This is a genomic window from Frondihabitans sp. 4ASC-45, assembly GCF_049472575.1.
Taxonomy (GTDB): domain Bacteria; phylum Actinomycetota; class Actinomycetes; order Actinomycetales; family Microbacteriaceae; genus Frondihabitans.
Genome location: NZ_JBCEBN010000007.1, coordinates 169,366 through 224,533, shown reverse-complemented (window position 1 = coordinate 224,533; position 55,168 = coordinate 169,366). Strand labels below are relative to the sequence as shown.

At 68.9% G+C, this 55,168-nt stretch carries 57 protein-coding genes and 4 tRNA genes (2 of these 61 running past the window's edge); 31 read left to right on the top strand and 30 right to left on the bottom strand.

Translation table 11 applies throughout. The annotated features are described in order from the left end of the window. On the bottom strand, positions 1-527 hold the beginning of the coding sequence (locus tag VH571_RS12620) for an NlpC/P60 family protein (RefSeq protein WP_423264874.1). Its footprint begins 907 nt before the window's first position; only the first 527 of its 1,434 coding nucleotides appear in the window; it begins with the start codon at positions 525-527; the stop codon falls past the left edge of the window. A gap of 31 nt (positions 528-558) precedes the next feature. Beyond that, positions 559-1,851 carry a M23 family metallopeptidase gene (locus VH571_RS12615; protein ID WP_123939969.1) on the bottom strand — a complete coding sequence of 431 codons (1,293 nt, stop codon included), beginning with the start codon at positions 1,849-1,851 and terminating at the stop codon, positions 559-561. Between the two features lie 362 nt (positions 1,852-2,213). On the opposite strand from VH571_RS12615, the gene VH571_RS12610 reads away from it, so the two are divergent. The 3 genes from VH571_RS12610 (at position 2,214) to VH571_RS12600 (ending at position 2,515) form a co-directional block, all read left to right on the top strand. Further along, positions 2,214-2,286, top strand: a tRNA-Glu gene (locus VH571_RS12610). A 78-nt stretch (positions 2,287-2,364) separates the two neighbouring features. After that, positions 2,365-2,441, top strand: a tRNA-Asp gene (locus tag VH571_RS12605). 1 nt (position 2,442) lies between these two features. Next, positions 2,443-2,515, top strand: a tRNA-Phe gene (locus VH571_RS12600). Between the two features lie 402 nt (positions 2,516-2,917). Here VH571_RS12600 and rocD read toward each other — a convergent pair. Together rocD and ddaH are read right to left on the bottom strand one after the other, a co-directional pair. Further along, positions 2,918-4,177 carry an ornithine--oxo-acid transaminase gene (gene rocD, locus VH571_RS12595; protein WP_423264873.1) on the bottom strand — a complete coding sequence of 420 codons (1,260 nt, stop codon included), beginning with the start codon at positions 4,175-4,177 and terminating at the stop codon, positions 2,918-2,920. Next, positions 4,174-4,965: a dimethylargininase gene (ddaH, locus tag VH571_RS12590; protein ID WP_084816360.1), complete on the bottom strand. Its 792-nt coding sequence runs from the start codon at positions 4,963-4,965 to the stop codon at positions 4,174-4,176. Before ddaH ends, rocD begins: the two co-directional genes overlap by 4 nt. Before the next feature lie 172 nt (positions 4,966-5,137). Between ddaH and VH571_RS12585 the strand changes: the two genes are divergently transcribed. Then, positions 5,138-5,575: an Lrp/AsnC family transcriptional regulator gene (locus VH571_RS12585; protein WP_055964454.1), complete on the top strand. Its 438-nt coding sequence runs from the start codon at positions 5,138-5,140 to the stop codon at positions 5,573-5,575. A gap of 10 nt (positions 5,576-5,585) precedes the next feature. On the opposite strand, the gene VH571_RS12580 is transcribed toward VH571_RS12585, so the two are convergent. Beyond that, a complete protein-coding gene (locus tag VH571_RS12580) occupies positions 5,586-9,227 on the bottom strand; it encodes a proline dehydrogenase family protein (RefSeq protein ID WP_423264872.1) in 3,642 nt (1,213 codons plus the stop codon). Positions 9,228-9,268: 41 nt separating this feature from the next. On the opposite strand from VH571_RS12580, the gene VH571_RS12575 reads away from it, so the two are divergent. Next, positions 9,269-9,733 carry a MarR family winged helix-turn-helix transcriptional regulator gene (locus tag VH571_RS12575; RefSeq protein WP_194601064.1) on the top strand — a complete coding sequence of 155 codons (465 nt, stop codon included), beginning with the start codon at positions 9,269-9,271 and terminating at the stop codon, positions 9,731-9,733. Between the two features lie 37 nt (positions 9,734-9,770). Here VH571_RS12575 and VH571_RS12570 read toward each other — a convergent pair whose 3' ends face one another. From VH571_RS12570 to VH571_RS12560, 3 genes are read right to left on the bottom strand one after another with little or no spacing between them, the layout of a single operon-like run. Next, positions 9,771-10,745 carry a DNA-3-methyladenine glycosylase family protein gene (locus VH571_RS12570; protein ID WP_423264871.1) on the bottom strand — a complete coding sequence of 325 codons (975 nt, stop codon included), beginning with the start codon at positions 10,743-10,745 and terminating at the stop codon, positions 9,771-9,773. A gap of 9 nt (positions 10,746-10,754) precedes the next feature. Beyond that, positions 10,755-11,432 carry a GntR family transcriptional regulator gene (locus VH571_RS12565; RefSeq protein ID WP_423264870.1) on the bottom strand — a complete coding sequence of 226 codons (678 nt, stop codon included), beginning with the start codon at positions 11,430-11,432 and terminating at the stop codon, positions 10,755-10,757. Beyond that, positions 11,429-12,100: a GntR family transcriptional regulator gene (locus VH571_RS12560; RefSeq protein ID WP_055964439.1), complete on the bottom strand. Its 672-nt coding sequence runs from the start codon at positions 12,098-12,100 to the stop codon at positions 11,429-11,431. The genes VH571_RS12565 and VH571_RS12560 overlap by 4 nt, the downstream gene beginning before the upstream one ends. A gap of 87 nt (positions 12,101-12,187) precedes the next feature. On the opposite strand from VH571_RS12560, the gene VH571_RS12555 reads away from it, so the two are divergent. Both VH571_RS12555 and VH571_RS12550 read left to right on the top strand, forming a co-directional pair. Next, the gene (locus VH571_RS12555; RefSeq protein WP_423264869.1) at positions 12,188-13,063 is read left to right on the top strand and encodes a rhodanese-related sulfurtransferase; all 876 of its coding nucleotides are present in this window, start codon (positions 12,188-12,190) and stop codon (positions 13,061-13,063) included. 10 nt (positions 13,064-13,073) lie between these two features. Then, a complete protein-coding gene (locus VH571_RS12550; RefSeq protein WP_055964433.1) occupies positions 13,074-13,562 on the top strand; it encodes a pyridoxamine 5'-phosphate oxidase family protein in 489 nt (162 codons plus the stop codon). Between the two features lie 28 nt (positions 13,563-13,590). Here VH571_RS12550 and VH571_RS12545 read toward each other — a convergent pair whose 3' ends face one another. Further along, positions 13,591-14,235: a hypothetical protein gene (locus VH571_RS12545; protein WP_423264868.1), complete on the bottom strand. Its 645-nt coding sequence runs from the start codon at positions 14,233-14,235 to the stop codon at positions 13,591-13,593. Positions 14,236-14,320: 85 nt separating this feature from the next. Here VH571_RS12545 and VH571_RS12540 point away from each other — a divergent pair, with 85 nt between their 5' ends. The 5 genes from VH571_RS12540 to VH571_RS12520 all read left to right on the top strand — a co-directional run bounded on the left by VH571_RS12540 (position 14,321) and on the right by VH571_RS12520 (position 18,836). After that, a complete protein-coding gene (locus tag VH571_RS12540; RefSeq protein WP_055965393.1) occupies positions 14,321-15,346 on the top strand; it encodes a 6-phosphofructokinase in 1,026 nt (341 codons plus the stop codon). Positions 15,347-15,409: 63 nt separating this feature from the next. Then, positions 15,410-16,402, top strand: coding sequence for an MDR family oxidoreductase (locus VH571_RS12535; protein WP_423264867.1), 993 nt, complete (start codon positions 15,410-15,412; stop codon positions 16,400-16,402). 194 nt (positions 16,403-16,596) lie between these two features. After that, complete coding sequence (locus tag VH571_RS12530) at positions 16,597-17,286, top strand: GntR family transcriptional regulator (protein ID WP_228513897.1); 690 nt, start codon at positions 16,597-16,599, stop codon at positions 17,284-17,286. A 54-nt stretch (positions 17,287-17,340) separates the two neighbouring features. After that, a complete protein-coding gene (locus VH571_RS12525) occupies positions 17,341-18,042 on the top strand; it encodes a GntR family transcriptional regulator (RefSeq protein ID WP_423264866.1) in 702 nt (233 codons plus the stop codon). Next, positions 18,039-18,836, top strand: a complete 798-nt coding sequence (locus VH571_RS12520; protein ID WP_423264879.1) for an ABC transporter ATP-binding protein — start codon at positions 18,039-18,041, stop codon at positions 18,834-18,836. Before VH571_RS12525 ends, VH571_RS12520 begins: the two co-directional genes overlap by 4 nt. 19 nt (positions 18,837-18,855) lie before the next feature. On the opposite strand, the gene hemL is transcribed toward VH571_RS12520, so the two are convergent. The 11 genes from hemL to hemE form a co-directional block, all read right to left on the bottom strand. Then, positions 18,856-20,202, bottom strand: coding sequence for a glutamate-1-semialdehyde 2,1-aminomutase (gene hemL / locus VH571_RS12515; RefSeq protein ID WP_423264865.1), 1,347 nt, complete (start codon positions 20,200-20,202; stop codon positions 18,856-18,858). Continuing rightward, on the bottom strand, positions 20,199-21,212 hold the full coding sequence (gene hemB, locus VH571_RS12510; RefSeq protein ID WP_423264864.1) for a porphobilinogen synthase: 1,014 nt from the start codon (positions 21,210-21,212) through the stop codon (positions 20,199-20,201). Before hemB ends, hemL begins: the two co-directional genes overlap by 4 nt. Further along, positions 21,212-22,036 (bottom strand): uroporphyrinogen-III synthase, encoded by an 825-nt coding sequence (locus tag VH571_RS12505; protein ID WP_055964411.1) that lies wholly within the window; start codon positions 22,034-22,036, stop codon positions 21,212-21,214. Before VH571_RS12505 ends, hemB begins: the two co-directional genes overlap by 1 nt. Then, complete coding sequence (gene hemC, locus VH571_RS12500; RefSeq protein WP_123939999.1) at positions 22,033-22,998, bottom strand: hydroxymethylbilane synthase; 966 nt, start codon at positions 22,996-22,998, stop codon at positions 22,033-22,035. The genes VH571_RS12505 and hemC overlap by 4 nt, the downstream gene beginning before the upstream one ends. Before the next feature lie 7 nt (positions 22,999-23,005). Continuing rightward, positions 23,006-24,217, bottom strand: coding sequence for a ferrochelatase (locus VH571_RS12495; RefSeq protein WP_423264878.1), 1,212 nt, complete (start codon positions 24,215-24,217; stop codon positions 23,006-23,008). A 5-nt stretch (positions 24,218-24,222) separates the two neighbouring features. Beyond that, entirely contained in the window at positions 24,223-24,957 is a 735-nt protein-coding gene (gene hemQ, locus VH571_RS12490; RefSeq protein WP_055964405.1) for a hydrogen peroxide-dependent heme synthase, read from the bottom strand. Positions 24,958-25,041: 84 nt separating this feature from the next. Then, complete coding sequence (locus VH571_RS12485) at positions 25,042-25,269, bottom strand: DUF3618 domain-containing protein (RefSeq protein WP_055964402.1); 228 nt, start codon at positions 25,267-25,269, stop codon at positions 25,042-25,044. Beyond that, positions 25,269-25,721 (bottom strand): phage holin family protein, encoded by a 453-nt coding sequence (locus VH571_RS12480; protein WP_055964399.1) that lies wholly within the window; start codon positions 25,719-25,721, stop codon positions 25,269-25,271. Before VH571_RS12480 ends, VH571_RS12485 begins: the two co-directional genes overlap by 1 nt. A gap of 75 nt (positions 25,722-25,796) precedes the next feature. Beyond that, positions 25,797-26,072, bottom strand: a complete 276-nt coding sequence (locus VH571_RS12475) for a hypothetical protein (protein ID WP_123940001.1) — start codon at positions 26,070-26,072, stop codon at positions 25,797-25,799. A gap of 112 nt (positions 26,073-26,184) precedes the next feature. Continuing rightward, entirely contained in the window at positions 26,185-27,567 is a 1,383-nt protein-coding gene (locus VH571_RS12470; RefSeq protein WP_423264863.1) for a protoporphyrinogen/coproporphyrinogen oxidase, read from the bottom strand. Next, positions 27,564-28,637 (bottom strand): uroporphyrinogen decarboxylase, encoded by a 1,074-nt coding sequence (gene hemE / locus VH571_RS12465; protein WP_423264862.1) that lies wholly within the window; start codon positions 28,635-28,637, stop codon positions 27,564-27,566. The genes VH571_RS12470 and hemE overlap by 4 nt, the downstream gene beginning before the upstream one ends. Positions 28,638-28,697: 60 nt before the next feature. On the opposite strand from hemE, the gene VH571_RS12460 reads away from it, so the two are divergent. Then, a complete protein-coding gene (locus tag VH571_RS12460; RefSeq protein ID WP_423264861.1) occupies positions 28,698-29,162 on the top strand; it encodes a YybH family protein in 465 nt (154 codons plus the stop codon). Further along, entirely contained in the window at positions 29,162-30,022 is an 861-nt protein-coding gene (locus VH571_RS12455; RefSeq protein WP_423264859.1) for a bile acid:sodium symporter family protein, read from the top strand. Before VH571_RS12460 ends, VH571_RS12455 begins: the two co-directional genes overlap by 1 nt. Here the strand turns inward: VH571_RS12455 and VH571_RS12450 are convergent. Next, positions 30,019-30,564 (bottom strand): GNAT family N-acetyltransferase, encoded by a 546-nt coding sequence (locus VH571_RS12450; protein WP_423264858.1) that lies wholly within the window; start codon positions 30,562-30,564, stop codon positions 30,019-30,021. The genes VH571_RS12455 and VH571_RS12450 overlap by 4 nt on opposite strands. Before the next feature lie 92 nt (positions 30,565-30,656). On the opposite strand from VH571_RS12450, the gene VH571_RS12445 reads away from it, so the two are divergent. Both VH571_RS12445 and VH571_RS12440 read left to right on the top strand, forming a co-directional pair. Continuing rightward, positions 30,657-31,967, top strand: coding sequence for a glutamyl-tRNA reductase (locus VH571_RS12445; protein ID WP_423264857.1), 1,311 nt, complete (start codon positions 30,657-30,659; stop codon positions 31,965-31,967). A 17-nt stretch (positions 31,968-31,984) separates the two neighbouring features. After that, complete coding sequence (locus VH571_RS12440) at positions 31,985-32,563, top strand: GNAT family N-acetyltransferase (protein ID WP_423264856.1); 579 nt, start codon at positions 31,985-31,987, stop codon at positions 32,561-32,563. A gap of 26 nt (positions 32,564-32,589) precedes the next feature. On the opposite strand, the gene VH571_RS12435 is transcribed toward VH571_RS12440, so the two are convergent. After that, positions 32,590-33,237 carry a hypothetical protein gene (locus VH571_RS12435; protein WP_055964374.1) on the bottom strand — a complete coding sequence of 216 codons (648 nt, stop codon included), beginning with the start codon at positions 33,235-33,237 and terminating at the stop codon, positions 32,590-32,592. A gap of 131 nt (positions 33,238-33,368) precedes the next feature. Here VH571_RS12435 and VH571_RS12430 point away from each other — a divergent pair, with 131 nt between their 5' ends. Then, the gene (locus VH571_RS12430) at positions 33,369-33,767 is read left to right on the top strand and encodes an NUDIX hydrolase (RefSeq protein ID WP_055964371.1); all 399 of its coding nucleotides are present in this window, start codon (positions 33,369-33,371) and stop codon (positions 33,765-33,767) included. A gap of 26 nt (positions 33,768-33,793) precedes the next feature. Continuing rightward, a complete protein-coding gene (locus VH571_RS12425; RefSeq protein ID WP_423264855.1) occupies positions 33,794-34,447 on the top strand; it encodes a DUF4232 domain-containing protein in 654 nt (217 codons plus the stop codon). Positions 34,448-34,465: 18 nt separating this feature from the next. Here VH571_RS12425 and VH571_RS12420 read toward each other — a convergent pair whose 3' ends face one another. Further along, on the bottom strand, positions 34,466-35,434 hold the full coding sequence (locus VH571_RS12420) for a serine hydrolase (protein WP_423264854.1): 969 nt from the start codon (positions 35,432-35,434) through the stop codon (positions 34,466-34,468). 7 nt (positions 35,435-35,441) lie between these two features. Continuing rightward, on the bottom strand, positions 35,442-37,406 hold the full coding sequence (locus VH571_RS12415; RefSeq protein ID WP_423264853.1) for a M13 family metallopeptidase: 1,965 nt from the start codon (positions 37,404-37,406) through the stop codon (positions 35,442-35,444). A 59-nt stretch (positions 37,407-37,465) separates the two neighbouring features. On the opposite strand from VH571_RS12415, the gene VH571_RS12410 reads away from it, so the two are divergent. Continuing rightward, positions 37,466-38,731: a uracil-xanthine permease family protein gene (locus VH571_RS12410; protein WP_423264852.1), complete on the top strand. Its 1,266-nt coding sequence runs from the start codon at positions 37,466-37,468 to the stop codon at positions 38,729-38,731. A 121-nt stretch (positions 38,732-38,852) separates the two neighbouring features. Next, on the top strand, positions 38,853-40,169 hold the full coding sequence (locus tag VH571_RS12405) for an MATE family efflux transporter (RefSeq protein ID WP_423264850.1): 1,317 nt from the start codon (positions 38,853-38,855) through the stop codon (positions 40,167-40,169). Between the two features lie 24 nt (positions 40,170-40,193). Here VH571_RS12405 and VH571_RS12400 read toward each other — a convergent pair whose 3' ends face one another. Then, on the bottom strand, positions 40,194-41,252 hold the full coding sequence (locus VH571_RS12400; protein WP_423264849.1) for a LacI family DNA-binding transcriptional regulator: 1,059 nt from the start codon (positions 41,250-41,252) through the stop codon (positions 40,194-40,196). Between the two features lie 147 nt (positions 41,253-41,399). On the opposite strand from VH571_RS12400, the gene VH571_RS12395 reads away from it, so the two are divergent. The 5 genes from VH571_RS12395 to VH571_RS12375 all read left to right on the top strand — a co-directional run bounded on the left by VH571_RS12395 (position 41,400) and on the right by VH571_RS12375 (position 45,918). After that, positions 41,400-42,632 carry an MFS transporter gene (locus VH571_RS12395; protein WP_423264848.1) on the top strand — a complete coding sequence of 411 codons (1,233 nt, stop codon included), beginning with the start codon at positions 41,400-41,402 and terminating at the stop codon, positions 42,630-42,632. A gap of 144 nt (positions 42,633-42,776) precedes the next feature. Beyond that, the gene (gene nucS, locus VH571_RS12390) at positions 42,777-43,472 is read left to right on the top strand and encodes an endonuclease NucS (protein WP_055964353.1); all 696 of its coding nucleotides are present in this window, start codon (positions 42,777-42,779) and stop codon (positions 43,470-43,472) included. A gap of 118 nt (positions 43,473-43,590) precedes the next feature. Next, a complete protein-coding gene (locus VH571_RS12385; protein ID WP_423264847.1) occupies positions 43,591-43,860 on the top strand; it encodes a hypothetical protein in 270 nt (89 codons plus the stop codon). 130 nt (positions 43,861-43,990) lie between these two features. Further along, positions 43,991-44,671, top strand: a complete 681-nt coding sequence (locus VH571_RS12380) for an HAD hydrolase-like protein (protein WP_423264846.1) — start codon at positions 43,991-43,993, stop codon at positions 44,669-44,671. Beyond that, positions 44,668-45,918 carry a CynX/NimT family MFS transporter gene (locus tag VH571_RS12375; RefSeq protein ID WP_423264845.1) on the top strand — a complete coding sequence of 417 codons (1,251 nt, stop codon included), beginning with the start codon at positions 44,668-44,670 and terminating at the stop codon, positions 45,916-45,918. The genes VH571_RS12380 and VH571_RS12375 overlap by 4 nt, the downstream gene beginning before the upstream one ends. Positions 45,919-45,945: 27 nt before the next feature. On the opposite strand, the gene VH571_RS12370 is transcribed toward VH571_RS12375, so the two are convergent. Further along, the gene (locus VH571_RS12370; protein ID WP_423264844.1) at positions 45,946-46,809 is read right to left on the bottom strand and encodes an SDR family oxidoreductase; all 864 of its coding nucleotides are present in this window, start codon (positions 46,807-46,809) and stop codon (positions 45,946-45,948) included. 58 nt (positions 46,810-46,867) lie between these two features. On the opposite strand from VH571_RS12370, the gene VH571_RS12365 reads away from it, so the two are divergent. From VH571_RS12365 to VH571_RS12355, 3 genes are all read left to right on the top strand, one after another. Beyond that, positions 46,868-47,584: an SOS response-associated peptidase gene (locus tag VH571_RS12365; RefSeq protein WP_423264843.1), complete on the top strand. Its 717-nt coding sequence runs from the start codon at positions 46,868-46,870 to the stop codon at positions 47,582-47,584. 71 nt (positions 47,585-47,655) lie between these two features. Next, complete coding sequence (locus VH571_RS12360; protein ID WP_423264842.1) at positions 47,656-48,129, top strand: DUF4383 domain-containing protein; 474 nt, start codon at positions 47,656-47,658, stop codon at positions 48,127-48,129. Between the two features lie 184 nt (positions 48,130-48,313). Beyond that, positions 48,314-48,895: a GIY-YIG nuclease family protein gene (locus VH571_RS12355; protein ID WP_423264841.1), complete on the top strand. Its 582-nt coding sequence runs from the start codon at positions 48,314-48,316 to the stop codon at positions 48,893-48,895. Here the strand turns inward: VH571_RS12355 and VH571_RS12350 are convergent. Continuing rightward, positions 48,884-49,786, bottom strand: a complete 903-nt coding sequence (locus VH571_RS12350; RefSeq protein ID WP_423264840.1) for a zinc-ribbon domain-containing protein — start codon at positions 49,784-49,786, stop codon at positions 48,884-48,886. The two genes, VH571_RS12355 and VH571_RS12350, sit on opposite strands and share 12 nt — an antisense overlap. 88 nt (positions 49,787-49,874) lie before the next feature. On the opposite strand from VH571_RS12350, the gene VH571_RS12345 reads away from it, so the two are divergent. Continuing rightward, the gene (locus tag VH571_RS12345; RefSeq protein ID WP_423264839.1) at positions 49,875-51,677 is read left to right on the top strand and encodes a DUF2207 domain-containing protein; all 1,803 of its coding nucleotides are present in this window, start codon (positions 49,875-49,877) and stop codon (positions 51,675-51,677) included. A 90-nt stretch (positions 51,678-51,767) separates the two neighbouring features. Here the strand turns inward: VH571_RS12345 and VH571_RS12340 are convergent, their stop codons facing one another. Continuing rightward, positions 51,768-52,622 carry a DsbA family protein gene (locus tag VH571_RS12340; protein ID WP_423264838.1) on the bottom strand — a complete coding sequence of 285 codons (855 nt, stop codon included), beginning with the start codon at positions 52,620-52,622 and terminating at the stop codon, positions 51,768-51,770. A 75-nt stretch (positions 52,623-52,697) separates the two neighbouring features. Then, entirely contained in the window at positions 52,698-53,651 is a 954-nt protein-coding gene (locus VH571_RS12335; protein WP_194601160.1) for a manganese catalase family protein, read from the bottom strand. 250 nt (positions 53,652-53,901) lie between these two features. On the opposite strand from VH571_RS12335, the gene VH571_RS12330 reads away from it, so the two are divergent. Then, entirely contained in the window at positions 53,902-54,651 is a 750-nt protein-coding gene (locus VH571_RS12330) for a glycosyltransferase family 2 protein (protein ID WP_423264837.1), read from the top strand. Between the two features lie 79 nt (positions 54,652-54,730). On the opposite strand, the gene VH571_RS12325 is transcribed toward VH571_RS12330, so the two are convergent. After that, positions 54,731-54,817 (bottom strand) — tRNA-Leu (locus VH571_RS12325). Positions 54,818-54,926: 109 nt separating this feature from the next. Here VH571_RS12325 and VH571_RS12320 point away from each other — a divergent pair. After that, on the top strand, positions 54,927-55,168 hold the start of the coding sequence (locus tag VH571_RS12320) for an FhaA domain-containing protein (RefSeq protein ID WP_423264836.1). It continues 484 nt past the right edge of the window; the window shows 242 of its 726 coding nt (coding positions 1-242); its start codon is at positions 54,927-54,929; its stop codon lies beyond the right edge, outside the window.

Below are 55,168 nucleotides of genomic sequence, written 5' to 3'. Positions count from 1 at the left end.
ATGTTTTCGTCTTGTTTCGCCTGCTTGAGGAGGCCGCTCGTGCGCGAGGTAAGGCTGGTCATCGCGCCGAGCTGGTAGAGCAGGTCGCCGGCCCTGTCGGACTCGGTGAGCATGGTGACGGTGAGCTGGCCACCGCCCGCGTGTGAGAGCTCGGCGACGAGCTGCCCGACCTGCTGCTGTGACTTCGTGGCGGTGGAGGCAGCGGCCTTCTGCTGCTTCTTCAGCCCGGCGAGGGTCTGCGCGGCCTTCTGCTCGGCCAGCGAGGCGATCTGGTACCGCTCACCCGCTCCGAGAGCGCTGTCGTTCGCCGAGGACGATCGCTGCTGCAGCGTGGTGATGGCGCCGTCGAGCTCGGCGACCGCTTTGGCCGCCTTGGCCTCGTGACCCTTGGCGGCCTGCACCTCTGACCACGACGGGTACGGCGAGGCCTGTGCCGGAGTGGCCACTCCGAGGGCGGTGGAGGTGACGACGCCCGTGCAGACGGCGAGAACGAGGAGCACACCCAGTGTGCGAGGCGGGGGCGTCACAGAGCGATCGATCTGGGTGTGCGGGGTCTCATTACAGAGTCACTCCTCGTGCGGCCATGAAGGGGACGGCGTCTTGCGCCACCGTGTTGACGCGGGTCTCGAAGTGGAGGTGGCATCCGGTCGACCACCCGGTCGAACCGACCTGAGCGATGATCTGCCCGGCCGTCACGGTCTGACCGACCGAGACGTGGATGCCTCCGTCGACGATGTGGCCGTAGCCGGTGTTGATGCCGTCGCCGTTGTCGAGCAGCACGAAGTTGCCGTAGCCGCCGTAGGGGCCCGCGTAGATGACTGTGCCGGCGTGGGCGGCGTAGATGTTCGACCCGCACGAGGCGCCGAGGTCGGTGCCGGCGTGCAACTGGTAGACGCCGATCGCCGGGTCGAGGCGGTAACCGAAGCCGCTGGTGATGTAGCCGCCGGCGGGGCGAGTCCAGCCCTGAGCGTTGGCGACGCCGGTGGCACCGCTGGCCTTGGCTGCCGCGGCGGCGGCCCTCGCCTGAGCCGCAGCGATCTTCGCCTTGCGGATCTTCTCGCCCTTGTTGTACTTGGTCTGCGTGAGCACTCGATCGGCCTTGATCGACGCGAGCTGCGCCTCGAGGCGAGAGGCGTTGGCCGACTGCTCGTCGACAGCCGCCTGCGCCTCTTCGGTGGCCGCCTGGGCCGTCTCCAGGGCCGCGTCGGCCTTCGCCTTGAGATCGCCGAGAGCCTTCGTCGCGACTGTCGCCTGATCGGTGAGACCCTGCGCCGTGTTGCGGTCTTGGACGGCCTGCGAGTAGATGCCGTTGGCCTGCTCGGTGAGCTTGCTCATGGCCCCGAGCTTGTAGAGCAGGTTGCTGGCTTTGCCGGGGTTCGCGATGAGGTCGGACGAGATGTCGTTCGAGCCGGATCGGCCGAGCTGCGCCGCCAGCTGACCAGCTCGCGTCTCACTCGACTTCGCGACCCGATCGGCCGAGTCGGCCTTCGCCTGGAGCTTGGATCGGATGTCTTCCTGGTTGTCGTAGGCGAGCTGAGCCTTCTGGAGCTCGTCACCCTTCTCAGCCTGGACGGCCTGCTTGGCCTTCACATCGGCGTCGAGCGAGACGAGAAGCGCCCGGATCGACTTCACCTCGCGGTTCTTCACCGCCTGGTTCTGCACGGCCACCTGCACGTCGTGCCACGAGGGGTACTTCGTCGCCGCACTCGCCTCGAGGGGAGTGCCCAGCACGGCACCGGCGGCGAGAAGGGCGCCCACCGCGAGCATGGCCACGGGGCCTCGCGCGCGCGATCGACTCCGACGCGGCCCTGTGGGGCGAGCGGTGCGAGAGGAGCGGAAGAAGAGAGTCATTGTTCCCGAATCGTCGTCACGGTGAGGTCGGAACCCGCGAGTCACACCGTCAACACGAGCAACAGTAGCAACGCAGGGTCTGCCACCCAAGGGACGAAACGACCCTCGGAGCGGCACAGCAACCGACCGGGCTCCCCGTCGGAAAGCCTCGATTACTGCATGAAGCTAATGCTGGCACGGGTTGCCGGGGGTGCACCCGGTCGGAGTGGCGCATCTGTGGACAAATCGGACGTCCCCCCAACTGGGGAGACGAGGGGCCCAGGATCCGACGGTGCGGCAGACCCGGATCCTCACGATTTTGCATTTCCGGTCTCGATCCGTATGCTTGTCCCTCGGTTGCTGGAATGCCTTCAAGCCTTCACGGCCCCATCGTTTAGTGGCCTAGGACACCGCCCTTTCACGGCGGCAGCACGGGTTCGAATCCCGTTGGGGTCACAAGGCAGTAGTATCGAAGACAACGCTGGAGCAAGTCGCAGCACCGCAACAAACACAGATTCATCAGCAACATCGTTTGGCCCTGTAGCGCAGTTGGTTAGCGCGCCGCCCTGTCACGGCGGAGGTCGCCGGTTCAAGTCCGGTCAGGGTCGCCAAGGCTGGGTAGCTCAGTTGGTAGAGCGTTCGACTGAAAATCGAAAGGTCCGCGGATCGATGCCGCGTCCAGCCACGTGCTAGTCATCACGACTCGCAGAAGCACAGAAAAGCCGCCCCCTGAGGGCGGTTTTTCGGTTAACCGCTGCCCCGCCCGCCACTTTCCGGCAATGGCACCGCCTTTCGACGGTGTTTTCGCCGAAACGTGGTGCCACAAGCGCCGCAGGGCATTTATGCCTCAGGCATGTATACTTCAGATGCCGGTGTGAGGGTTCGCCGAGCAGGCGGGAGGCTGGGTACGGCCGGCCTCCCGCCCCCGCCTACCTGCCGGCACCAGCCGGCGCCGGCCAGCCCGGGTTGCCCGCCGAGTGCCGTCAAATGCCGCACGCGCCCGCGGCCACGAGGCATTTGGCGGCACTCGGCAGCCCAGCACGCGTCAGCGCAGCACTCGGCAGCGCAGCACCCGGCGCCGCAAGCCTCAGCGCAGCTCGTCCAAGACGGCCGCGAGCTGCTCCACCGCCCAGTCGAGCTCCTCGCCCGTCACCACCAGCGGCGGCGCGAGGCGGATCGTCGACCCGTGCGTGTCTTTGGCCAGCACGCCGCGACGCATGAGCCCTTCGCAGACCTCGCGCCCCGTGCCGATTGCGGGGTCGATGTCGATACCCGCCCAGAGCCCCGCCGTGCGAATGGCGACCACGCCGCGACCGAGGAGGCCGTCGAGCGACTCTCGCAGCCGCGCCCCGAGCACCGACGCCCGCTCCTGGAACTCCCCCGTCGACAGCATCGCGACGACTTCGCGGCCCACCGCAGCGGCCAACGGGTTGCCTCCGAACGTCGACCCGTGTTCGCCGGGCCGGATCACGCCGACCACCGCGGCGTCGCCGACGACGGCGCTGACCGGAACGATCCCGCCGCCGAGCGCCTTGCCGAGCAGGTACAGGTCGGGCACGACGCCGCTCAGGTCGGAGCTGACGGTGGTGCCGGTGCGGCCGAGCCCCGACTGGATCTCGTCGGCGATCATGAGCACGTTGCGAGCCGAGGTGAGCTCGCGCACCGCCGGCAGGTACTCCGCCGGCGGGATGACGACTCCGGCCTCGCCCTGGATCGGCTCCAGCAGCACGGCGACGGTGTCGTCGTCGATGGCTGCGGCGAGCGCGTCGACGTCGCCGTACGGCACCGAGACGAATCCGGGGGTGTACGGGCCGAAGTCGGCGCGGGCCTCCGGGTCGCCCGAGAAGCTGATGATCGTCGTCGTGCGGCCGTGGAAGTTGCCGTCCATCACGATGATCTTCGCGCGACCGTCTGCCACGCCCTTGACCCGGTAGCCCCAGGCCCGTGCGATCTTGATCGCCGACTCGACGGCCTCGGCACCGGTGTTCATCGGCAAGACCATCTCTTTGCCGAGAAGGGTGCCGAGCTCGGCGGCGAACGGCCCCAGCTGGTCGTTGTGGAACGCCCGGCTCGTGAGCGTCACCCGGTCGAGTTGCGCCCGGGCGGCCTCGATCAGCCGCGGGTTGCCGTGCCCGAAGTTGACGGCCGAATACGCCGCGAGGCAGTCGAGGTAGCGATTGCCCTCGACGTCGGTCACCCAGGCGCCGTCACCCGAGGCGACCACGACGGGCAGCGGGTGGTAGTTGTGTGCGAGCGCGCGCTCCTCCACCTCGATGGCGGCTGACGACGAGCCCGACGACGGGAGAGCGGAGGATCCGGCCGAAGCCGCTCCGGTCGACGTCGTCATCGCCGCAACTCGAGCGTGCAGCACTTCACGCCGCCGCCGCCGAGCAGCAGCTCGGAGAGGTCGACGCCGATGGGGTTGTAGCCGCGCTCGCGCAACTGCTTCTCGAAGCCCTTGGCACGGGCGGCGATCACGACGTTGTAGCCGTCGCTGTACGAGTTAAGACCGAGGATCGCGGCGTCTTCTTCGCTGACGAGGATCGCGTCGGGGTAGCGCTCTCGCAGAATGGCCAGCGAGGGCTCGTCGAAGGCGCTCTCCAGGTAGGCGATGTTGTTGTGGCCGTCGACGGGCTCGGGGTCGAGCACGGCGATCGCCGTGTCGAGGTGGTAGAAGCTCGGGTTGATGAGTTTCAGCGTGATGACGGGCCGACCGAAGATGGCCGCCAGTTCTTCGTGCGACGTCGAGTCGCTGCGGAAACCGGTGCCAGCGAGGATCACGTCGCCGACGAGGAGGAAGTCGCCCTCGCCCTCGTTGATCTGCTCGGGCGCTTTGACGTCGTAGCCGTTGGCGCCGAACCACTCCATGTAGGCGGGGCCCTCGGGCTGGCGCTCGGGGTAGGTGAAGCTAGCGCCGTAGGCCTTGCCGTCGAGCACGAAGCCGCCGTTGGCCGAGTAGACCATGTCGGGCAGGCCGTCGATCGGGTCGATCAGCTCGACGTCGAAGCCGAGGCCGACGTAGGTGTCGTAGAGCGTCTGCCACTGGGCGACGGCCTTCGAGGTGTCGGTGGGGTCTTCCGGGTGCATCCACGGGTTGATGCGGTAGCTCACGGTGAAGAAGTCCGGTCGGCACATCAGGATGGTTCGGTGGGACGCGACGCGCGTCGGGACGGTGGTCTGCTGGGAATCGGTGTCGATGCTCACGCTTGCCAGTGTCACACGTCAATCGCGCATGCTGGAAGCGTTCCACGCAACTTTCCTGCAGGATCCCCCGGCTCACGCAATAAAAGACCGGTACAGTCGCGACGTGGATAATCTCGACTTCAGCATCATCGACCTGCTCCGTCAGAACGCCCGCGCCGGCTACGGCGACATCGGCGCGGTGGTCGGCCTCAGCGCCTCGGCCGTCAAGCGGCGGGTGGATCGCATGGTCGGCGACGGGGTGATTCGCGGGTTCACCGTTCAGGTCGACCCGGCCGTCGACGGGTTGGCGACGGAGGCCTATGTCGAGTTGTTCTGCCGAGGAACGGTGTCGCCTGCAGAGTTGCAGCGGATCCTGAGCACTGTTCCCGAGGTCGTCGATGCCGGAACGGTGACGGGCAGCGCCGACGCGATCGTGCACATGCGGTCGCGCGACATTCCGTCGCTGGAGGGCGCGCTCGAGCGGGTGCGGAACGCGCCGAACGTCGATCACACGCGAAGCGCCATCGTGCTGTCGAAACTGATCAACCGGCAACCCGCCTAGCCGGCCCTGCCTAGAAGCGCAGTCGCTCCAAGGCCGGCACCGGATTGCCGAACCGGTGCGCAGTCAGCGAGATCGCCTGCTCCCGGAGGAACGGCAGCAGCTCGACCCGCCCCGCTTCGGTCACCTCGCCGGCGTAGATCGCGACATCGAGGCTGCCCTCGACCGCTCGCGCCAGCGCCGACGCGTCGCCCCCGATGAGGCGGATGCGGACTCCGCGGTACGTCGACGGGCCCGGGCCGTCGAGCCTCGACGACGGGTCTCGGGCCAGAAGTGCCGCTCGGTCGAGCGAGACGGTGTTCTGCATGCCGAGCTGAATCAGACCGGAGTCTCGGGTGGCCCGCTCGATCAGGGCGAGGTCGTCGTCGACGGGTTCGTCGGGTGCGCCCTGGAGGAGGCCCGCCGCGGCTCGCGCGAGCCAGAGCCCCTCGTTCTCGACGGTGATGTCGTCGACCCGCACCGGCGTCGAGTTGGATCGCAGCAGCTGCACGAGCGTCGACGGCAGGGGCTGGGCCGTACTGATGGTGAGGGCCGAACCCGAGACCGCCGCGGCGATGACGACGCGGACGAGGTCGGCCATTCGAGCACCCGTCGACAGCCGCACGATGACCGGCACCGGCAGGTACCTCAGCACGTTGCGCTCGACGCCGAGGGCGGAGACGTCGCTCGAGACGGCGAAGCGCTCACGCCAGGCCCGGAGGTCGGAGGCCGCGGCGGAGCGAACGAAGTCGAACTCTTCGAACGAGAGCACCGAGCGGGTGGCCTCGATGATCTCGACTCCGACGCCCGGAACCCCGTCGAGGCTGATCGACGTGGCCGGCTCGCGCGCGACGCGCTTCCAGTCGGTGAGAGCGGCCACGTGGTTCGGCCCCCCGGCTTTCGCCCCGGTGCCGACCGACGAGCGCTTCCAGCCGCCGAAGGGCTGCCGGCGAACGACGGCCCCGGTCGTGCCGCGATTGACGTACAGGTTGCCGGCCTGCACGCGGCTCGACCAGATCGCGATCTCGTCGGGGTCGAGCGACTGCAGACCGGCGGTGAGGCCGTACTCGACCGCGTTCTGCCACTCGATGGCCTGCTCGAGCGTCTCAGCGCGCATGATGCCGATCACGGGGCCGAAGTATTCGGTGAGGTGGAACTCGCTGCCCGCCCGGACACCCTCGCGGATGCCGGGGCTCCAGAGCACGCCGGTCTCGTCGAGAGATTTCGGGGCAAGGATCCAGGATTCGCCTGCCGACAGCACGCCGAGGCCTCGTGCGAGCTTGCCCTCCGGCGGGTCGATCAGCGGGCCCATCCTGGTCGTCGCCACGTCGGGGTAGCCGACCCGGATGCTCTCGACGGCGTCGATCAGCTGACGCCGGAAGCGGGCGCTCTCGCCCACGGAGCCGACGAGGATCACCAGGGAGGCCGCGGAGCACTTCTGGCCCGCATGCCCGAAGGCGCTCGAGACGATGTCGGCCACGGCGAGGTCGAGGTCGGCCGTCGGGGTGACCACGATCGCGTTCTTTCCGCTGGTCTCGGCGTTGACCGGCAGATCGGCCCGCCAGGAGCGGAAGGTGGCGGCGGTCTCGAAGGAGCCGGTGAGGAGAACCCGGTCGACGGCGGGGTGGGCGATGAGATCGCGACCGAGGGCCTCCTCGTCGAGGTCGACGAGGGCGAGCAGAGAACGGGGCACGCCCGCCTTCCAGAGGATCTCGGCGACGACGGCCGCGGAGCGATGAGCCTGGGGTGCCGGCTTCAGGATCACCCCGCTCCCGGCCGCGAGGGCAGCGAGGACCCCGCCCACCGGGATCGAGACCGGGAAGTTCCAGGGCGGCGCGACCACGGTGACCCGCGGCGGGACGGCGATCGCGCCGTCGACGAGGTCGAGTTCGCGAGCCAGCTCGGCGTAGTAGTGGGCGAAGTCGATCGCCTCGGTGACTTCGGGGTCGCCCTCCGCCATCGTCTTGCCGGTCTCGCTCGCCATGACCTCGATCAACTCGGCGCGGTGGGCTGCCAGGGCCATTCCGGCCAGGTCGAGCAGCTCGGCGCGCGTCGACCCGTCTTCGCGGCCCCACTTCACCCCGGCCTCGGCCACGCGCGCAATGATCCCTTCGAGGGCGCTGGCGTCGTCAATCCAGGACTCGTCGATCGTCTCGACTCCGAGCTCGGAGGTGCCGGCGCGACGGAGGAGGCGTCGGGCCCAAGTGCGATTGGCCTCGAGCGAGGCGTCGGTGTCGCTGCTGTTCGAGAATCCGCCGGTCGTCAGCGCCGCCGGAGCCGTCTCGGAGGCGAGTCGCCGCGAGCGGTCTTGACGACGATTCGGCCGTGGCACCCGGTCGTCGAGCGCCTCGAGCGAGGCGAGGAAGCGCGATTTCTCCCGGTCGAAGACCTCCTGGTCGGTTGCCAGGTCGAAGGCCCCCGAGAGGAAGTTGTCGGGTGACGCGCTCTCTTCGAGGCGCCGCACCAGGTAGCTGATGGCGGAGTCGAACTCGCGCGGGTGGACGACGGGCGTGTAGAGCAGGAGCTCCCCCACGTCGGCTCGGACGGCGGCAGCCTGAGCCGTCGTCATGCCGAGCAGCATCTCGAAGTCGACGCGGTTCGTCACCATGCGCGCTTTGGCGAGGTTCCAGGCGTAGGCGACGTCGAAGAGGTTGTGCCCCGCGACGCCGATCTTGACGACGGCCGCGTTGTCGAACGTCAGCGCCCAGTTGAGCAGGCGCTTGTAGTTGGTGTCGGTCTCGACCTTCGACGACCAGGTCGCGAGCGGCCAGCCGTGCACCGCGGCGTCGACCCGCTCCATCGCGAGGTTCGCCCCCTTGACTATCCTGACTTTGATCGGGGCCCCGCCGCGTGAGACCCGACTGCGCGACCAGTCGGTCAGCAGCTGGAGAGAGGCGAGGGCATCGGGCAGGTAGGCCTGGAGCACGATACCGGCCTCGAGGCCGAGCATCTCGGGGCTGTCGAGGATCCTGGTGAAGACATCGATGGTGAGATCGAGGTCGTGGTACTCCTCCATGTCGAGGTTGATGAACTTCGGCGTGGGTGACGCCACGGCGAGCTCGTAGAGCGGCCGGAGGCGATCGACGAGGCGGTCGCTCGTCTCTTCGAACGCCCAGAGCGAGAGCTGGCTGGCGACGGCGCTGACCTTGATCGACACGTAGTCGACGTCGTCGCGCTCGAGGAGATCGCGGGTGCCCTGGAGGCGGCGATCCGCCTCGGCCTCGCCGAGCACGGCCTCGCCGAGGAGGTTGAGGTTCAGCCGCGACCCGTCGGCCCGCAGCTTCGTGAGCGCGGAGCCGAGCCTCGACGGTGTCGCATCGACGATCAGGTGCTCGACCATCTTGCGAAGGGCCCGCCGGGCCAACGGCACGGTCGGCCAGGCGGCGCCGGATGCGAGACCGCCACCCGCCGAGAACGCCGCGCGGAGGTGCCAGGGCAAGAACTTCGGGATCGAGTGGCTCAGCTCTTCGAGACTGCGGGCAGCCACGGTGAGGTCTTCGGGGCGCACGACTCGGTCGACGAAATCGAGGGTGAAATCGAGGCCCTCGCGATTGCGCAGCACGCCGGCGAGCCGAGCCGCCGACGGGTCGATCTTGACCTCGGACGACGCCTCGAGCCAGCGCCGAACGGTCTCGACGGTCTCGGAGGCGAGGTCAGTGGTGCGCACGTCGGACATGATTCGAGGATATGCCGCACCCCCGTCCCTACACTGGGCGAATGGCCGAGGGATTGACGGAAGACGACTGGGCCGTCTGGGACGCCTTCTACTCGATGCGCCGCCGCCTCGATCGAGCCCTCGAAGTGCAGCTGCACGAAGAGAGCGGGGTCTCGGCTCCCGAATACGAGATGCTCGTCGGCCTGGGCCGCTCCCGTGACCGCCGGCTCCGAGTACGCGACATCGCCGAGCAGATCGGCTGGGAGAAGAGTCGCGTCAGCCATCAGGTCACCAGGATGGAGAGGCGTGGGTTCGTCCGCCGAAGCGACTGCGATTCGGATGGCCGCGGCACCTGGGTGGAGCTGACCGCCGACGGCAGACGCGCGATGCTGGAGGCGAGCCGCGGCCACAACGAGGCGATCAAGCGCTACTTCGTCGACCTGCTGGGCGATGACGCCGATCGGCTGTCTGCGTTCTCGGAGCGGGTGCTCGGAGCGCTCCGGGCGGAGTCTGACCCCCGGCCTTAGGTGTGCACCGCACCGTGCCCCGAGCGCTGACTCGAACTCAGTGTCCGCGGTGATCCTGGATCGTCATGCGCGGTCCGAACCTCGGCTTGCGGAAGCCGCTCACCCCGATGAGTCGCATCACCCTCTCGCGATTGCCCCGCCACGGTTCGAGGAGCTCGAGCATGCCGTCGTCGTCGACCGGCTTTCCGATCAGCGCCCAACCGACCAGGGCCGGGAGGTGGTAATCGCCGACACTCGGTGAATCGGGGTCGCCGTGAGCCCGCTGGCTCGTCTCGGCGGCGGTCCAGATGCCGACGCCGACGACGCTCCGCAGCCTTTGCTGCACCTCGTCGCCGCCTCGGCCGAGCGCGAGAGTGCGCTCGAGGCCCGGCGCGACCGCGCACACCCGCATGATGGTCGCCGATCGTTGCGGGCCGACCCCGGCACGGTGCCACTCCCAGCTCGGGATCGACTTGAAGGTCGAGGCGTCGGGCGGCACCATCAGCTCCGACAGGCCCGGCACGGTGGCAACCGGCCCCGGCGCAGCCTCGCCGAAGCGGCGGACGAGATAGCGCCAGGCACCCCAGGCCTCCCGGCTCGTCACCTTCTGCTCGAGGATGGCCGGAACGAGCATCTGCAGCACCTGATTGGTGCGAGTGAGCCGAAGGCCCGGGTTTCGTCGCCAGGCGTCGGCGAGGAACGAGTTGGCCGCGACGTCGAGCGACGACCAGTCGTCGCCGTGGCCGAGGAGATCGGGGACCGCGCCGATCACCCAGTCGGCACCCGCGCCCCAAGCAACCGCTTCGACGCTGGATGAGCGTGCCGTCAGCCGGAGCGTGGCGGCGCCCAGCGGGGTTCGGACACCGCGCCAGACCGAGCCGTCGACCACGCGGAAGGTCGGATCGCCGGCGCCCCGAGAGAGCGAACGCACGGTCTGGCCGAGATGAACCGGATCGCGGGGCGCGTACACGGTGCGGACTTCGCGAACCGGCTCACCGCCCGGGGCGGACCCCGGAGCGGTGATCGTCGACATGGCAGAAGGTTAACCGCTGCCACCGACGCGCACGATCCGCCAGGAGAACCGCTCGCGAAGCACGTCGGCCACGACGCGGCCGTCGCGCCGATCGGCTGCGGCGAGCAGAGCCTCCGCCCAGGCTGTCAGCTCGGCCCCGTCGCCGAAGGCGCGCAGGCTCGAGAAGGAGAACGCCAACCGGACGCGGATCTCGAAGAGCAGGTCGAGCAACAGGGGGTTGCCCGTCCGGTGGGCGAAGAACGAGACCGCCTCGTCGACGAGGGCGAGATCGGCGCGCGACCACGCGTGCTCGCCCTGCCGCGCCGCGAGCTCGGTTACCCGGCCGAAGCACCGGTGGAGTTCGGCGAGGTCGTCGTCGCCGAGACCGGGAACGACCGCCTCTGCCACCCAGGCGTGCAGGGCGGCATACAGCTGCAGCGTTTCGAGCAGCGACGACCGCGTCGGAACAGCGACCCGCGTGAACCGGTTCGGGGCCATCTCGACCAGCCCGACCTCGGCGAGGCGCTCGAGGGCGGTGCGGATGGGTGTGCGCGAGACCCCGAGCCACTGGATCAGCTCATCGTCGTGCAGGCGCTCCCCGGCCACGAGGGTGCCGTTCAGGATGGCCACGAGAAGGCTCCGCCGCGCGCCGTCGCTGAGCAGCTCGCGGGTGCGTGCCGAGGGCGCAGCCCCGGGGACGGGGCTCACGCGGTCACTCCGCAGAGCCGCCGACCCGTGGATTGCACGTGACGGATCGCCTCCCCGGCCGCCGCGGAGTCGCGCGCCTCGACTGCCTCGTCGAGCCGTTCGAAGACGCTCTCGAGCAGGAGCTTGTCCATGGAATCGCCCTGCAGTGACATCTGGAACCGGAGCGCGGCCCCGATCCGCACGACCAGAACGCGGAGGAGCTCGTTGTCGGAGTGCTCGCTGAAGAAGAACATCGCGCGGCGCATGTGTTCGACCGCCTCCTCGGCGCGGGAGCCGTCGTGCTCTCGACAGGCCCGGGCCGCTTCGGCCAGCAGCTCGCGGCACTCGAGAGCGCTCGTCTCGTCGAGGGTCTCGATGGTGAGGCGGGTCGCGAGCTCCCAGAAGGCGCACATCACCTGGAGGAGCTCGGGGATCCGGCCGGGCGCCGCGGGGCTCACCCGGGTGAAGCGGTTGGGTCGGCTCTCGATCAGGTTCATCTCGACGAGACGGTCGATGGCCAGACGGATAGGGGTGCGCGAGACTCCCAGCCACTCCTGCAGTTCGACGTCGCGGATTCGCTCACCCGGTTGGAGTGTTCCGTCGAGGATCGCCTGGAACAGACGGTCGAAGACCTCGTCTTTTCGGAGTCTCCGATGAAAATCGACTGTTGGGCGTGATGGTATCGGCATCGGGCTCCCTAACTGCTCGAATGGATGGAGAATACACATGTCACACACTACTCCAGGCGGGGAGAACGGCATGGCTAGACTCCTGCAGTGGCAACCCCGAAGATCCTGTTGTTCTACGTGTTCACCCCCCTCCCCGACCCGGCGGCGATTCGGTTGTGGCAGCGCGACCTGTGCGAGCTCCTTGGGCTGACCGGGCGCATCGTCATCTCTCGTCAGGGCATCAACGGCACGGTGGGCGGCGATCTGCCGAACGTCAAGCGCTACCTCCGCAAGACGCGTGAGTACGCACCGTTCCGCGACGCCGACGTCAAGTGGAGCGAGGGCCACGGCGACGACTTTCCTCGACTCAGCGTGAAGGTCCGTGACGAGATCGTCAGCTTCGGCGCTCCCGGCGAGCTCGAGGTCGACAGCAGCGGGGTGGTCGGAGGCGGGGTGCGACTGAGCCCGGAGGAGCTGCACGCCCTCGTCGCCGAGAAAGACGTGACCTTCTTCGACGGACGCAACGAATTCGAGGCGAGGATCGGTCGATTCCGGGATGCCGTCGTGCCCGACGTCCAGAACACGCGCGAGTTCGTGACCGAAATCGACTCGGGCCGCTACGACCACCTCAAAGACGAGCCGATCGTCACCTACTGCACCGGTGGCGTGCGCTGCGAAGTCCTCTCCTCGCTCCTGATCGATCGCGGGTTCCGCGAGGTGTATCAGCTCGACGGAGGCATCGTCCGCTACGGCGAGCGCTTCGGCGACGACGGCCTCTGGGAGGGCGCGCTCACCGTGTTCGACGGACGGGAGAAGGTCGAGTTCAGCGACCACGCGAAGGTCCTCGGATCCTGCGTTCTCTGTGGCACCCCCTCCTCGCACCTCCAGAACTGCTCCGACCCGTCGTGCCGGGTGCGGCTCGTCGTCTGCGACGAGCACTCGCCTGAGGCTCCGCTGTGCGAGGTGCACGCACCCCGGGCGTAGCGTCCGACGCATGACTGCCACCGCTGAAGAACTCCAGACCGTCTCCGATGTGCTCGACAAGGCGCGCATCGGCTTGCTCACCACCGTCGACGCCGAGAAGCACCTCGTCAGCCGCCCCCTGGCCCTCATCGACCGTCCGTTCGACGGCGACGTCTGGTTCTTCGTCGCGAAAGACAGCCACAAGGTGCACGACATCGAGACCACCCCCGAGGTGAACGTTGCTGTCGACACGTCGAAGGGCTGGCTGTCGATCTCGGGCACGGCGTCGCTGACACAGGACTCCGCGAAGATCGACGAGCTCTGGAACACCGGTGCCGAGGCCTGGTTCGATCAGGGCCGCGACGACCCGCAGGTCTCCCTGCTGCGTGTCGAGGCGCACACCATCGAGTCGTGGACGAGCACCGAGCCCAAGGCGATCACCCTCTTCAAGTACGCCAAGGCGGCCGCGACCGGCGGCCACCCCAAGAACGTCGGTGAGAACGAGACGATCTCGCTCTAGTAGCGGCGCCGTCTCGTCGTCGTAAGGACTAGCTGCAGGTCACGAGGTCGCCCGACGACGTGTAGTACTGCCCCGGGCCGACGAGCGAGCACTGCTGTGCCAGCTCGACCTCGTAGCGCACCCACGACAAGACGACCGAGCCGAACAGCAGCACGCTGAGGCTGGACACGATCACGCCGGCGATGCCGATGCCACCGGCGAGCCCGGCGGCTCGGGACTTCCGGATCGAGTGGACCCCGATGAAGAGCCCGATGATGCCGAAGAAGATCCCGACGGCGATCGAGGCGATTCCGGTCGACCGACCGGGGTCGACCTCGACCGGCATCCAGTCGTACGCGGGAGTCTCGTAGAGCGGTTCGGCACCCTTCTCGCTCTCGAACTCGGCGAAGAGGTGCTCGCTCGACGGCGCCTCGCGCGAGGGCACCGACGAGTCGGGTGCTGGCGGTGCAGCCCAGTCGACGGGCGGCGCCACCGGCGGCGCGAACGGCAGCGGCTGGGGGGTCGTCTGCGCGACCGGCGGGAGCGCAGGATCCGACGCGGCCGGCTCCAGCTGACCGGCGAACTCCGGCAGCACGGGTGGCGGGCCCGGGGCACCGACGTGCTGCGTCTCGCCGCCGGGCGCACCGCGTCGGAAGCGCGTGAGGCGCGGATCGTTCTCTGCCGGAGGAGCCATTGCCTCGACCCTATTACGCCGGTGGGCCATGATGGAGCGAGTGCGGCCGGAACCCGGTGGCCGCGACGACCCACGGAGAGCAATGATGCGAATCGGAATCCTGACCAGTGGCGGCGACTGCCCCGGATTGAACGCGGTCATCCGTGGCGCAGTGCTCAAGGGGATCCAGATCCACGGGCAGGAGTTCGTGGGGTTCCGCGATGGCTGGCGGGGGGTCGTCGAGTCGGACATCGTGCCTCTCGGCCGCAAAGAGATCCAGGGCATCGCCAAGCAGGGCGGCACGATCCTCGGTACGAGCCGCACGAATCCCTTCGAGGGCAACGGCGGGGTCGAGCGGATCACCGAGAACCTCGAGCGGCGCGGCATCGACGCCCTGATCGCCATCGGCGGGGAGGGCACTCTCGCGGCGGCCAAGAGGCTGACCGACGCCGGTCTGAAGATCGTCGGCGTTCCCAAGACGGTCGACAACGATCTGGGCGCCACCGACTACACGTTCGGCTTCGACACGGCCGTCCAGATCGCCGTCGACGCGATGGATCGCCTCCGGACGACCGGGGAGTCGCACAGCCGCTGCATGGTCGCCGAGGTGATGGGTCGTCACGTCGGCTGGATCGCCCTGCACTCGGGCATGGCCGCCGGCGCGCACGCGATCCTGATCCCGGAGCAGAAGACCAGCGTCGAGCAGCTCGCCGAGTGGGTCCGCTCGGCGTACGACCGGGGACGGGCGCCGCTCGTCGTCGTCGCCGAGGGGTTCGTTCCCGACGAAGAAGACGACGCCCACTCCGAGCGCGGCCTCGATGCCTTCGGCCGACCGCGGCTCGGTGGCATCGGCGAGCGCCTCGCCCCGCTGATCGAAGAGCTGACCGGCATCGAGACGAGAGCCACGACCCTGGGGCACATCCAGCGCGGCGGCACGCCCTCGGCGTACGACCGGGTTCTCGCGACGCGCCTCGGAATGGCCGCCAGCGACTCGGTCGCCGAGGGGCGCTGGGGCCGCATGGTCGCCCTCCGCGGAACCGAGATCGAGCACGTCTCGTTCGAGGAGGCCCTCGGCACCCTGAAGGTGGTCCCGCAGAACCGCTACGACGAGGCCGCCATCCTCTTCGGCTAGGTCGGAGCCGCCGAGAGGCGGTGTGCCCGTCGTTATTCGACGCACCTGGCGTAGCGTCGAGCCATGACCCGCGCCGTAGTCGTCTCCGAGTCCGCACCAGCGAGCCTCCGGGAGGTCGACGACAGCTTCCTCCGGGGCGGCGGCGAACCGGCCCCGGGCGAGGTCACGATCGACGTCTCGTGGTCGAGCCTCAACTACAAAGACGGGATGGCGCTCGGGGGTGACCGCGGGGTCGCCAGGATCCTTCCGCTCATTCCCGGTATCGACCTGGTCGGCACCGTCGCTGCGGGCGATGCAGCCGGGCGCTTCGTCGCCGGACAGCAGGTGGTCCTCACCGGAGCGGGAATCGGCGAGACGCGCCACGGAGGTTTCGCCGAGCGGGCAATCGTCGATGCCGCGTCGCTGGTCGAGCTGCCCGAGGCCCTCACTCCTCGGCGTGCGGCGGCGATCGGCACGGCCGGTTTCACCGCGATGCTCAGCGTGCTGAAGCTCGAGCGCGACGTCGAGCCTGACGCGGGCGACATCCTGGTGACCGGGGCGGCGGGCGGTGTCGGCTCGATCGCGGTCGCCCTTCTGGCCCGCCTCGGCTACCGCGTGGTGGCGTGCACCGGTCGAGCCGAGCTGACGGACTACCTCCACGGTCTCGGAGCCGCTTCGGTTATCCCGCGGGAGTCGCTCGGCGAGCCCGGAAAACCCCTGCAGCGCGCGCTGTATGCCGGGGCGGTGGACTGCGTCGGCAGCACGACCCTCGCGAACGTCCTCGCGCAGACGAGATGGGGCGGGACGGTCACCGCCTGCGGCCTCGCTCAGGGTAGCGATCTGCCGACCACCGTGCTCCCGTTCATCCTCCGGGCCGTCTCGCTGGTCGGCATCAACTCGGTGGAGGCTCCACTGTCGCTTCGCCGAACCGCCTGGCAACGACTGTCCCGCGACCTCGACCCAGCCCTGCTCGACTCTGTGACGGAGGAGGCCTCGCTGGCCGAGGCCATCGATCTCGGACCTGAGATTCTCGGCGGACGCATTCGTGGTCGAACGGTGATCGACGTTCGTCGCTGACTCCGCCCAGAGCACGAGCGCGGTGGCTCGACAACCGGTCGCAATTATCCTAGAGTCTGAGATACTCGATACATTCAACTGCATGGAAGGTGAGGCATGCCCGCCCGCACCCGCTCCCGTGCAGCAGCAGTCAAGCCCGATTGACCGTCGGTCGTCCCCCGGCGACCACCGATTCGATGTACTAGGGAGCCCCGATGCCAGTCCCCCGCCCCACCCCGGAAAACCAGGAACCCCGCCGCCTCCTCCGCGACGTCGTCTACGACAAGATGTTCCTCGCCATCCTCGACGGCACCCTCGAACTCGGCGAACGCTTGAACGACGACGAGCTCGTCCGCTGGCTCGGCGTCTCCCGCACGCCCGTGCGCGAAGCCATCGCCAAACTGGCCGAACAAGGTCTCGTCGACATCGAGGCCAACCGGTACACGCGCGTCGTCGCCCCGAGCTTTGAACAGTTCACCGACACGATCCGGACGGGCTACGACCTCTGGTCGATCGTGATGAAGCGCGGCGTGCCGAACCTCACCGACGCCGACCGCACCTTCGTCGTCAACGCCCTCGGCCAGCGCGCCAAAGACCTCGCCGCCCACAAGCGCGAAGATCTCGCGACGCTCGACGCCTTCAACCTTCGAGTCGTGACCGCGGCGAACAGCCCCATGCTCTCGCGCCTCTGGGCGGCGACCGGGCCGCTGACCGCGCTGCTGTTCCAGCGGGCCGGCGCGAAAGACATCTTCCCGTTCGAGCCGGGCGCGACCTTCAGCAAAGAGCTCGCGAAGGCGATCAAGGCGAACGATGCCGACCGCGCCGCCGAGCTCGTCTCGAACCAGCCGGACAACTTCCACGAGTTCTACGAGGCCGTCCGCGAAAGCGGAATCTACCCCGCCTGACCGCGGCCCCCACCCTCCCCCCAGCCAGTCGGCCCTCCAGCCAGAAAGACACTCATGCCTGTTCCCGTACCCACTGCCGAGGCCCCCGCACCTCGCCGCCTCCTCCGCGACGTCGTCTTCGACAAGATGCTGGCCGCCATCGGCGACGGCACCCTCGAACTCGGCGAACGCCTCAACGACGACGAGCTCGTCCGCTGGCTCGGCGTCTCCCGCACCCCCGTGCGCGAAGCCATCGCCAAGCTCGCGGACTACGGTCTCGTCGACATCGAAGCCAACCGGTACACGCGCATCATCTCGCCCACGATGGATGACTTCGCTGACACGACGACGACGGCCTTCGACGTCTGGGGTATCGTCGCCCGACGCGGCATCCCGGCACTGACCTCGGCCCAGGCCAAAGAGGTCAAGACTCTCCTCAGCACTGTCGAGCGAGACAAGTCGGGCGCCCTCAAGCCCGATGCCCTGGTCAACTTCTCGCGGGCGATGTTCATCTTCGCGGCCGCCTCGAAGAGCCCCAGCCTCGAGCGTGTGCTCGAAACGGTGGGCGACCGCGCCACCCTGCTCTTCGGCATCGCCTCGCGCGACGTCGTCTTCAACATCTCCGGCACGCTGATGAAGGCGCTCGGCAAGGCCGTGGACGACCGCGATGGCAAGGCCGGCGCTAAGGCGTTCCTCGACACCATCGATGGAATGGGCGACTACGTCTCCTCGGTAGCGGCCGCCGGCGTGTTCCCGGCAGCGACCTCGAGCCGCTGACCTCCACCGTCGACCCGGGCGTCGTTCTGCAGCTGGACGACGTCCGGGTCACCCGAGCCGGGCGAGACCTGCTCGAGCACGTCGACCTGCGCGTCGGAGTCGGTGAGCACTGGGCGCTGATCGGCCCGAACGGAGCCGGCAAGACGACGCTCCTGACGCTGTGCGGCGCGCTCGGGCACCCGTCCGGCGGCACCGTCGCCGTCCTCGGGCGACAACTCGGCCGCGTCGAGCTCGCCGCCCTCCGCACGCGCATCGGCCATGTCGACCCGAGGCATCGCATGCTCGGAGACAACAGCGTCGGCGACGTCATCCTGACCGGCCTGACGGGATCGAGCGATCCCGTGCCCCGATGGCAGGCCTCCGCGGCCGAGCGACAACACGCCGTCGATCTCGCGGCGTCGGTCGGGCTGGGCGCGAGGGTGGACGCCCGGTGGAGCACGCTGTCACAGGGCGAGCGGGGTCGAGCCCTGATCGCCCGCGCGCTCGTGTCGGATCCTGCGCTCCTGCTCCTCGACGAGCCGGCGACCGGGCTCGACGTCGCGGCTCGCGAGCACCTTCTCGACACGGTCGACACCCTCCGCCATCGGCACCCGTCGATGGCGTCGGTGACCGTCACCCACCACCTCGAAGACCTTCCGGCGTCGACCACGCACGCGATGCTCCTGCGCGACGGACGGGTCTTCGCATCGGGAACCGCCGACGACGTACTCACCAGCGAGCTCGTGTCGGGTGCGTTCGACTTTCCGCTCTCGATCGAGCGCCGTGCCGGCCGCTGGGTCGCTCGACGCGCCTAACCCGCCCGGGCGACCCGGCTCAGCGGGGTGACGTGGCGGCGGCGGCAGCCTTCGCCGCGCCGGGAAGAGCCTCGAGGATCCGGCCGATCGCCGCATCATCATGCGCCGCCGTCAGGAACCACGCCTCGAACACCGACGGCGGGAGGTTTACGCCGGCGTCGAGCATGGCGTGGAAGAACGGCGGGTACCGGAAGGCCTCCTGCGCGCGGACGTCGTCGTAGTTCTTCGGGGCCGTGTCGCTGAAGGCGAACGAGAAGAGGTTGCCGGCGTGCTGCACCGTGTGGGCTACGCCCTCGCGCGAGAGCGCCGCGCTCGTCTCCCGCGAGACGATCTCGGCTGCGGCGTTCAACCGCTCGTAGACGGAGGCGTCGGCGAGCCGCAGCGTCGCGATGCCCGCGGCGACGGCCACCGGGTTGCCGCTGAGCGTTCCGGCCTGATACACCGGCCCGAGGGGTGCCAAGAAGTCCATGACCTCGGCGCGACCGCCGAGAGCCGCGAGAGGCATGCCGCCTCCGATCACCTTGCCGAACGTGATGAGGTCGGGCTCCCAGCCAGCGCCGTCGGGCACGACCTGAGAGGCCTCGAGGCCCCACCAGCCGGCGGGCCCGACCCGGAACCCGGTGAGGACCTCGTCGACGATGAGCAGTGCGCCGTTTCGACGCGTGATCTCAGACAGGGCGCGATTGAAGCCCCGCTCGGGTGCGAGCACACCCATGTTGGCCGCGGCGGACTCGACGATCACGGCGGCGATGCGCTCGGAGTGCTCGTCGAACACCTGACGGACGGCGTCGAGGTCGTTGTAGGGCAGCACGAGGGTCTGTGCCGCGGTCGCCTCGGTGATGCCCGCTGACCCGGGCAGGGCGAGAGTGGCGACACCCGAGCCCGCCTCGGCCAACAGCGAGTCGGAGTGGCCGTGGTAATGTCCGGCGAACTTCACGAGCAGGTCGCGGCCGGTGTAGCCGCGAGCCAGGCGGATGGCGGTCATCGTGGCCTCGGTGCCGGTCGACACCATGCGGATCTTGCCGATGGGTCGCTGGTCGCCGTGGCTCACCCGCTCGCGGACGATCTCGGCGAGCTCGGTCTCACCCGGTGTCGAGGCGCCGAAGCTGAGCCCGCGCGCGGCGGCCTCCTGCACGGCCTGGACAACCGCGGGGTGAGCGTGGCCGAGAATGGCGGGGCCCCACGACGCGACCAGGTCGACGTACTTCGTGCCCTCGGTGTCGGTCACGTAGGCGCCCTCGGCGCCGACGAGGAACCGCGGGGTGCCTCCGACCGACCCGTAGGCCCGGACGGGCGAGTTCACCCCGCCGGGAATCGACGCACGAGCCCGGGCGAACGATCGCTCGTTGGTGTTCTGCTGGCTCATCGGAGGTTCCTGCTCGCATCGCTTCGGCCGGTGAGGCGCTCGGCCAGGTCGACCGCCCAGTAGGTGAGGATCGCGTCGGCCCCGGCCCGCTTGATGCCGAGGACGCTCTCGTAGCTGGCGGCGTCGAGGTCGATCCAGCCGTTCGCGGCGGCGGCCTGGATCATCGAGTACTCGCCCGAGATCTGGTACGCCCACACCGGCACGTCGCTGGTCGCGGCGACGTCGGCCAGCACATCGAGGTAGCTCATCGCGGGCTTCACCATCACGATGTCGGCGCCCTCGTCGAGGTCGAGGGCGACCTCGCGGAGGCCCTCACGGCGGTTGCCGTTGTCCATCTGATAGGTGCGTCGGTCGCCGACGAGCGACGACTGGACAGCCTCGCGGAACGGGCCGTAGAACGCGCTGGCGTACTTCGCCGCGTAGGCGAGTACCGCCGTGTTGCCGAAGCCGTGAGCGTCGAGCGCATCGCGGATCGCCGCGACCTGGCCGTCCATCATCCCGCTCGGGGCGACCAACTCGGATCCTGACTCCGCCTGTACCACAGCCATCTCGCGGTACCGCTCGAGCGTCGCGTCGTTGTCGACGTAGCCGTGGGCGTCGAGCACTCCGCAGTGGCCGTGGTCGGTGAACTCGTCGAGGCACAGGTCGGTCTGGACGACGAGCGAGTCGCCCACCTCGGCGGCAGCGATTCGGGTGGCCACATTCAGGATCCCGTCGGGGTCGGTGGCACCCGAGCCCTGGGCGTCTTTCTTTTCGTCGAGAGGCACCCCGAACAGCATGACGCCGCCGATGCCCGCCTCAGCGGCGCGCTCCAGGGCCGGCTTGAGAGTGTCGAGCGAGTGGTGCGCGACGCCCGGCATGGAGGTGATCGGCGCGTCTTCGGTGATGCCCTCGCGGACGAACATCGGCAGGATCAGGTCGGCGGGGTGCAGGCGGGTCTCGGCGACCAGGCGGCGAAGGGCGGGGGTGGCCCGGAGGCGGCGGCCTCGGACCAGTGGGAACTGCGACATCAGATGCTTTCGGAATTCGGCGACCCGGGGGTCACCTGATCGGTGTGCTCGGGCCAGCCGGCCAGAGCGTTGTCGACGACGGCCTCGACGAGCGCCGGCGCGGAGCGAGTCTCGGCGATGACGTGGACGGGGAGCCCGGCGGCGCGCGCATCGAATGCGGTGCGCGGGCCGATGCACGCGACGAGCACGTCGCTCGGGAGCGGGGCGAGCTGCTCGGCGATCTGGCGGGCGACGCTGCCCGACGTCACGAGGATGACCCGGATGGAACCGTCGGCGACCTCGGCCTTGACGCTCGCGTCGATCGAGACCCCGACCGTGCGGTAGGCGGCAACGAACTCGGCGTCGAGGCCCCGCGCGGCGAGACCCTCGACGAGACGTGGCTCGGCGATCTCGGACTGCGGCACCAACACCCGGCCGACGATCTGGTCGGTCGGCCACTCCTTGACGAGCCCCCGCGCGGAGTTGTCGTTCTCGGGCACGAAGTCGACCCGGATCCCGGCCAGCGTCAGCGCGGCCGCCGTGGTCTCGCCGACAGCCGCCACCTTGGTCGTGGGCGCCGGGCGGATGCTGTTGCCGATCAGGACGTCGACCGTCGTGGCACTCGTCACCACCAGCCAGTCGTATTCGCCGGCCTCCAGCCGGAGCAGCGCGATCATCAGTTCGTGCTGATCGGCTGTCGGGGCGAAATTGATGAGTGGTGCGATCACGGGACTCGCGCCGTACGAGCGCAGGATGGCCGAGACGTTGTCACCCCACTTGCCTCCGCGGGGCACCAGCACCCGGACGCCGCGAAGCGGCTTGTCGCTGGCGCGGGTGTCGGTCATGCCGAGCCGCCCTGGTCAGTCACACTTCCGCGCGGCACGAGGTCGGCGGCGCCGTTCTCGAGCAGTTCGTCGACGACCCGCGACGAGACGTCGTGCACCTCGGCGAGCTGCGCCGCGAGGGTGCCTGGCTCGAGCGTGACTCCGTGCGAGGCAGTGAGACGCTCCGTGCCGTCGGGCCGGTAGACGCTCGCGCTCAGCAGCAGGAGGCCCGCGTCGATCACGGCCGAGGCGCCGATCGGCGCCGCGCACCCCGCTTCGAGGCCGGCGAGCACTTCGCGTTCGGCGGTGACGATCAGACGCGTCTCGCGGTGGTCGATGGCGCGAAGCCCGGCGGCGAGATCGGCGGCCTTCTCGCCCTCGCGGACTTCGAGCGCCAGCGCGCCCTGGCCCGGTGCGCTCGGCCAGAAGCCGAGGGGCATCAGTTCGGTGGCGACGTCGAGCCGCCCCAGGCGCGAGAGACCGGCGGCCGACAGGAGCACGGCGTCGAGGTCGTCGCCGACTCGGGAGAGCCGCGAGTCGACGTTGCCGCGGATGTCGACGACCTCGAGGTCGGAGCGTCGGGAGCGGATCTGGGCGACTCGGCGTGGCGACCCGGTGCCGACGCGGGCGCCGGCAGGGAGGGCGTCGAAGGTGAGGCCGTCGCGCGCGCAGAGGGCGTCTCGCGCATCCACGCGTTTGGGGATGGCGCCGAGAGTCAGCCCCGGGTACAGCGCGGTGGGAAGGTCTTTCAGCGAGTGCACGAGCAGGTCGCACTCGTCGGCGAGGAGCGCCTCTCGAAGGGCGCTGGCGAACACGCCGGTGCCGCCGAGGGTCGCCAGGGAGGCCTTCGAGGTGTCACCCTCGCTCGTGACGGTGACCAGTTCGACATCGCGGCCCGTGATCTGGGCCAGTCGGTCTTTGATCAGGGTCGACTGAGCGAGGGCCAGTGCCGACCCTCTTGTGCCGATTCGAAGTGCTGTCACGGCTGCCCTACGGAACCAGGCCGGAGACGGCCGGCTTGAAACCGAGGCGGACGTTCTCGCAGCAGCCGGGACGGCAGACGTCGTACCAGGGGCCGAGGTCGGTGAGGTGCGGGCGGTCGGCAGCGGGCACCCCATCACGGCGCTCGAGGACGAGGTCGACGAGACCGGTGACGTAGTTCGGGTCGATGCCGGGGGTCGGCGTTCGCACGGCCCAGAAGCCCTCTTCTTCGCACGACTCGAGCGCCTCGTTGTCGAGATCCCACATGACCTCCATGTGGTCGCTCACGAACCCGAGGGGCACGATGACGACGGCCTTTGTCGGGCCGCCGTTCAGGGCGTGGATCGCGTCGTTGATGTCGGGCTCGAGCCACGGCATGGAGGGCGGGCCCGAGCGCGACTGGAAGACGAGCTGCCACGGGACAGTCGTGTCTGACGGAAGCTCGAGAGCGGCCTCGGCTGCTGCCATGACCACTTCGGCGACGGCCCGGTGCTGAGCGGCGTACGCGCCGTCGCCGTCGAATCCGCGCGCCTCGGGGCCGGATTTCGCAGCGTCGGTGGAGGGAATCGAGTGCGTCGAGAACAGCACCTGGATCTCGGTGCCGAGGTCGATCCCCTCGATCTCGGTCTGCGCCTTCACCAGGGCGTCGCGGACGCCGTCGATGAAGGGCTGCACGAACCCGGGGTGGTCGAAGAACTGACGGACCTTGTCGATCTGCACGCGGTCGCGCAGGTCGGTGTCGTCGAGCGCCATCGCGAAGTCTTCGCGGTACTGCCGGCACGACGAATACGAGCTGTACGCGCTGGTTGCCACGGCGATCAGCTTCGTGAAGCCGCGATCCGCCGCCTCACGAACCGCGTCGGCCATGTAGGGATCCCAGTTGCGGTTTCCCCAGATCACGGGAAGGTCGATCTCGCGACGGGCGAGCTCGGCCTCGAGGGCCGCCTTCAACTCACGGTTGTGCTCGTTGATCGGGCTGACCCCGCCGAAGTGCCGGTAGTGGTGGGCGACCTCCTCGAGGCGCTCCTCCGGGATTCCGCGACCTCGGGTGACGTTGCGGAGAAAGGGGATGACGTCGTCCTGCCCCTCCGGTCCGCCGAAGCCGGCCAGGAGGATGGCGTCGTAGTCGGTGCCCTCGGTGACCCACTCGGGGCCGCTCTGGGCAGCCTTCGTGGCCGACGGGACCAACCCGCCGGGCGTCCCGATCTCGTTGTTCGTTATGTTGCTCAACTCAGAACCTCTGCGATAGCGGTGGTGGGGATTCGACGCCCCGTATAGAAGGGAACCTCTTCGCGCACGTGCATGCGCGCCTCGGTGTAGCGGAGATCGCGCATGAGGTCGACGAGCTGAACCAGCTCGGGGGCCTCGAGCGCGAGGATCCACTCGTAGTCGCCCAGGCTGAAGCTGGCGACGGTGTTGGTCAGGACAGCGCGGTGGGCGCCGCCCTTCATGCCGTGGTCGCGGAGCATCTGGTTGCGCTCCGCATCGGGCAGCAGGTACCACTCGTAGCTGCGGACAAAGGGGTAGACCGTGAGCCAGGTCTCGGGCTCTTTGCCACGCATGAAGGCGGGACTATGGTCTTTCGCGAACTCGGCCTCGCGGTGCATTCCGAGGGCGTTCCACGTCGGCAGCAGATTCTTCAGGAGGTTCGTGCGCACCAACTCGCGGTAACCGGCCTGGATGTCTTCGGGCACCTCGCCGTGCAACCAGATCATGAGGTCGCTATCGGCCTTGACGGCGCTGACGTCATAGAACCCCCGAACGACGACGCCCTTCGCGGCGAGACGCGAGACGGCCTCGTCGAGCTCGGCGGCATCGTCGACACCGGGTACGAGAGGCCGGGCGGGGTCACGCCGGAGAACCGCCCAGAGCGTATAGCCGAGACGTTCGGCGGGGGCTTCGGCGGGTGCGGGTGGGGTGGAGTGCTGCGTGCTCGCTGGCGCGTCGGCGCTGGAATTCATTCGTTTATCTTCCTCCGTTCGGCTGGGAGCCGCGAACCGCGACGCTCGCCGTCGAGTGACCGCGAAACCGGCCCGGGGAAGAGGTTAGCGACGCTTCAGCGCGATGAGCGCAATACCGCCCACGACCGCTGCGACGGTAGCCGCACCGGCGAGCCACGGCTTCGGGTCTTTGCCGAACGAGATCTTCGCCTCGTGTGCCTTGATGCCCAGCTGCTTGGGGATGTTGAGCTTCTCTTCGAGCTCGTTCAGTGTCGCCGCGAGGTCGGCACGGGTGCGGTCGATGCCGGCCCGGATCTCTTCGGTGCTGCTCATCAGGATCGTCCTCCCACGTCGGAGCGCGGAATTCGACCGACGCCCTTCACTGCCTTGATGTCGCTCTTGACGCTGTCGATCGTCTGCTTGGGCAGCGGCGGCAGGCCCTTCTTGATCTGCTTGTACGCCAAGAAGCCGAGGATCCCGGCGATCACCAGGAACAGCGCGGCGACCAGCAGCGCCGCCAGCCAGAGCGGCATCACCAGCGACAGCGCCGCGATGCCCGCGCCGATGAGGCAGAGGAGCATCAGGAACAGGAACAGCAGCGCGCCCACAGCGAGACCGGCTCCGATACCGAAGACCTTCGCCTTGTCGATCAGCTCCTTCTTCAGGAGCGCGATCTCTCCCTTGACCAGGTCGGTGACCAGCGTCGGGATGTCGGAGAGCAGGCCGAGCAGGGAGCGGTTCTTCTTGGCGTGCTTGATGGTGTCGGCGCGTGTCGACTCGGTCATGTGCTCCCTCTCAGGAAGTGCGGTGCGTCATGGTGCGGTACTTCAAAAAATCGGTTCCGCCGAGGCGGAGCGGCGTCAGCGGCGTGCGGCGGTGCTGGTCGTCTTGGGCTTCGACTGGATGCCCAGGATCTTCTTGACGCCCCACACGACGAGGTGGAACAGACCGGTGACGACGCGGGGCAGGATCTGACCGGCCGCGTCTTCGACCTTGACGACCTGCTTCTGCACGCCACGGCTGTTCCAGAACTTCGAGGCGCCGCTGGCGATCTGCTCGTAGCGCTGGTGGCCCGCCCTCGAACCCAGAACGTACCCGGCGGCCGCTCCCGCGACGAAAATCAGCTTGCCTCGCATGAAGCCTCCAAAAGTCAGGACTGCACGGAGAACACCGGCGCAGTGCTTCTAGGCTAGTCCGACCCGGGGGCCGTTCGCCGCACGAGTTCGCAACAGGGCCGGAAGCCCTCCGCTACACCTCCGGCGACAGGATCTCGGCGACCTTGAGTCGTGCGTCGGCGACCACGCCCGCGAGACCGCGACCGGCGACAGCACCGCCGACGCGCACCACTCCGGGAACCTCGCGCCCCGCCGATCCGGCCCCGCGGTAGGGGCCGTCCCATTCCACTCGCGCGAACCCCTCGACAGACGCCGGGTCGACCGACAGGCCGAGGATCCGCGACGCATCGTCGATCGCGAGCGACCGCAGTTCGTCGTCCGACGTCGCTCTCCCCACCGCCGGCGCGCTGTAGCTGAGCCGGAGCACGTGGCGCCCGTCCGCCCGCTCGGCCACCCAGTCCCACTTGACGGTGGCGTGGGTGAGGGCTTTCGCGCGGATTCCGGGCGCCCCCGGTGCCACCAGCACGCCCGTGCCACGGGGAGCCGCATCGAGCGCGGGGTCTCTCACGACGAGGGTCGCGAGCGTGATGAGGCCGGTCTCGCTGGCCGAGCCGGTGGATCCTTGGCTGGTGCCGTCGTCGAGGGCGCCGTCAAGCCGGGCCGCGTCGCGGCCGCCGAGGGCGACGACGACCGTGTCGGCAGCGAGCTGTTCGCCGGTGTCGAGAGTCACCGAGTGGGCTTCGTAGGCCGTGACGCGAGCGCCGAACCGGACCTCGACACCGTACATCTCGAGGTCGGCGGCGAGCTCGTCGACCAGTCGCACGATGCCGCCGCGGATCCCGCCGACGGCCGACCCCGCGGGTGACGCCTCGCGGAGTGCCCGGACCGCGCGGGCCAGGGAGTTCTCGTGGAGGAGTGCCTGGCGGAGCCCCGGTGCGACCCGGTCGACGTCGAGGTCGTCGGGGTGCGCCGAGTGGACGCCCTGAACCACGGGCGTGACCAGCTTGTCGAGCACCGCGCGACCCATGCGGCGCCGCACGAGCGGGCCGAGCTTCTGCTCTTTCGCCCCCACCGGGCCGGGCAGGAGGGAGTCCATCTCAGCGCGTAGGGCGGCGCCGGTGCCGATCACGTCGATCACGTCTTTGGCCATCGGCGTGCCCGGAATGCCGAGCAGCCCGGTCTTCGGCAGCTCGAACGCCGTGCCGTCGGGCTGGATGACCCAGGCTCCGCGCGGGTCGGGGTTCACGATCTCGTTGCCCAGCCCGAGCTGCGTGGCGAGGGTCTGGATCGCGTCGGTCTTCGTGGCGAAGCTCTCGGCGCCCGAGTCGAGGTCGATGCCCGCCACCGAGTGCCGCTGCACCTCGCCGCCGAGGCGCGCGGAGGCTTCGAGCAGCGTGACGCGCCGACCGGCCTTGCCGAGGTCGCGTGCGACGACGAGCCCGGCGACTCCGCCGCCGACGACGACCGCCGTCGCGTGTTCGCCGACGTCGGGCCTGAAGGGGGAGCCGGCGGTCACAGCGTGTGGGCCAGCTCGACGATGCGGGTGAGCACGCTCGGGTCGGTGTCGGGGTTCACACCGTGGCCGAGGTTGAGCACGTGGGCCGGAGCCGATTTTCCGCGCTGGACGATGTCACGGACGTGCGCCTCGAGCACCGGCCACGGCGCCTGCAGCAGCGCCGGATCGATGTTGCCCTGCACGACCGTGTCGCCTCCGAGACGTCGGGATGCCTCGTCGAGCGGGATCCTCCAGTCGACCCCCACCGCGTCGGTCCCGACATCGCGCATGGCCGCCAGGACCTCGCCCGAGCCGACACCGAAGTGGATGCGCGGCACCTCGAGCCCGTCGATGTGCGACATCGCCCGAGCCGAGTAGGGAGCCACGCGATCGACGTAGTCGCGAAGCGACAGCGATCCGACCCACGAGTCGAACAGCTGGCCGGCGCTCGCCCCCGCGAGGATCTGCGCCCGGAGGAACGCCCCCGTCACGTCGGCCGCCCAGGTCAGCAGGGCGTCCCAGGTCTCGGGGTCGGAGTGCATGAGCGTGCGGGCACGGATGTGGTCTTTCGACGGTCCGCCCTCGACGAGATAGGCCGCCAGCGTGAACGGGGCACCGGCGAAACCGATCAGGGGGGTTTCACCCAGCTCGGCCACCGTGCGGGCGACGCCCTCGGCGATCGGGGCGAGAGCGTCAGGATCCAGCGGGCGCAGCTTGGCGACATCGCTCGCGCTCCGGATCGGCTCGTCGAGCACGGGACCGCGTCCGGGAACGATCTCGACGCCCACCCCCGCCAGCTTGATCGGCACCACGATGTCGCTGAAGAAGATGCCCGCGTCGACTTTGTGCCGTCGTACCGGCTGCAGGGTGATCTCGCTGGACAGCGCAGGATCCAGGCAGGCGTCGAGCATCTTCGTGCCGACGCGCAGCTCGCGATACTCGGGCAGAGACCGCCCCGCCTGTCGCATGAACCACACCGGCAGAGTGTCGGGTCGATCGCCGCGGAGGGCGCGCACCAGAGGCGATCCGGCGGTCAAGCCGGAGGCGAGCGGGTGCGAGTCGGGGAGCGTCGGGCTGGCGGTCGTGTTCACGTGCTGAATTGTCGCACTTCGCCCTGGAAACCCGGCCACGCCTTGTCAATCGTATGTAGAGTGTATTCTACCTCATATCGTGCAAGGGAGTGGGAAGCGGACGACGAATTCAGCCGGGCCCTTCGGCAGGTCGAAGAGGGCCTCGCCGACATGGGAAGGGGCGACGCCCATGCGTACAAGGCCTGCTGGGCCGATACGACCGACTCGACGCTGTTCGGCGCCTGGGGAACGATGGAACGCGGCCAGGCCGACATTGATGCAACCCTCGACTGGGTCGCCTCGCGTTTCTCCGGCGGGCCGCTCGTTCCCCGTTATGACGTCGTCGTCGAGACGGGAGACACGGCGTGGACCGTGGGTAGTGAACGCGGAGTCGTCTCGGTCGACGGTGCTCCGGCGACGGAGGTGACCATCCGGGTCACGCACATCTACAGAAAGACGAGCGAGGGCTGGCGGATCCTTCATCGCCACGGCGACCACCCACCGACCCTCTCCCGGCCCCCTCGACTCGGGCGGAGCTCAGACTGATGCTCGTTCCTGTCGCCCTGGCGATCATCATGTTCGGGCTCGGGGTGACGCTGACGCCGTCCGACTTCGCGCGCGCCCTGCGTCGTCCGGGGCTGCTGATCGTCGCGCTCGCCTGCCAGCTCGTCGTGCTGCCCGCCTTCTGCTTCGGCCTGGTCGCGGCCCTGCAGCTGCCGCCCCTCTTCGCGGTCGGGCTGGTGATCCTGGCCGCCTCTCCCGGCGGCGCGACAGCGAACCTCTTCAGTCACCTCTTCGGCGGAGAAGTAGCGGTGAACATCAGCCTCACGGCGATCAACAGCGTCATCTCACTGCTCACGATTCCCGTGCTCGTCCACCTGGCGACCTCCCTCTACCTGCCGAACGGCGAGGGAGTCGGCCTCCAACCCGGCAAGGTCGTCGAGATGGCCGCCACCGTGCTGCTTCCGGTCGCGCTCGGCATGCTCTTACGCCACCTCCGACCCGCGACGGCCGCGCGAGCCGAACGCCCTGTTCGGATCGCCTCGATGGTCGTCCTCGCGCTCCTGGTGATCACGGCGGTCGTCCCCGCCTGGCCGACGGTCGTGGCGAACCTGGGCGGGCTGGTCGCCGCGGCCGCCCTTCTCGGGGCGGGGAGTTTCACCATCGGATACCTCGCGCCCCGACTGGCCGGCATCGACGTGCGACGAGCGATCACCGCGGCGTTCGAGATCGGGATCCACAATGCCGGAGTCGCGATCTTCGTCGCCACCAGTGCCCTAGGCCTGCCCGAGGCGGCGGTTCCGGCGGCCGTCTACGTGCTCGTCATGAACGTGCTGGCTCTCGCCTTCGGGTTCGGAGTGGCGCGACCCGCCCTTACCCGGGCGCGAACGCCGAATGACCGCTAAAGGGCCTTGCGCATCACGACCATGCGCAGGTCGTCGCGAAGGGGTTCGCCGAACCGCGGGTCGCCGTAGGGGAACGGCACGAAAGATCCAGTGGCCGTGAAGCCGCGGCGGTCGTAAAACGCCAGGAGCTCGCTCCGCGGCTCCAGCACCGTGATCTCGAGGGCCGACGCCGACCACTCCTCGCGGGCCACCCGCTCGGCCTCGGCCAAGATCTGCTTGCCGAGCCCCGCACCCTGCCGCCCGGGCGAGACCGCGAACATGCCGAAGTAGGCGACGCCGTCGGGCTTCCGCACGAGGTTGCAGCAGGCGACGATCGCGTCAGCGGCCCCCTCTCCCGTCTCGTCCTGATCCACCCAGACCAGAACGAGGCCGTGGGGGTTGTCGAGGTCGGCGGTGAGCAGGTCGGCGTCGATTCGCTGCCCCTCGAGAAGGTGCGCCTCGGTCGTCCAGCCCTCACGACTCGCGTCGCCGCGATAGGCCGACGTGACGAGCGCCACCAGCGGATCGATGTCGTTCTCTGTGGCCTGTCGCGATAGAAGCACGCCCCCGAATCTACCGGCCGTCGGGGCACCGACTCTCTCGACGGCGAGTCCAGCCAATGCACAGCCGAGAAGCGAGAGTTACCATATCTGTCGTGCTCATCTGCCTGACGGCGTCTCATCAGAACGCCAGCTTCGACCTCCTCGAGAAGTTGAGCGTCGGCGCACCCACGGCAGCCACTACCCTCGTCGATTCCAGTGATTTCGTCTCGGGCGCCGTCGTGCTCGCGACGTGCAACCGTTTCGAGGCCTACCTCGACGTCGACGAGCCCCTGACCGCGGCGAGCACCCTCGCGGTCGAGGCCACCATCCAGGCCATGAGCGAGGCCTCGAGCGTCGAGCCCGACGACCTCCGCGACAGCATCACGGTGATCACCGGCGAAGGCGTCGTCGAGCACCTCTTCGCCGTGAGTTCCGGCCTCGAGTCGGTCGTCGTCGGCGAAGACGAGATCTCGGGCCAGGTGCGCCGCTCCCTCGAGCGCGCCCGCACCGACGGCACCACCTCGTCCGATCTCGAGCGCCTGTTCCAGAAGGCCTCGCACACGTCGCGCGGCATCAAGAACCTCACCAACGTGGGCGGTGCGAGTCGCTCGCTCGTGCGTCTTGCCCTCGAGCTGGCGTCGAGTCGAGTGACCGACTGGAGCCAGGCCCGGATCCTGCTCGTCGGCACCGGCCAGTACGCCGCGACGACCGTCGCCGCCCTCCGCGACCGCGGTGCCGAGCAGATCGGCGTGTACTCCGCCTCGGGCCGAGCGAGCTGGTTCGGCGCGAAGCACGACGTCGCACCGCACACCGACCTCACCGAGGCAATCGCCTGGAGCGACGTTCTGATCACGTGCACGACGACGACCGAGCCGCTCGTGACTCCCGACGTCGTCGCCGCGGGCGCCCGACGCCTCGTCATCGACCTCGGCCTTCCCCGCAACGTCGACCCGCTCGTCTCGAAGGTCGTCGGCGTTGAGCTGCTCGACCTCGAGACCATCAGCCTCCATGCCCCGCTCAAAGAGCTGACCGCTGCCGACGACGCGCGTGCCCTGGTCTCCACGGCCGCCGCCGAGTTCCAGGCGGTCGCGGCCGAGCAGTCGCTCTCACCGGCCGTCGTCGCTCTGCGCAAGCACGTCTTCGACATCCTCGACGCCGAGATCGAGCGGGCGAGGGGTCGCGGCGATTCGACCGAGCGCACGGAGCAGGCTCTCCGGCACCTGGCCGGTGTGCTGCTCCACACGCCGTCGGTTCGAGCGCGCGAACTCGCGCGCGAGGGCCGCGGCGAAGACTTCCGCGATGGCCTCGAGGCTCTGTTCGGCCTCACCGACACTCGGGCCGCGACGGCTCCGACGCCTCTGCGCCCGGCATCCGCCCGCCGTGAAGCGAGTCACGCCGATGGCCGCGAGGCCACGGCGGGCTGAGCAGAACCCGCCCACCCGTGCCCGTCACCGTCTCTTCTCTCGAGACCGATCGCCTGCTCTTGCGTCCCTTGACGCCGGCTGATCTCGACGATGTCTTCGCGTATCAGTCCGATCCCGAAGCACTTCGGTTCATGCTCTGGCCCGTTCGCTCTCGAAGCGAGGCCGCCGAGCACCTTGCGCGGCGGAGCATGATGACGCACCTCGAGCACGACGGCGACTCGCTCGTTCTCGCGGTGACCACGAAGAGCGAGCCCGGCCGGGTGATGGGCGAGGTGAACGTGCGCCTGACCAGCGTCGACTCGCGGCAGAGCGAGGTCGGCTGGATCCTCAACCCCGCATTTCAGGGTCGCGGCTACGCCTTCGAGGCGGCCACGCGCATGATCGAGCTGTGCGTCGACGACCTCGGCAGCCACCGGGTTCACGCCGAGCTCGATCCGCTCAATGCCGGCTCGGTAGCGCTGTGCCGAAAGCTCGGGATGCGACAGGAAGCCCACCTCGTCGAAGACCTCTTTTACAAAGGACGATGGTCAGACACCGGCATCTACGCGATCCTCGCGTCGGAGTGGCGACAACGCCACGACCTCCGCCCCCGCTAGGTAGAGCCTCCGCGGAACGAAAGGGTTCAAGCGACCGCCATCGCCACAACGTAGTCGGCGACGTGAGCGGCGAAGTCGTCGGGCCGCCCGTCGATGAGCGACCGGACCATCGAGCACACCAGCTCTCGTCGGACAACCGGCGGTGCAGCGAACTCGATGCCGTGAACGGCCTGGGCCGACTCGGAGAAAAGCACGGCGACGGGCACGGCGAGCTCCTCGAGGAGGTGGGGTGCCCAGGTGCCGAGAAGCGCGCGGCACAGCTCGAGGAACAGCTCGACATCGCAGGGAGTCGTGAGGCCGAAGAGCTCGACCGCACCGAAGCGGGTCTGCTCGCCGTCGATGAGGCCAATGGTGCCGGCTCCGCGCGGGCCGCAGGAGACAGCCGACACCAGCGCGCGGGCGAGCCGGTGCAGGTGCACCTGCGACGCCTCGGGCGTGTAGATCAGGATCCCACCGGTCGCCATCCCCTGACGCGTGACGAACCCGAGGCGCCAGGCCGTCTCGATCACCTCGTGAGCATCCTCGACGCTGAGACCGTGCTCGTGGGCGAGCTGCTCGGCATGGACCCCGTCGCCCGGCAGAAAACGGCCGGTGGCGATGTCGACGAGGAAGTAGTCGAATGGCTCGACGATCAAGGTCGGTCGGAGAGTCGTGGTGGTGTTCCCTGCGGGCATGGGCTGAGTCCTGATCTGTGAAGTAAGAGGGGGGGGTTGGACACTGCGGAATTGAATATTTCACAGTTATATTGCGGTGTCAAGAAGCTCAGGGGAATCGATCGAGGCACCTTCCGCGAGAGGATTGACGGATGGATCCGATCGTCGTCAGCGCACTCGCCCTCGTCCGTGATCGCCGACTCCTGATGGTGACGGCGCGAGGCCGCGACGTCCTGTACCTGCCCGGGGGCAAAGTCGAACCGGGCGAGAGCGGGGCCGACGCGCTGGTGCGAGAGGCGCGTGAGGAGGTCGCGCTCACGCTCGACCCCGCCGGTGTCCAGCCGCTTTTCACCGTCTCCGAACAGGCGCACGGTGAGCCCGACGGGCGGCTCGTCGAGATGACGCTCTACTCCGCCGAGACCGACGAGGAGCCCCGTCCGAGCAGCGAGATCGGTTCACTCGCCTGGGTCACGACGGCGGATGCCGATCGCTGCCCTCCCGCGGGTGTAGAGACGCTCCGGCGAATGTCATTCCTCGGAGTGATCGACTGACAGCGGGTTGGTGGCAGGGTAGAACCATGCGTATCCCCACCTCCCTCTCCGTGCTGGCCGCCTCAGCCATCGTGGTCGCCGGTCTGGCCGGCTGCTCGTCGTCGAACGACGACCCCGCGAGCACCCCTACCGTCACCGATACCGTGACCGCGGCACCGGCGACCCCCGATGCCACGACGACGCCCCCCGTCACGCCGTCGACGACGTCGAGCCCGTCGGCGACCTCCGGGTCGGGCAGCACCGCCGCTCCGGCCGTCACCACCTGCACTTCGTCGAACCTCTCCGCGGCGATCGTCAGTGGCTCGGGCGGCGCGGCCGGGAGCACGTACGTGAACCTCTCGCTCACGAACAAGGGCTCGAGCACCTGCACCCTGCAGGGGTGGCCCGGAGTCTCTCTGGTCGGGTCGGGCAACGGCACCCAGATCGGCAAGGCCGCGAAGCTCGACCGGAGCTCGGCGCACGCCACCGTGAGCCTCAAGGCAGGTGCATCCGCCCAGGCCCAGCTGCAGATCGTCCAGGCCGACAACTACGAGCGGTCGCAGTGCAAGCCCGCCAAGGGCGACGGGTTCCGCGTCTACCCGCCCGGCAGCAAATCCTCCATCTTCGCGACGTACGCCGCGGTGACCGGTTGCAAGTCGACGTCGGTGTCGCTCTTCACCGTGGGCGCATTGCACCAGTAACGGCAGGCTCGAACGGGCTCAACTGACACGCTCCAGCAGGTCGAGCCCGACGGTGCGGAACACGTCTAGCACCCCGAGGCGCGTCTCGAGGTCGGCGTCGTCGAACTCGACGGTGACGGCGTACGAGACGCCTCGGTGGCTCCCTCGCAGTGCACCGGCCTCACTGCGGACGCCGCGGTCGGCCCCCGTGATGTTGACGAGCTGGAGCCCATGGTCGCTTGCCCGGTGTGCGACCGGGTCGAGACCGAACGCCGACGCCACCAGCGACAGGTCGCTGCCTGCCGAGAGCCATCCGAGCACGCGATTGCTGGCGCCTCGGTCGACGCAGCGACCGGCCACCAGATCGCCGAACAGTTGCTGGAGTTCGGCGGTCGAGCCGACGGACGACTGCGGGGCATCGTCGGGGCCGCGGGTGGCACGCGTGTAGTCCAGTAGCGCGGTTCGACGCAGGCCGAGCGATTCGCCTCGGGCACGGATCGCGTCAAAGCCGACGAGTCGGATCAGCCCGTTGGTGGCCACCGGATCGCGCACGGCACCCACGAGGGTCGCCGCGTCGATCACCCCGAGGCTCGGCAGCAGCAGCGACGACCACAGCCCACCCGCGCGTGGGTCGTCGACGCCTCCTCCGCCGTCTCGGCCCGCCTCGCGCGCCACCTGGTCGAGCGGTGCGATACGGCCCGCGCCGAGCTGGGCCGCGACCTCCACGAGCAGCAGCAGCCTCCCGACTTCCGCCGTCGGCAGGGCGACGGTCTCGTCGATTGCCAGCAGCGTCTCACCCGTGTCGAGGTCGGCCGCCGCCGCCGATACTCGCGCATTCGCGAAAGCCAAGGATCCGAGTGCCCGAAAACTGCGCTCGAACGGCGCCGAGCGGTCTTCGGCGCCGTTCAGCCGAGCGTGCGCCGACGAACCCGAGCGGTCGGTGCGGTGCCGCCCCGGATCAGCGTCGCGAGCGCGGCGACTCCGCTCCGCACCACCCTCCCCGGCCATGCTGCTCCTACCAGATCGTGACTCGCTGGTCGGCGGGCAGCCAGAGGGCGTCGGTTTCGGTGACGCCGAAAGCCTCGTAGAACTCGTCAATGTTGCGGACGATCTGGTTGCACCGGAATTCGTTGGGCGAGTGCGGGTCGATCGACATCAGTCGGATCGCCTCCTCGTCGCGGATCTTCATCTGCCAGGCCTGCGCCCAGCTGAGGAAGAAGCGTTCGGCGCCCGAGAGGCCGTCGATCACCGGCGGTTCTTCCCCGTCGAGCGAGATGAGGTAGGCCTTCCAGGCGATCGAGAGCCCGCCGAGGTCGCCGATGTTCTCGCCGATGGTGAGAGCGCCGTTGACGTGGTGGCCGGGGGTCTGCGCGGGCTCGAGTGCGTCGTACTGAGCGATGAGAGACGTCGTCAGCTTCTCGAAGGCCTCGCGGTCGGCCGACGTCCACCAGTCGGTGAGTCGGCCGTCGCCGTCGTACTTCGAGCCCTGGTCGTCGAAGCCGTGGCCGATCTCGTGACCGATCACTGCACCGATCGCACCGTAGTTGGCTGCGGGGTCACGGGTCTCATCGAAGAAGGGGAACTGCAGGATCGCCGCCGGGAACACGATCTCGTTGAAACCGGGGTTGTAGTACGCGTTGATCGTCTGCGGGGTCATGAACCACTCGTCGCGGTCGATCGGCTTGCCGATCTTGCCGAGCTCGCGGTTGAAGCCGAACACGGCGGTGGCTTGGATGTTTCCGACGAGGTCGCCCGCGTCGATCTCGAGCGCCGAGTAGTCGCGCCACTTGACGGGGAACCCGATCTTCGGCGTGAACTTCGACAGCTTGTCGAGCGCCCTCTCGCGGGTCTCGTCGGTCATCCAGTCGAGGCCCGTGATGCTCTGCCGGTACGCCTCGACGAGGTTCGCCACCAGGACGTCCATCGTCGTCTTCGCGTCTCGATTGAAGTGGCGGTCGACGTAGATGCGGCCGACGGCCTCACCCATCGCTCCTTCGACGAGCGAGACCCCGCGCTTCCAGCGCACTCGCTGCACCGGCGTGCCCGTGAGGGTCTTGCCGTAGAAGTCGAAGTTCGCCTTCACGAAGCCGCTCGACAGGTAGGCCGCGAACGACCGGATGATCTGGAATCGCAGCCAGTCGCGCCAGGCCTCGAGGTTGTCTTCAGTGAGCAGCGATGCGAGACCTTCGACGAACGACGGCTGACGCACGACGATCTCGTCGAAGGTGCCGGCCGGCGCACCGACGGCGTCGCGCCAGACGCCGAGGTCGATACCGTCGGCGAGCGCCGCGGCGTCTGCCCACGGCAGGAGGTTGTAGGTCTTCTCGGATTCGCGGGTCGCCACGTTGTCCCAGTGGTGGGACGCGATCGAAGTCTCGATCTCGAGGACGCGCGCCGCGCGCTCTTCGGCAGCGTCGGATCCTGAGAGCTCGAACATGGTCTGGATGTACGAGCGGTAGGCCGTGCGGATGTCGGCGAACTTCTCTTCGCGGTAGTAGGACTCGTCGGGAAGGCCGAGGCCGCCCTGCTCGACGAAGACGATGTAGCGCTCGGGGTTGCCCGGGTCGTTGTCGACGAAGAGCTGAACGAAGCCGGAGACGCCCTGCAGCTCGAAGCGGCCGACGGTCTCGAGGAGGGCGTCGACGGTGACGACGCCGTCGACGGTGGCGAGTAACGGCTGGATGGGCGTGGCCCCGAGCGACTCGATGGTGTCTTCGTCGAGGAAGCTGGTGAACAGGTCGCCGACCTTGCGAGCCTCGGTGCCGGGTTCGGCGCCCTGCGACTCGTCGATGATCTCGCGGACGGCCTTCTCGGCGGCCTCGGCCAGGAGGTAGAACGAGCCCCAGCGCGCCTTGTCTTCGGGAATCGCGGTCTCGGCGATCCAGCGCCCGTTCACGTGGCGGAACAGGTCGTCTTGCGGGCGGACCGCGGGGTCGAGGTCGTCGGTCAGGATTCCGGATGCAGCAGCAACGTCTGTCATGGCTCAAGCCTAGGCGCGCCGTCCGACAGCGGCCTCTCCGCCGCCAGTACAGTCTCTGCATGCCCCTCCCCTGGAAGCTGCACGGCGACGGTAAGAACGTCGGTCAGTCCGAGATCGTCCTCCCCGAGGAGCGCCTCACCTGGCCTCGCACGATCGGGCTCGGAGGGCAGCACGTCGTCGCCATGTTCGGTGCGACGTTCTTCGTTCCGCTGATCACCGGATTCCCGCCGTCGACGACCCTCTTCTTCTCGGGCATCGGCACACTCCTCTTCCTCCTCATCACGCAGAACAAGCTGCCGAGCTATCTCGGGTCGTCGTTCGCGTTCCTGGCCCCGATCGGAGCCGCGACGAAGATCGGCGGAATTCCGCTCGCGCTCAGCGGCATCATCGTCGTCGGGGCGCTGCTCGCGATCGTCGGGGTCGTCGTGCACCTGCTCGGCACGAGGTGGATCGACTCGCTGCTGCCGCCCGTCGTGAGCGGCTCGATCGTCGCCCTGATCGGTTTCAACCTGGCACCGACCGCGGGCAAGAACTTTCAGGCCTCCCCGCTCGTGGCGGTCATCACGCTGGCCGCCGTCGTGCTGAGTGCGGTGGTGTTCCGCGGGATCCTCGGCCGCCTCTCCATCGTGATCGGACTCGTGGTCGGCTACGTCGCAGCTGTGATCGGAGGCGTGGTCGATTTCAGCAAGGTCGACTCGGCCAAGTGGCTCGGCCTTCCCCACTTCACGGCGCCCTCCTTCGACGCCTCGAACCTGGCCGTCTACGCCGGGTTCCTCCCGATCGTCCTGGCGCTCGTCGCCGAGAACGTCGGGCACGTCAAGGGCGTCGGCCAGCTCACCAACCGCGATCTCGACCGGGTCACCGGTCGCGCCCTCTTCGCCGACGGCATCTCGACCGTGCTCGCCGGTGTCGGCGGCGGCTCGGCCACGACCACGTACGGCGAGAACATCGGCGTCATGAGCGCCACGCGCGTCTTCTCGACGGCGGCCTACTGGGTGGCCGGCATCATCGCCATCCTCCTCAGCCTCTCTCCGAAGGTCGGAGCAATCATCAACACCGTTCCGGCCGGCGTCCTCGGCGGCGTCACCATCGCTCTCTACGGCCTGATCGGCATCATCGGCATCCGCATCTGGGTCGAGAACCGCGTCGACTTCTCGAAGCCGAAGAACCAGCTGACGGCGGGTATCGCGCTGGCCATGGGTATCGCGAACCTCACCTTTACGGTCGGCGGGGCGACCTTCGGCGGCATCATCCTCGGCACGGTGGCGGCCGTCGTCGTCTATCACCTCATGAGCGCCGTCGGCAGGGCTCGCCAGACCGAGTGAGCGCCGCAGTCTCGGGCCCCGTGCCGAATTTGAAGGAGGTCCGGGCCGGCGACCCCCTCAGATCCCTGATTCTCCGTTGCCGCGGCGAGGTTTTTCCTTCAAATTCGGGCGGGCTTCCCACGTGACGCGGGCGCTCGACCGCGACATCGCCCGGCTGGCAGTGCCGGCGCTCGGCGCCCTCGTCGCCGAACCGCTCTTCCTCCTCACCGACACCGCCCTCGTCGGCCATCTCGGCGCCGCGCCCCTCGCGGGTCTCGGCATCGCGAGCGTGGTGCTGCAGACGGCGCTCGGCCTCCTCGTGTTCCTCGCCTATGCCACGACCCCGACCGTCGCCAGGCGCCTCGGCGCTGGCGATCTCGCGGGAGCGATCCGCGCCGGGATCGACGGTATGTGGTTCGCCCTCCTCGTCGGCGCGATCCTGCTCCTCGTCGGGCTGACGACGGCAGGATCCCTCGTCGCGGCTTTCGGCACCGCACCCGACGTGGCCTCGCAGGCGACGACGTACCTCCGCATCTCGGTGCTCGGCCTCCCCGCGATGCTCCTCGTGATCGCGGCGACCGGCCTCCTGCGCGGCCTGCAGAACACCCGCACGCCGCTCGTCGTCGCGACCGCCGGCTTCGCCGCGAATGCGGCCCTCAACGCCCTGTTCATCTACGGATTCGGCTGGGGCATCGCAGGCTCGGCGACCGGCACGGTCGTCGCTCAGTGGGCGATGGCGTCGGTCTACGTCGTGATCGCGGTGCGAGCCGCTCGTCGGGTCGGCGCGTCGCTGCGCCCGGGGCTCGGCGGGGTCGGCCGGACCGCGTCGGCGGGCGGCTGGCTCCTCATACGCAGCGCGGCCCTGCGCTTCGCCATGCTCCTGACGGTCTGGGCCGCCGGCACTCTCGGCGTGACCGGGTTGGCGTCGATCCAGGTCGCGCTGACCCTTTTCTCGACGTTGGCCTTCGCCCTCGACGCACTCGCGATCGCGGGCCAGGCGATGGTCGGTCACGCACTCGGCGCCGGCGACGAGGGTCGGGTGAAGGCCATCACGCGACGCCTGGAGTTCTGGGGCGTGATGGGAGGGGCGGCTCTCGGCGCGATGCTGATGGCGGTGTCCGGGATCCTGCCGTCAGTGTTCACGACCGATCCGGCCGTGCGCGCGCTGCTGCCGGGGGTGCTGCGCGCGATGGCGATCGGAATCCCTCTCGCGGGGCTCGTCTTCGTGCTCGACGGCGTGCTGCTGGGCGCCGGTGACGCCCGCTACCTCGCCTGGACGGGCCTCGTCAACGTCGCCGTTTACCTGCCGCTGCTGGCGTGGGCGCTGACCGCTCCGGTCGACGGTCGGCCGGTCGCCCTATGGATCGCGTTCGGTCTCGGCTACATCGGGGCTCGGGCGGTCACGCTCGGTCTGCGCAGGGCGTCGGGCCGGTGGATCGTGACGGGCGCGGCACGCTAGCTCGGCCGGCTCAGGCGGGACAGGTCAGCGAGCCCGAGCCGTAGTCGCACCACGCCGGAACGCGCTCGTGAACGCCACCGATCGCGCCTCACGCCCCGCCAGCAGATCGACGAGCGCCCGCCCGGCCGCGCGCCCCTTCTCGAGGCCCGGCTGCACCATCGTCGTCAGCTCCGGCACGAGCGGATCGTCGACCCGCACGCCGTCGAAGCCCACGACGCTGAGATCGCCGGGCACGTCGAGCCCGAGCTCGTGCGCCGCACGGATCACCCCGGCCGCGAGCAGGTCACTCTGCGCGATGATCGCGGTCGGGCGCTCTGCCACTTCGCCCGCACCCGGGTCGAGCAGGGCGTGGCCAGCCAGGCGTCCCTCGTCGATAGTGCTGCCGAGGGTCGCCACTCCGCCGATCGAGGGGTAGACCTCTTGCGCCCCCCGGATCCGCTCCAGCGCCGTGAACGACGTCGCCCGGTCGATTCGGGCGGGGTTCAGGACCCCACGGTGCCGGTCGCGGTCGAGCTCGAGCGTCACGAGAGCGACGCGACGATGGCCGAGGTCGTGCAGGTGCGCGGCGAGCGCACGCGTCGCCTCGCGGCTATCTAGCCCGACGTCGACCACGCCGGGAAGTGGGCGTCCTTCGATGGCGACCACCGGGATCCCACGTTTCTGCACGATCCTGACCTTGTCGTCGACGACCGGGCTGCACCCGAACAGCACGGCCGCGTCGATGGGCGCGTCGACCAGCGCCGACCCGGGCCCGGCCGACTCGGTCAGCAGCAGAAGCGAATTGCCCGCGGCTCCGGTCACGTCGGCGATGCCGTCGAGCATGGCGAGGTTCATCGGGTCGCGGAACGCCTCGCGGAGCGCCTCTTCGAGCACGACGCCGATGATGCCCGAGCGGCCTCGCCTCAGAGATCGAGCACGAGGATCCGGCCCGTCGTAGCCCAGCTCCAGAGCCGCCTGGCGCACTCGCTCTCGCGTTGCCTCCGACACGGGGCCCGAGCCGTTGAAGGCGAGCGACGCCGTGGACGGCGAGACGCCTGCCAGCTTGGCTACGGCTGCCAGAGTGGCTCGCACGGGCTCGGTCATGCTCGGGCTCTCTCGGTCATGCACCGACCTTAGTCGAATCGATTCGACGCGGCACTTGCGGGGCGTGACGAGACGTTGCTAGCGTGACGGAGTCGGATCCTCGAATCGATTCGACTCCGGCTTTCCACCCGACTTGTGAGTGAACCAATGGCGTCCCCCTCCCTCGATACCCGCACCTACGACGGTGGCCTCACCCGCTACGACGTGGTGCGCTGGCGCAACGCCCTCTTCATCGTGTTCGCCCTCTCCGGCCTCTCGATCGCAAGTTGGCTGGGGCGCATCCCCAGCATCCGCGACCTGCTGCACGCGTCAACGCTCGAGATGGGCTTTCTCGCCGGAGGCATCAGCGTGGGGTCGATCGCGGGGGTGACACTCTCGAGCCACGTCATCGCTCGATTCGGGGCTCGGCGCACCTCGCTCTACGCCCTGATGCTGGTCGCCCTCGGGCTCGTCTTCGCCGGGCTCAGCACGGCGCTCGGCGGTGGCTTCTGGGCGATCCTGGTCGGCATGGCCGTCTTCGGCTACGGCAACGGCACGCTCGACGTAGCGATGAACGTGTCGGGGGCCGCCGCCGAACGCGTGCTCGGGCGCACGGTGATGCCGCTGTTCCACGCCTCGTTCAGTCTCGGCACGATGGTCGGAGCCGCTCTCGGCGCCGGCGCCGAGCTGATCGACCTGCCCGTCTCGGTGCACGTGTCGGTCATCGCCGTGGTGGTCGCGGTCGTCGGGGTGATCGTCACGCGCTGGTACCAGTCCGAAGAGCTCGGGCACGCCGTACGCGAAGACGACGGCCCCGCATCGACCGGCTGGCGGTCGCGCCTCGCGATCTGGACCACGCCCGGCACCCTTCTGATCGGCCTCATCGTGCTCGGCATGGCGACCGCCGAGGGGTCGGCCAACGACTGGCTCGCCCTCGCCATGGTCGACGGGCACGACGTGAGCAACGTGGCGGGAACGACAATCCTCTTCGTGTTCCTCACCGCCATGACCGTCGCTCGCATAGCCGGATCGCCGCTCATCGACAAATACGGCCGCGTGCCCATGCTGCGCGTGACAGCAGCGTCGGCGGTCGTCGGGCTGCTGCTCGTGATCCTCGCCCCGACCGTCTGGCTCGCCGTCGTCGGTGTCGTGTTCTGGGGGTTCGGTGCGGCGCTCGGGTTCCCGGTAGGTCTATCGGCCGCCGCCGACGACTCGCGCAATGCCGCCGCCCGCGTGAGTGCGGTCGCGACGATCGGCTACGTGGCCTTCCTGGTGCTGCCTCCCGTGATCGGGTTCCTGGGCGAGCACTTCGGGCTCCTGAATGCGCTGTTCGTGGTGCTCGTGCTGATCGTCGCCGCCGGCCTCGCGTCCGGTGCCGCAAGGGAGCCCGCCCGCCGCTGACCTGCCCCCTTCCGAATTTGAAGGAGATTTCGGCCTGGCGCGACGAACTCATGCGGATCCGGGCCCGCCGACGCAGTTTTCTCCTTCAAATTCGGAGGGGCAGCCGGTGAGGAGCCCGCCCGCCGCAGCGACTAGGCTTCCCGGGTGCGTCTCGTCATTGCTCGCTGCTCGGTCGACTACGCCGGGCGCCTCTCCGCTCATCTCCCTCTCGCCACCCGGCTCCTCATGGTCAAGAGCGACGGCAGCCTTCTCGTCCACTCCGACGGGGGCAGCTACAAGCCGCTGAACTGGATGAGCCCGCCCTGCACCATCACCATGGGCGAGCCCGACGACGAGCAGGCCGAGGCCGGAATCGCCGAGGTCTGGAAGGTCGTGCAGGGCAAGACCAACGACGTCCTACTCGTGTCGATCTACGAGATCCTGCACGACTCCGCCCACGAGCTGGGCGTCGACCCGGGCCTCGTCAAAGACGGCGTCGAGGCACACCTCCAGAAGCTCATGGCCGAGCAGATCGAGGTGCTCGGCGACGGCCACACGCTGGTGCGGCGCGAGTACATGACCGCGATCGGCCCGGTCGACATCCTCGCTCGTGACGCGAAGGGGGCGGCGGTCGCCGTCGAGATCAAACGCCGCGGCGACATCGACGGTGTCGAGCAGCTCACCCGCTATCTCGAGTTGATGAACCGCGACCCGCATCTCAAGCCTGTTCAGGGGGTGTTCGCCGCTCAAGAGATCAAGCCGCAGGCGCGGACGCTGGCGGAAGACCGTGGCATCCGCTGCGTCGTTCTCGACTACGACGCGATGCGCGGGCTTGACGACGGGCACTCGCGCCTGTTCTGAGCGCCGCTGAATGCAGCTGGGCGGGGCCGACCGGAACAGTCGATCCAACTGAAATACATATTGACGTTGTGAGACAAGCTCGTAGGATTTGATATACCCAATCCGAAAGGCTCTTCCCATGACCTCCTTGCAGACCGCGCCCACTCGTGCTCGTGCCCGCAACCGCACCGCCCGTTCCAACAGCCCCCTTTTCGACGAGCTGGCCGCGAAGATCCCCGCGTCGACCCGCCCCCTCGCGCCGATCCTCCCGAAGGCCGGCACCACGGAGGCCCACACCACGGAGACCCGCACCACCGAGGCCGGCACCACGGTCGCCGGCCTGATCGTCCGCATGCTCGACGACGACACCAAGGCCACCCGCCGCTGGCCCTTCCACTCCGTCCAGTAGGGCACGCGCGACGCAGGCCCCCAGGGCACGCCCGACGCAGAACCGTAGGGCACACGCAACGCGGGCCAGTAGGGGACGCGCGACGCAGGCCAGTCGTGCACGCGCCACGCAGGCCCGTAGGCTGGAAACAATGAGCGACAAGTTCCCCTACTCGGCCGTGCTGTTCGATCTCGACGGAACGATCGCCGACTCCGCACCCGGCATCACCTCGACCCTGGCGAGCACGCTCCAGCAACTCGGGCACCCCGTCCCCGCCCCGGCACAGCTTCTCGAGTGGGTCGGCCCGCCGCTGCCCGAGAGCTTCACCCGTCGACTCGGCCTCGTCGGCGACGATCTCGACCGTGCCATGGCCCTCTATCGACGCGAGTACCTCGCCCGGGGTGCGCTCGACAGCGTCATCTTTCCCGGCATGGAAGACCTGCTCCGCCGAGTCCACGAGGCGGGTCTGCCGGTGTCGACGGCCACCTCGAAACCGGAGACCCCGGCCACGCTGATGCTCGACCATTTCGGGCTGAGCCGCTACCTCGACGTGATCACCGGGGCCAGCGACGACGAGAAGCGCGGGGCCAAGGCCGACGTCGTCGAAGAGGCCCTGCATCGCCTGAGCGCCCGCGGAGCCGATGTGTCGCGCCCCGTCCTCGTCGGCGACCGGCACCACGACATCGACGGTGGTGCGGCACACGGGGTTCCCACGATCTTCGTGGAGTGGGGCTACGGCAGCGTCGAGGAGCAGGCGGGCGCGATCGCCGTCGCCTCCGACCCCGACGAGCTCGCCCTTCTCCTGGGGCTGCCCGCGCAGACCCGCCGGTGAGCCGCCGCACACTGGCCCGGTCGACCGTACGGTCTCCTGCCGCCTGGTTTCTGACCCTCGCGATCGTTCTGATCGCGCTGAACCTCCGCGGGCCCATCGTCGCGACGGCACCCGTCATCGACACGATCAAATCCGACCTCGGCATCGGCGCGCTCGTCGCCGGACTCCTGACGAGCATCCCCGTGCTGTGCTTCGCACTCGCGAGCCCGCTCGCAGCGGGGGTCATCGGGCGACTCGGCGCAGAACGAGCCGTCACCATCGGCCTCCTCGGCGTCGTGGCCGGCACACTGATCCGCTCCGGCGGATCGCAGGCGATGCTCATCGTCGGCACGGTGATTCTGGGCGTCTCGATCACAATCGGAAACGTCGTGCTGCCCGTCGTCATCCGCCGCGACTTCTCTCCGGAGCGCGTCGGGTTCGTGACCGGCATCTACACGTCGGCCCTCAACGTCGGGTCGATGATCACCTCTCTCGGCACGGCCCCGCTGGCCGACGCGACGGGGTGGCCTCTGGCGCTGATCATCTGGGGCACGTTCGCCGTGATCGCCGGAGGTGTCTGGATCCTCGCCGTCGGAATCCGCCCCGCCGTCACGGGCGAGGGCAGCCGCACCGACAAGGACGTCGTGACGGGGCCGATCGAGGTCATCACCGCGAGCATCCCGCAGGTCTCGGTCGACGACGACCGGAGTCTGCTGCGGCGGGCCTCCACCTGGGGCCTCACGCTGGCCTTCGCCGGTCAGGCGTTCAGCTACTACGGCCTCACCGCGTGGATCCCGACGCTCCTCCACGACGAGGTGGGGCTGAGCCGCTCCGGTGCCGGTGCGAGTTCGTCGGTCTTCCAGATCCTCGCGGTCGTCGGGGCGCTCGGAGTGCCGTTCCTCGCCCTGCGAGTGCGCCCGGTCGTGATCGTGGGGATCGTCAGCGCGCTCTGGATCGTCATGCCCCTCGGCCTCCTCCTCGCCCCGCAGCTCTGGCTCCTGTGGTCGATCTCGGGCGGCATGGCTCAGGGCGGCGGCATCACGATCATCTTCATCATCATCGTGAGGATGGTCACGAGCGACCGCGAGGCACGACGCCTCTCGGCACTCGTACAGGGCGGCGGCTACGCCATCGCGGCGCTCGGACCGATCGTGGTCGGAGCCGTCCACGACTCGTCCGGCACCTGGACGGCCCCCATGATCGTCGTGCTGTTCTCGGTGCTGACTCTCGGAGTGAGTGGCGTCCTGTCGGCCCGCCGCGTCCGCTGACCCCGCCCGTCTCGGATCAGCACGGGCTCAGCCCAGCAGATCCTCGAGCGACATCGGCCGACGCCCGATGATGGCCTCGACGTCGGGAGACACCGACTCGAGCTCTCCCGACGCGATCGACGTGTAGGTCGACACCCACGCGTCGGCGAGCCAGGGCTCCGGCTGCCACTTCTTGCGCGACTCATAGGCCTCCTCGACGGTCTCGTCGTGGAAGGTGACGGGCTTGCCGGTCGTGCGGGCGAGAAGCTCCGCAGCCTCGGCCAACGAGAACGCGTTCGGCCCGGTCAGTTCGTACGTCTTCTGACGATGAGCCTCAGGATCCGACAGAACCCGCGCCACCACCGCCGCCACGTCTGCCCGGGCGACCGCTGCCATCCGCCCCTCGCCCGCCGGTCCGCGAATCACCCCGTCTTCGCCCACCAGTTCCGGCACGAAGTCGAGATAGAAGCTGTCGCGAAGGATCGTGAACCGCTTGCCGGTGTCTTTGATTCGCTGCTCCGTAGCCCAGTGGTCGCGGGCCAGCGTGAAGATCGCATCTTCGGCGGCGCCGATGAACGACGTGTAGACGATGTGCAGCACGCCCGAGTCGACCGCGGCCTCGATGAAGTCGAGGTGCTGCTGCAGCCGGTCGGGGGCTTCTGCGCCCGACACCATGAAGAGCGTCTCGATACCGCGGAGCGCGTCCATGCTCGACTCGCGCTGACCGTACGCGGCGACCGCGACCTCGGCCCCGTCGAGCTGGGGTGCCTTGGCGGCGTTGCGGACGATGAGGCGCTGACGGACGCCCGCCTCCGAGAGCATCGTGGCGACGGCACCGCCGACGTGGCCGGAAGCGCCGGTGACGGCGATTGTGGGGGCGGGGAGGGCCGGATCCTGGGGCTGGTCTGTCATGGGGTCAGCCAACCACTCGCGCCTCCCGGTTGTCGGTGCTCGGGAGCAGAATGGCGGCATGTGCGGTCGTTTCGTCGTTGCCCGAGCCACATCCGATCTGCTGCCGAGCCTGCTCGACTCGCTGGCGTCGGCGGAAGCCCGCGCCGATGTGGCCGACCACGGCCTCCCCGAGTCGTTCAACGTCGCGCCCACCGACCGGGTCTCGGCGGTTCGCGAGCGGCACGGCGAGCGCGAGCTCGCCTCTCCGCGCTGGGGCTTCGTGCCCTCGTGGTACCCCGACCTCAAGAAACGGCCCCAGCCGATCAACGCGCGGATCGAGACGGTCTCGACGAGCGGCATGTTCCGCAAGGCATTCGCGGGCGGCCGCTGCATCATTCCGGCGCAGGGCTACTACGAGTGGGTCGTCACCGAGACCGGCAAGCAGCCGCACTACATCTTCGAGCCCGGAGCGGCACTCGCGATGGCGGGCATCGTGACCGCATGGCCCGACCGATCGAAGGCGGAAGACGACCCCGACCGCTGGGTGCTGTCGACGGCGATCATCACGCGCGACGCGCATGTTGCGCCGGGCGAGGTGCACGACCGGATGCCGGCCTGCCTGACGCCGGAGTCGTTCGACGCGTGGCTGGATCCTGCGCTCGATGCCGACTCGGCACTTGCCCTGCTCGACGGCGACAGTCTCGAGGTCGCGCACGCCCTCACGCACTACGAGGTCTCCCGCGACGCCAACAGCGTGCGCAACAACGGTCCGCAGCTGATCGAGCCGCTGGGGTGAGGGGTGTCGGCGCAGGGGGCCGAGAGGGTGAAGAATAGAGGCGTACTGCACCCTCGAGAGGATTCCCCGCGATGACCACCACCACGACCTCGAAGATCCGCTACGGCTACGCCGCCGGCCCGGCCCAGGTCGCCGCGCTCGTCGTCGCGATCCTCTTCATCCTGCTCGGCATCGCCGGGTTCATTCCCGGCATCACCACCAACCTCGGCTCGATCCGGTTCGCCGGGCCCGACTCCGACGCGATGATCTTCGGGCTGTTCCAGACCGCAGTGCTGCGCAACGCCCTGTACCTGCTGATCGGCCTCGCCGGTCTCGGCGCCGCGGGCAAGCGTCTCAACTCGACGCTCTACATCGCCGGCGCGGGCATGCTCATGATGACCCTCTGGCTGTACGGCATCCTCTTCGGCAACAGCGACTTCGGCGGAAACATCTTCCCGTCGAACCTCAACGACTACGCCCTCGACTTCTGCGTCGGGCTGGGGCTGCTGATCCTCGCCCTGTCGACCAGCCAGCTCGCGCTGTTCGGTAGCGACTACGAGGAGTAGCGCTCGGAGCGTCGCTGCGGCCGTAAGTGCTGCCGCTGCCGCTGGCTCTGCCGAGAGTGCCCAAATCGTCGTCTGACCTGCTCAGAGAGGCCGATTTGGGCACTTTCGTCGTCTCGGCGGTCATCGGCGGTGCCGGCCAGCGATCACCGACCGCGATGTCGGCGGCCGGCCCTAACGTACGAGCATGACGTCGAACACCTCAGCGGCACCGGCCACCGTCGGGCCCGCGTGCGTCGCACCGGGCTGCCCGCGACCCGCCGCCAACGACGCACCCCTCCCCCTCTGCGACCGGCACTTCGACATCGCCGCCGAGTGGTCAGCACGCACCGACGGCGTCACCGACACCCTGCCGTCGCCCTGCCTCGCGTGCGGGTCGCGCCTCGGCGTCCGCTACCCGAGCGGCTGGCTCTGCGCCGTGTGCGAGTGGCGCTACGGCGAGGTTCCCGACGGCGAACTGCCCACGCCCCGCGTCGACGTCGTCTATTACATCCGCTTCGACGACCGGATCAAGATCGGCACGTCGTCGAATCCGCGGCAGAGGCTCACGCGGATCTGGCACGACGCCGTGCTGGCATTCGAGCGGGGTGGGCGCGACGTCGAGCAGAAGCGGCACGCCGAGTTCGCGGCCGACAGGTTCGACCGGACGGAGTGGTTCCGGCCGAGCGACGCCCTGGCGGAACACATCGCCGTGGTGGGGGCGGCCGGGCCGGATCCTTGGGGTCTGTACGCCCGGTGGGTCAGCGAGGCGATGGCGCTACGCACCTGAGGCCGGCTGCAGGTAGGCGTCGACGAAGAGCGACCCGCGAACGTCGCGCAGCCGGTCGAGCAGCGCCGGAACAGTCTGCTTCGTTAGGCCCGACGCGACGAGATCGTAGGGGCCGAGCGGTTGCAACTTGCCGGTGCGCACCCGGATCACCTCCCACCCGGCGGCGCGCAGCAGCCGGTCTTTGCGGCGGTCGGCGACCTCGCGCTTGCCGACGTGCTCAAGCCCGTGCCGACCCGTCGAGTCGTACTCGATCGCGACGCGGAGCTCGGGCAGCAGAATGTCGGGCCACGCCTCGAGGTGGTCGAAGAACGGCTGCGCGAGCCGGACCGCGTTGACCCCGGCCGTGAATTCGAGCCGTGCCGCCAGATCGGCTCGCAGCTGTGCCTCGACGGCCGACGCGGGCGGGGGCGCGCAGAGGCTCGCGAAGGGTTCGCCGACGGCAAGGGCCGGCGTCTTGGCACAGAGTGCCGAGACGGGTGAGGCACGACGCGCACTGGCATGTCGACGAGCGGGCGCCGACGCGCGCGAAGACGAAGGATCCGGCGCAAGCGCCGCCGCCAGCCCCGCTGACGCCGACGTTCGGCGGGGTGCCGCCATTTCGAGGCACGCCGGGCACCACGACGATCGGCGCCGCTCTCGCCCCGGCCGCGCCCGCTGCTCCTCCGGCGTCGCGACGAAGACATGCCCCGTCTCGCACTGCCAGCAGAGAAACACGTCGGCCGCGGGCGGCACCTGGGTCAGCATGATGCCGCCGTTGTATTCGGGGTGGTACTGGCGCACGAGCACCGGGTACGGCGCCCACGCGTCTCGGTAGGTGCCGACGGCATAGGGCACGGCGGACCGGCGCGACAGCTGACGTCGCGCCCACCAGGCGAGGATCGGCTCGGGCACGGCAGCAGGCTACGACGAGCCTCCGACATCGAGCACCGGCGTCCGCGAACGTGCCCGCCTACCCCCGCGCGGCCCCTAGGCTCGACGAATGAGAAGGATCACCGTCGCCCTCGCTCTGTTCGCCGTGCTCGGCCTCCCCCTCGGCCTGCTGCTCGGCCCGACGACCCCCGCGCATGCCAGCGTCGACGACTTCCGTTTCAGCAGCATGGACGCGAAGTACTCGCTGTCGACCGACGCCGACGGCCACTCGACGCTCCGCACCGTCGAGACCCTCGTGGCCGAGTTTCCCGAGTCGAACCAGAACCACGGCATCCGCCGCACCCTCGTCGACAGCTACGACGGTCATCCGACGGGCCTCCGCATCCAGTCGGTGAACGATCAGAACGGCACGCCCCGCGACTACACGGTCGATGAGGGCACCGAGGTGACGATCCGCGACGACGACTTCGTGCACGGTCGGCAGGTCTATGTGCTCACCTACACGCAGCAGAACGTGACTCTGCCGAAGTCGAGCTCGGGCAACGACGAGTTCTACTGGGACGTCAACGGCACCGACTGGGCGCAGCCGTTCGATCGCGTCACCGCGACCGTCACGGTGAGCCCCTCTCTTGCAGACGCTCTCACCGGTGATGTGGCGGCGGCCCAGGGCACTCAAGGATCAACGAAGTCGGCCGCCATCGAACGCACCGGCGACCGCACGGTCACCGCTTCCGCCCGGAATCTCGCGGCGCACGAGAATCTGACCCTCGCGATCGGCTTCACGGCCGGTACCTTCACCCCGCGAGCCGGCGGGGTCTTCGACTCTCCCTGGCCGATCCTCTCGCTGGTCGGCGCCCTCATCGCCGTGGCCGGACTGATCGCCGCCGTCGCACTGCGTCGCGGCCGTCTCGCCGACGCCCCGGGTCGGCCGACCATCGTCGCCGAGTACCATCCGCCCGCCGGTGTCGGGGTCGTCTTCGCCGGGCACTTCCTCCGCCGTACGGCCACCGCGGCCGAGCTTCTGGCACTGGCGGTCGACGGCCACCTGCGACTGGTAGAGAAGCCGGGCAAGGGCAAGCCGAAGTTCGCGCTGAAGTTCGTTTCCGCCGACGGGGTCGACGACGACGGACTGGTGTTCTTGCACGCCCTCTTCGGTGACCCGCTCGTGCCGGGCAAAGAGCGCGACGTGGTGTCGAAGAACAAGAATGCGATCACGAGGATCCAGAGCCTGTACAGCGGTCTCCCGGCCCGCGCCGTGCGGGAGGGTTATCGCCGCCCGATCCACTCGCGCACGGTCGCCGCCGTGCTCGTCCCGGTCGCCGTCGGTGGTCTCGCCGGCCTCGTCTTCGGCATCGTCTCTGTCGTAACCGTCTTCGGCGGTTTCTGGCCCGTGCTCGCCATCCCGGTGGCCGTGATCGCCCTCGCAATCGCACCCGTGCTCGTGATCCGACGCCCACTCACCGCCCAGGGCGCCGAGCTCCGCGACCAGCTGCGCGGCCTCGAGGTCTACATCAAGCAGGCCGAGGCCGACCGTCTCGCGTACCTCCAGTCGCCGGAGGGTGCAGAGAGGATGCGCCCGAGTGACGGGGAGCAGAGCGGCGAGCTGGCGGATCCTCGTCTGTCACTGGGTGACGCCTCCTGGCTCCGGTTGAACGAGAAGCTGCTGCCGTGGGCGGCGCTCGTCGGCGAACAGAAGCGGTGGTCTCGCGAACTCGGAGAGCACTACGAGGAGGGTGGATCTCAGCCCGAGTGGTACGCCGGGCACACCGCGTTCACTCCGGCGGTGTTCGCGTCGAGCATCGGCGGGTTCTCGACGTCGACGACGTCGTCGTTCAGCGCGATGAACGGAGGGAGCACCGGCGGTGTCTCGTCAGGGGGCGGCGGAGGCGGCGGTGGGGGTGGCGGCGTCTAGCGCCTGCAGGCACAGCGACGCGGATCGGCCATACCGACGCGGCTAACCCCGTCGTTATGGCCGATCCGCGTCAGAAAGGGCCCGCGCGACCTACTTGTCGATCTCGGCCAGCAGGTCGGTCGAACCGCTCCACAGGGTGCCGTTGACGAACACGGTCGGCGTGCCGAATCCGCCCTGCGCCGGGTTGACCAGCGACTTGTCAGCGAGCACGCGGTTCGTCTCGGCGGTGACCCAGCTGCCGAACTCCTCGTCGTCGATGCACGAGCTGACCGACGCGTCGGTCACCCCGCCGTCACGAACGAGCTTCTTGATCTGCGTGTCACTCAGCCCATTCGACCCCTCGGCCGGCTGATTGTCGTAGAACTCCGTCTGGACGGAGAGGAAGTTGTCGGGGTCGTAGTTCGCGACGCACGCCGCCGCATTGGCCGCTCGGCTGGCGTAGCGGCTGTTCTGGTAGTTGCGGTCGAGGATCGACACCGGGTGGACCTCGAGGGTCGCCTTGCCCGCCGCAACGCGCGACAGGATGTCTTTCGAGTAGCTGGCCTCGAACTGCTTGCAGACCGGGCAGGCCCAGTCGATGTAGGTGACGACCTTGGCAGCCCCATCGGCGTTCGACGTTGCCACGGGCGACGGCGTGGCACTGGCTTTGACACCCGCCGTCGCGACCGGCTCGACCTTGCCGTCGACACCCTGGAACTGGATGCCGTCGGTGACCATGTTCTTCGGGCCGGCGTCGCTCGAGACGCGAGTGGTGCTGCCGCTGTTAGACGCCTGCACCACCAGGATGATCACTACGACGATCGCCGCGATGGCGAGGCCGATACCCCCCTGCAAGAAGATGCGGTTGCGTAGACGGCGCTTGCGTTCTTCTTCTTGGCGCTTCTTCGCTACTTCGCGAGCGTGCTCGCGGCGGGCGTTCTTGCTCGGCCGTTCGGCGTTCGACATCGGAAAATCCCTGCTCTCGGTGTGGCCTCTACTCTCGCACGCCACGCCGAGAGGCAGGGAGTCCCCGTCGAACGACTATTTGGCCGTGGGGCCGTAGAACGAGTTGATCTCCTGCAGCTCCAGGTCGGCGGTCTCCTGAATCAGGGCGAGCAGATCCTTGTCGAGACCCGGCGCGAACTCTTCGAGGCGCTCATCTGAAATCTGCGAGGGAACGCCGACGGGGGCCTGCTCGGTGGCGGTGAGGTCGGTGCCGTCCTTCGACGGCGACGGACCGCGGAAGATCTTCGACGCCTCGCTCTTGCCGTCGAGGTCGAACGAGTACTGCTTGCTCTGCAGACCGAGATCGACCAGCTTCTTCACCTCCGGGAACTTCTCGGCGTTCGTCTTCGGGATCGGCAGCAGGGTCTTCCAGTCGACGCCGAGCGTCTCGAGCGCCTTTGCGTAGGCGTTCTCGTGCGCCTGATCGCGGACGATCAGATAGGCGAGCGTGCCGCGGGCGGTGGCGTTGTCGGTCATCTCGTAGATGCGGCACTTCTGCAGGCGACCGGTCGACTCGAGCATCAGGTTGTACAGCAGGTCGAGGGGCAGGTTGCCGGAGTTGTAGACGTAGCTTCCCGACCACGGGTTTCCGACCGAGTCGACCGGGAGTGCGCCCTGCGCACCGACCAGGTAATGGTGGATGTTGCCCGCGCCCAAGGCGAGGTTGAGAGGTGTGGCGCCGCCGGATCCTGGGGTGTCCAGTGGGTCGGTGAGCTTGCCCGTGTACTCGGGCGAGCCGTCGAGCAGGCGCGAGATCGTCGTGCCGATGAGCTCGACGTGGCTGATCTCTTCGGTGCCGACACCCTGGATGAGGTCGCGGTAGGGCTTCGCGGCTGCCCCGCGGAAGTTCATGGCCTGGAACAGGTACTGCATCATCGTGCGCATCTCGCCGAACTGGCCGCCGAGGCCCTCCTGCAGCGCGTTGGCGGCGGCCGGATCGGGCTCGCCGTCGGTGATCTCGTTGATCCATGTCTGAGCGTGGAAGTACATTCGCATCTCCTCCGGGCGGCGGCACCCTGCCGTTGTCCTGCTCTCTGCCTACGCGCGGACCGGATGTGGCGACGGGGGTTGACTCTCGGCCCGACTCAGGCAGGGGTCTCGAATACAGCCGAGTCGAGCCGCGACGGGTCGGGCCGCGAGGGGCCGGGCCGAGACCGACCGGAGCGTCTACCGTGCCACCGTGACGCCCCCTCCTGCACCCGCGGGAACGCGCCACGATCGCTTGCCACGGAGCACCGCCATGACCACAACGCCGCCACTGACCGTCTCCGTCGTCATCCCGGTCAAAGACGATGCCACCGTGCTCATTGCTTGCCTGCGCGCGCTGTCGCTGCAGTCGCAGCGAATGCTCGAGATCATCGTCGTCGACAACGGCTCGACGGACGCGAGTGCTCTCGTCGCGACCCGGGCGGGAGCGATCGTGATCCCGGAGTTAAAGCGAGGCATCGCGGCAGCAAGCGGAACCGGCTACGACGCCGCACGAGGCGACATCATCGCCCGGGTCGATGCCGACACCGTCGTGCCGACCGACTGGATCGAAACCGTAATGGAGGAGTTCGACCGGCGGCCCGACGTGGACGCGGTCACGGGAGGCGCGTACTTTCTCGACGGCCCGACCTGGCTCCGTCGCCCGGCAGCACTGGTCTACCTGGGGGCTTACTTCGTGTTCGCCGGGCTTGCTCTCTCGCACGTGCCCGTCTTCGGTTCCAACCTCGCCATGCGGCGTCAGGCCTGGGTGGACGTCCGCGACGAGGTGCACGCTTCTGAGGCCATCCACGACGATTTCGACCTGTCGTACCACCTCGGTCGACGCCACCGAATCCGGTTTCTCGTGCGTCTGCGCCCGGGCATCTCGATGCGCCCGCTCTTCGACGGCAAAGGCCGTCTGCGGATGCGCCGCGGTCTGCACTCCGTTGTGCTCCACTGGCCGGAGGAGCTGCCTCTCCTCCGGTTTTTGCGCCGACTCGCGCTACGCACCCAGATGCGCTGAAGCCCCTGAAACGCACGAAAAAGGACCAGCCTCTCGGCTGGTCCTCTTCTTGTCTGAGTATCTAGTGTCTCAGTGCTGCTGGTGCGCGAGGGGGGAGTTGAACCCCCACGCCCTTTCGGGCACACGGACCTGAACCGTGCGCGTCTGCCTATTCCGCCACTCGCGCCAGCGTTGGCCGCCTGGGCCAACCTGAAAACGATAGCATGCACCGGCCCCTACTCTTGCAAGGGCAGGGCATCCCTGCGCCCGCATGAGCCACACCGACCAGGAGACCCATGGGACTGCTCGACAACTTCGAACGACGCCTGGAGCGTGCCGTCAACGGCGCCTTCTCCAAGACGTTCCGTTCCGGCGTGCAGCCTCTCGAGATCACCGCGGCCCTCCGGCGCGAGCTCGATGTCAAAGCGGCCGTGGTGTCGCGGGAGCGGATCCTCGCACCGAACGACTTCCGGGTGAAGCTCGCCGCCCAGGATTTCGCGAAGATGGACGGCATGGGTGCCGCCCTCATCGACGAGCT

Excerpts from the sequence above, each read along its gene's own strand:
- VH571_RS12615 (WP_123939969.1), bottom strand. The coding sequence starts at position 1,851 with ATGACTCTCTTCTTCCGCTCCTCTCGCACCGCTCGCCCCACAGGGCCG.
- rocD (WP_423264873.1), bottom strand. The coding sequence starts at position 4,177 with ATGACGACGTCGACCGGAGCGGCTTCGGCCGGATCCTCCGCTCTCCCG.
- ddaH (WP_084816360.1), bottom strand. The coding sequence starts at position 4,965 with ATGTGCCGACCGGACTTCTTCACCGTGAGCTACCGCATCAACCCGTGG.
- VH571_RS12580 (WP_423264872.1), bottom strand. The coding sequence starts at position 9,227 with ATGTCCGACGTGCGCACCACTGACCTCGCCTCCGAGACCGTCGAGACC.
- VH571_RS12575 (WP_194601064.1), top strand. The coding sequence starts at position 9,269 with ATGGCCGAGGGATTGACGGAAGACGACTGGGCCGTCTGGGACGCCTTC.
- VH571_RS12570 (WP_423264871.1), bottom strand. The coding sequence starts at position 10,745 with ATGTCGACGATCACCGCTCCGGGGTCCGCCCCGGGCGGTGAGCCGGTT.
- VH571_RS12560 (WP_055964439.1), bottom strand. The coding sequence starts at position 12,100 with ATGCCGATACCATCACGCCCAACAGTCGATTTTCATCGGAGACTCCGA.
- VH571_RS12550 (WP_055964433.1), top strand. The coding sequence starts at position 13,074 with ATGACTGCCACCGCTGAAGAACTCCAGACCGTCTCCGATGTGCTCGAC.
- VH571_RS12545 (WP_423264868.1), bottom strand. The coding sequence starts at position 14,235 with ATGGCTCCTCCGGCAGAGAACGATCCGCGCCTCACGCGCTTCCGACGC.
- VH571_RS12540 (WP_055965393.1), top strand. The coding sequence starts at position 14,321 with ATGCGAATCGGAATCCTGACCAGTGGCGGCGACTGCCCCGGATTGAAC.
- VH571_RS12535 (WP_423264867.1), top strand. The coding sequence starts at position 15,410 with ATGACCCGCGCCGTAGTCGTCTCCGAGTCCGCACCAGCGAGCCTCCGG.
- VH571_RS12530 (WP_228513897.1), top strand. The coding sequence starts at position 16,597 with ATGCCAGTCCCCCGCCCCACCCCGGAAAACCAGGAACCCCGCCGCCTC.
- VH571_RS12525 (WP_423264866.1), top strand. The coding sequence starts at position 17,341 with ATGCCTGTTCCCGTACCCACTGCCGAGGCCCCCGCACCTCGCCGCCTC.
- hemL (WP_423264865.1), bottom strand. The coding sequence starts at position 20,202 with ATGAGCCAGCAGAACACCAACGAGCGATCGTTCGCCCGGGCTCGTGCG.
- hemB (WP_423264864.1), bottom strand. The coding sequence starts at position 21,212 with ATGTCGCAGTTCCCACTGGTCCGAGGCCGCCGCCTCCGGGCCACCCCC.
- VH571_RS12505 (WP_055964411.1), bottom strand. The coding sequence starts at position 22,036 with ATGACCGACACCCGCGCCAGCGACAAGCCGCTTCGCGGCGTCCGGGTG.
- hemQ (WP_055964405.1), bottom strand. The coding sequence starts at position 24,957 with ATGAATTCCAGCGCCGACGCGCCAGCGAGCACGCAGCACTCCACCCCA.
- VH571_RS12485 (WP_055964402.1), bottom strand. The coding sequence starts at position 25,269 with ATGAGCAGCACCGAAGAGATCCGGGCCGGCATCGACCGCACCCGTGCC.
- VH571_RS12480 (WP_055964399.1), bottom strand. The coding sequence starts at position 25,721 with ATGACCGAGTCGACACGCGCCGACACCATCAAGCACGCCAAGAAGAAC.
- VH571_RS12475 (WP_123940001.1), bottom strand. The coding sequence starts at position 26,072 with ATGCGAGGCAAGCTGATTTTCGTCGCGGGAGCGGCCGCCGGGTACGTT.
- VH571_RS12455 (WP_423264859.1), top strand. The coding sequence starts at position 29,162 with ATGCTCGTTCCTGTCGCCCTGGCGATCATCATGTTCGGGCTCGGGGTG.
- VH571_RS12435 (WP_055964374.1), bottom strand. The coding sequence starts at position 33,237 with ATGCCCGCAGGGAACACCACCACGACTCTCCGACCGACCTTGATCGTC.
- VH571_RS12430 (WP_055964371.1), top strand. The coding sequence starts at position 33,369 with ATGGATCCGATCGTCGTCAGCGCACTCGCCCTCGTCCGTGATCGCCGA.
- VH571_RS12425 (WP_423264855.1), top strand. The coding sequence starts at position 33,794 with ATGCGTATCCCCACCTCCCTCTCCGTGCTGGCCGCCTCAGCCATCGTG.
- VH571_RS12420 (WP_423264854.1), bottom strand. The coding sequence starts at position 35,434 with ATGGCCGGGGAGGGTGGTGCGGAGCGGAGTCGCCGCGCTCGCGACGCT.
- VH571_RS12415 (WP_423264853.1), bottom strand. The coding sequence starts at position 37,406 with ATGACAGACGTTGCTGCTGCATCCGGAATCCTGACCGACGACCTCGAC.
- VH571_RS12410 (WP_423264852.1), top strand. The coding sequence starts at position 37,466 with ATGCCCCTCCCCTGGAAGCTGCACGGCGACGGTAAGAACGTCGGTCAG.
- VH571_RS12400 (WP_423264849.1), bottom strand. The coding sequence starts at position 41,252 with ATGACCGAGCCCGTGCGAGCCACTCTGGCAGCCGTAGCCAAGCTGGCA.
- VH571_RS12395 (WP_423264848.1), top strand. The coding sequence starts at position 41,400 with ATGGCGTCCCCCTCCCTCGATACCCGCACCTACGACGGTGGCCTCACC.
- VH571_RS12385 (WP_423264847.1), top strand. The coding sequence starts at position 43,591 with ATGACCTCCTTGCAGACCGCGCCCACTCGTGCTCGTGCCCGCAACCGC.
- VH571_RS12380 (WP_423264846.1), top strand. The coding sequence starts at position 43,991 with ATGAGCGACAAGTTCCCCTACTCGGCCGTGCTGTTCGATCTCGACGGA.
- VH571_RS12370 (WP_423264844.1), bottom strand. The coding sequence starts at position 46,809 with ATGACAGACCAGCCCCAGGATCCGGCCCTCCCCGCCCCCACAATCGCC.
- VH571_RS12365 (WP_423264843.1), top strand. The coding sequence starts at position 46,868 with ATGTGCGGTCGTTTCGTCGTTGCCCGAGCCACATCCGATCTGCTGCCG.
- VH571_RS12360 (WP_423264842.1), top strand. The coding sequence starts at position 47,656 with ATGACCACCACCACGACCTCGAAGATCCGCTACGGCTACGCCGCCGGC.
- VH571_RS12355 (WP_423264841.1), top strand. The coding sequence starts at position 48,314 with ATGACGTCGAACACCTCAGCGGCACCGGCCACCGTCGGGCCCGCGTGC.
- VH571_RS12345 (WP_423264839.1), top strand. The coding sequence starts at position 49,875 with ATGAGAAGGATCACCGTCGCCCTCGCTCTGTTCGCCGTGCTCGGCCTC.
- VH571_RS12340 (WP_423264838.1), bottom strand. The coding sequence starts at position 52,622 with ATGTCGAACGCCGAACGGCCGAGCAAGAACGCCCGCCGCGAGCACGCT.
- VH571_RS12335 (WP_194601160.1), bottom strand. The coding sequence starts at position 53,651 with ATGTACTTCCACGCTCAGACATGGATCAACGAGATCACCGACGGCGAG.
- VH571_RS12330 (WP_423264837.1), top strand. The coding sequence starts at position 53,902 with ATGACCACAACGCCGCCACTGACCGTCTCCGTCGTCATCCCGGTCAAA.